At 72.8% G+C, this 57671-nt stretch carries 46 protein-coding genes and 4 pseudogenes (2 of these 50 running past the window's edge); 23 read left to right on the forward strand and 27 right to left on the reverse strand.

Going from position 1 to position 57671, the window contains the following annotated elements:
• Positions 1–228, forward strand: partial view of an SCO4402 family protein gene (locus AC5L3C_RS21110; protein ID WP_125505803.1) — the 3' portion only. 219 nt of this gene lie to the left of the window's left edge; only the last 228 of its 447 coding nucleotides appear in the window; its start codon lies off the left edge, out of view; the stop codon is at positions 226–228.
• A gap of 47 nt (positions 229–275) precedes the next feature.
• Complete coding sequence (gene purU, locus AC5L3C_RS21115) at positions 276–1157, forward strand: formyltetrahydrofolate deformylase (protein ID WP_125505805.1); 882 nt, start codon at positions 276–278, stop codon at positions 1155–1157.
• A 194-nt stretch (positions 1158–1351) separates the two neighbouring features.
• Here purU and AC5L3C_RS21120 read toward each other — a convergent pair whose 3' ends face one another.
• Both AC5L3C_RS21120 and AC5L3C_RS21125 read right to left on the reverse strand, forming a co-directional pair.
• The gene (locus tag AC5L3C_RS21120) at positions 1352–2566 is read right to left on the reverse strand and encodes a maleylpyruvate isomerase N-terminal domain-containing protein (RefSeq protein WP_493650322.1); all 1215 of its coding nucleotides are present in this window, start codon (positions 2564–2566) and stop codon (positions 1352–1354) included.
• Positions 2563–3144, reverse strand: a complete 582-nt coding sequence (locus AC5L3C_RS21125) for a sigma-70 family RNA polymerase sigma factor (protein ID WP_125505807.1) — start codon at positions 3142–3144, stop codon at positions 2563–2565. The genes AC5L3C_RS21120 and AC5L3C_RS21125 overlap by 4 nt, the downstream gene beginning before the upstream one ends.
• A gap of 361 nt (positions 3145–3505) precedes the next feature.
• On the opposite strand from AC5L3C_RS21125, the gene AC5L3C_RS21130 reads away from it, so the two are divergent.
• From AC5L3C_RS21130 to AC5L3C_RS21140, 3 genes are all read left to right on the forward strand, one after another.
• Positions 3506–3886, forward strand: coding sequence for an STAS domain-containing protein (locus tag AC5L3C_RS21130; RefSeq protein WP_125505809.1), 381 nt, complete (start codon positions 3506–3508; stop codon positions 3884–3886).
• Positions 3887–4054: 168 nt separating this feature from the next.
• Positions 4055–4567: an EF-hand domain-containing protein gene (locus AC5L3C_RS21135; protein ID WP_493650323.1), complete on the forward strand. Its 513-nt coding sequence runs from the start codon at positions 4055–4057 to the stop codon at positions 4565–4567.
• Between the two features lie 484 nt (positions 4568–5051).
• Positions 5052–5516, forward strand: a complete 465-nt coding sequence (locus AC5L3C_RS21140; protein WP_493653955.1) for an ATP-binding protein — start codon at positions 5052–5054, stop codon at positions 5514–5516.
• Between the two features lie 496 nt (positions 5517–6012).
• Here the strand turns inward: AC5L3C_RS21140 and AC5L3C_RS21145 are convergent, their stop codons facing one another.
• From AC5L3C_RS21145 to AC5L3C_RS21160, 4 genes and pseudogenes are all read right to left on the reverse strand, one after another.
• On the reverse strand, positions 6013–6834 hold the full coding sequence (locus AC5L3C_RS21145; RefSeq protein WP_493650324.1) for a recombinase family protein: 822 nt from the start codon (positions 6832–6834) through the stop codon (positions 6013–6015).
• 18 nt (positions 6835–6852) lie between these two features.
• Positions 6853–6942 (reverse strand): annotated as a pseudogene (locus AC5L3C_RS21150) (zinc finger domain-containing protein); the annotation flags it as partial.
• A 43-nt stretch (positions 6943–6985) separates the two neighbouring features.
• On the reverse strand, positions 6986–7906 hold the full coding sequence (locus AC5L3C_RS21155) for an IS3 family transposase (RefSeq protein WP_493653957.1): 921 nt from the start codon (positions 7904–7906) through the stop codon (positions 6986–6988).
• Entirely contained in the window at positions 7903–8214 is a 312-nt protein-coding gene (locus AC5L3C_RS21160; protein ID WP_493647480.1) for a transposase, read from the reverse strand. Before AC5L3C_RS21160 ends, AC5L3C_RS21155 begins: the two co-directional genes overlap by 4 nt.
• 253 nt (positions 8215–8467) lie before the next feature.
• Between AC5L3C_RS21160 and AC5L3C_RS21165 the strand changes: the two are divergent.
• From AC5L3C_RS21165 to AC5L3C_RS21175, 3 genes and pseudogenes are all read left to right on the forward strand, one after another.
• A pseudogene (locus AC5L3C_RS21165) lies at positions 8468–9340 on the forward strand (MFS transporter); the annotation flags it as partial.
• Between the two features lie 157 nt (positions 9341–9497).
• Positions 9498–10694, forward strand: a complete 1197-nt coding sequence (locus tag AC5L3C_RS21170; RefSeq protein ID WP_493650325.1) for an RNA-guided endonuclease InsQ/TnpB family protein — start codon at positions 9498–9500, stop codon at positions 10692–10694.
• Positions 10695–10729: 35 nt separating this feature from the next.
• Positions 10730–11002 (forward strand): annotated as a pseudogene (locus AC5L3C_RS21175) (MFS transporter); the annotation flags it as partial.
• A 103-nt stretch (positions 11003–11105) separates the two neighbouring features.
• Here AC5L3C_RS21175 and AC5L3C_RS21180 read toward each other — a convergent pair.
• The 4 genes from AC5L3C_RS21180 to AC5L3C_RS21195 form a co-directional block, all read right to left on the reverse strand.
• Positions 11106–12281, reverse strand: a complete 1176-nt coding sequence (locus AC5L3C_RS21180; protein WP_493650326.1) for a flavin-containing monooxygenase — start codon at positions 12279–12281, stop codon at positions 11106–11108.
• A 927-nt stretch (positions 12282–13208) separates the two neighbouring features.
• Positions 13209–13874, reverse strand: a complete 666-nt coding sequence (locus AC5L3C_RS21185) for a pyridoxine/pyridoxamine 5'-phosphate oxidase (RefSeq protein ID WP_493650327.1) — start codon at positions 13872–13874, stop codon at positions 13209–13211.
• A 27-nt stretch (positions 13875–13901) separates the two neighbouring features.
• Positions 13902–14327: a pyridoxamine 5'-phosphate oxidase family protein gene (locus AC5L3C_RS21190; RefSeq protein ID WP_493650328.1), complete on the reverse strand. Its 426-nt coding sequence runs from the start codon at positions 14325–14327 to the stop codon at positions 13902–13904.
• Positions 14328–14498: 171 nt separating this feature from the next.
• Entirely contained in the window at positions 14499–15134 is a 636-nt protein-coding gene (locus tag AC5L3C_RS21195) for a TetR/AcrR family transcriptional regulator (protein WP_493653958.1), read from the reverse strand.
• A 134-nt stretch (positions 15135–15268) separates the two neighbouring features.
• Here AC5L3C_RS21195 and kbpA point away from each other — a divergent pair, with 134 nt between their 5' ends.
• Positions 15269–15991 (forward strand): AfsK-binding protein KbpA, encoded by a 723-nt coding sequence (gene kbpA, locus AC5L3C_RS21200; RefSeq protein WP_493650329.1) that lies wholly within the window; start codon positions 15269–15271, stop codon positions 15989–15991.
• 196 nt (positions 15992–16187) lie between these two features.
• On the forward strand, positions 16188–18548 hold the full coding sequence (afsK, locus tag AC5L3C_RS21205; protein ID WP_493650330.1) for a protein serine/threonine kinase AfsK: 2361 nt from the start codon (positions 16188–16190) through the stop codon (positions 18546–18548).
• A 222-nt stretch (positions 18549–18770) separates the two neighbouring features.
• Here the strand turns inward: afsK and afsS are convergent, their stop codons facing one another.
• The 3 genes from afsS to AC5L3C_RS21220 all read right to left on the reverse strand — a co-directional run bounded on the left by afsS (position 18771) and on the right by AC5L3C_RS21220 (position 22658).
• Positions 18771–18962, reverse strand: coding sequence for a regulatory protein AfsS (gene afsS, locus AC5L3C_RS21210; RefSeq protein WP_125505827.1), 192 nt, complete (start codon positions 18960–18962; stop codon positions 18771–18773).
• A 216-nt stretch (positions 18963–19178) separates the two neighbouring features.
• On the reverse strand, positions 19179–22136 hold the full coding sequence (afsR, locus tag AC5L3C_RS21215) for an SARP-family global regulator AfsR (RefSeq protein WP_493650331.1): 2958 nt from the start codon (positions 22134–22136) through the stop codon (positions 19179–19181).
• 126 nt (positions 22137–22262) lie between these two features.
• The gene (locus AC5L3C_RS21220; protein WP_125505830.1) at positions 22263–22658 is read right to left on the reverse strand and encodes a nitroreductase/quinone reductase family protein; all 396 of its coding nucleotides are present in this window, start codon (positions 22656–22658) and stop codon (positions 22263–22265) included.
• A 419-nt stretch (positions 22659–23077) separates the two neighbouring features.
• Between AC5L3C_RS21220 and AC5L3C_RS21225 the strand changes: the two genes are divergently transcribed.
• On the forward strand, positions 23078–23923 hold the full coding sequence (locus AC5L3C_RS21225) for an LLM class F420-dependent oxidoreductase (protein WP_493650332.1): 846 nt from the start codon (positions 23078–23080) through the stop codon (positions 23921–23923).
• 801 nt (positions 23924–24724) lie between these two features.
• Positions 24725–25024 (forward strand): annotated as a pseudogene (locus AC5L3C_RS21230) (LLM class flavin-dependent oxidoreductase); the annotation flags it as partial.
• Between the two features lie 860 nt (positions 25025–25884).
• Here AC5L3C_RS21230 and AC5L3C_RS21235 read toward each other — a convergent pair.
• Complete coding sequence (locus AC5L3C_RS21235; RefSeq protein ID WP_493650333.1) at positions 25885–26655, reverse strand: transposase family protein; 771 nt, start codon at positions 26653–26655, stop codon at positions 25885–25887.
• Positions 26656–26932: 277 nt separating this feature from the next.
• On the opposite strand from AC5L3C_RS21235, the gene AC5L3C_RS21240 reads away from it, so the two are divergent.
• Together AC5L3C_RS21240 and AC5L3C_RS21245 are read left to right on the forward strand one after the other, a co-directional pair.
• Positions 26933–29515 carry a bifunctional FO biosynthesis protein CofGH gene (locus tag AC5L3C_RS21240; protein WP_493650334.1) on the forward strand — a complete coding sequence of 861 codons (2583 nt, stop codon included), beginning with the start codon at positions 26933–26935 and terminating at the stop codon, positions 29513–29515.
• A gap of 217 nt (positions 29516–29732) precedes the next feature.
• Positions 29733–30299, forward strand: a complete 567-nt coding sequence (locus AC5L3C_RS21245) for a hypothetical protein (protein ID WP_493650335.1) — start codon at positions 29733–29735, stop codon at positions 30297–30299.
• Between the two features lie 376 nt (positions 30300–30675).
• Here the strand turns inward: AC5L3C_RS21245 and AC5L3C_RS21250 are convergent, their stop codons facing one another.
• Positions 30676–31137, reverse strand: coding sequence for a prevent-host-death family protein (locus AC5L3C_RS21250; RefSeq protein WP_493650336.1), 462 nt, complete (start codon positions 31135–31137; stop codon positions 30676–30678).
• Positions 31138–31345: 208 nt separating this feature from the next.
• Between AC5L3C_RS21250 and AC5L3C_RS21255 the strand changes: the two genes are divergently transcribed.
• Both AC5L3C_RS21255 and AC5L3C_RS21260 read left to right on the forward strand, forming a co-directional pair.
• Complete coding sequence (locus tag AC5L3C_RS21255; RefSeq protein WP_493653959.1) at positions 31346–33856, forward strand: tetratricopeptide repeat protein; 2511 nt, start codon at positions 31346–31348, stop codon at positions 33854–33856.
• 120 nt (positions 33857–33976) lie between these two features.
• Positions 33977–35095 (forward strand): ADP-ribosylglycohydrolase family protein, encoded by a 1119-nt coding sequence (locus tag AC5L3C_RS21260; RefSeq protein WP_493653960.1) that lies wholly within the window; start codon positions 33977–33979, stop codon positions 35093–35095.
• Positions 35096–35331: 236 nt separating this feature from the next.
• Here the strand turns inward: AC5L3C_RS21260 and AC5L3C_RS21265 are convergent, their stop codons facing one another.
• The 3 genes from AC5L3C_RS21265 to AC5L3C_RS21275 all read right to left on the reverse strand — a co-directional run bounded on the left by AC5L3C_RS21265 (position 35332) and on the right by AC5L3C_RS21275 (position 40709).
• Positions 35332–35796, reverse strand: a complete 465-nt coding sequence (locus AC5L3C_RS21265) for a formylglycine-generating enzyme family protein (RefSeq protein ID WP_493650337.1) — start codon at positions 35794–35796, stop codon at positions 35332–35334.
• A 224-nt stretch (positions 35797–36020) separates the two neighbouring features.
• Positions 36021–37874, reverse strand: coding sequence for a DUF8823 domain-containing protein (locus AC5L3C_RS21270; protein WP_493650338.1), 1854 nt, complete (start codon positions 37872–37874; stop codon positions 36021–36023).
• A 129-nt stretch (positions 37875–38003) separates the two neighbouring features.
• Complete coding sequence (locus AC5L3C_RS21275; RefSeq protein WP_493653961.1) at positions 38004–40709, reverse strand: D-alanyl-D-alanine carboxypeptidase; 2706 nt, start codon at positions 40707–40709, stop codon at positions 38004–38006.
• Positions 40710–41242: 533 nt separating this feature from the next.
• On the opposite strand from AC5L3C_RS21275, the gene AC5L3C_RS21280 reads away from it, so the two are divergent.
• The 3 genes from AC5L3C_RS21280 (at position 41243) to AC5L3C_RS21290 (ending at position 43585) form a co-directional block, all read left to right on the forward strand.
• Positions 41243–41995, forward strand: a complete 753-nt coding sequence (locus AC5L3C_RS21280) for a GOLPH3/VPS74 family protein (protein WP_493650339.1) — start codon at positions 41243–41245, stop codon at positions 41993–41995.
• 291 nt (positions 41996–42286) lie between these two features.
• Complete coding sequence (locus tag AC5L3C_RS21285; RefSeq protein WP_493650340.1) at positions 42287–43144, forward strand: helix-turn-helix domain-containing protein; 858 nt, start codon at positions 42287–42289, stop codon at positions 43142–43144.
• Positions 43145–43393: 249 nt separating this feature from the next.
• Positions 43394–43585 (forward strand): DUF397 domain-containing protein, encoded by a 192-nt coding sequence (locus tag AC5L3C_RS21290; protein ID WP_125505849.1) that lies wholly within the window; start codon positions 43394–43396, stop codon positions 43583–43585.
• Between the two features lie 85 nt (positions 43586–43670).
• Here AC5L3C_RS21290 and AC5L3C_RS21295 read toward each other — a convergent pair whose 3' ends face one another.
• The 3 genes from AC5L3C_RS21295 to AC5L3C_RS21305 all read right to left on the reverse strand — a co-directional run bounded on the left by AC5L3C_RS21295 (position 43671) and on the right by AC5L3C_RS21305 (position 46137).
• Entirely contained in the window at positions 43671–44555 is an 885-nt protein-coding gene (locus AC5L3C_RS21295) for a MerR family transcriptional regulator (protein ID WP_493650341.1), read from the reverse strand.
• Between the two features lie 64 nt (positions 44556–44619).
• Positions 44620–45129: a glutathione peroxidase gene (locus tag AC5L3C_RS21300; protein WP_493650342.1), complete on the reverse strand. Its 510-nt coding sequence runs from the start codon at positions 45127–45129 to the stop codon at positions 44620–44622.
• A 9-nt stretch (positions 45130–45138) separates the two neighbouring features.
• Positions 45139–46137 carry an ArsR/SmtB family transcription factor gene (locus tag AC5L3C_RS21305; RefSeq protein ID WP_493650343.1) on the reverse strand — a complete coding sequence of 333 codons (999 nt, stop codon included), beginning with the start codon at positions 46135–46137 and terminating at the stop codon, positions 45139–45141.
• 79 nt (positions 46138–46216) lie between these two features.
• Here AC5L3C_RS21305 and AC5L3C_RS21310 point away from each other — a divergent pair, with 79 nt between their 5' ends.
• Positions 46217–47404: an MFS transporter gene (locus AC5L3C_RS21310; protein WP_493650344.1), complete on the forward strand. Its 1188-nt coding sequence runs from the start codon at positions 46217–46219 to the stop codon at positions 47402–47404.
• Here AC5L3C_RS21310 and AC5L3C_RS21315 read toward each other — a convergent pair.
• Both AC5L3C_RS21315 and AC5L3C_RS21320 read right to left on the reverse strand, forming a co-directional pair.
• Positions 47382–47777: a hypothetical protein gene (locus AC5L3C_RS21315; protein ID WP_493650345.1), complete on the reverse strand. Its 396-nt coding sequence runs from the start codon at positions 47775–47777 to the stop codon at positions 47382–47384. The two genes, AC5L3C_RS21310 and AC5L3C_RS21315, sit on opposite strands and share 23 nt — an antisense overlap.
• 40 nt (positions 47778–47817) lie before the next feature.
• Positions 47818–48987 carry an esterase-like activity of phytase family protein gene (locus AC5L3C_RS21320; protein WP_493650346.1) on the reverse strand — a complete coding sequence of 390 codons (1170 nt, stop codon included), beginning with the start codon at positions 48985–48987 and terminating at the stop codon, positions 47818–47820.
• 77 nt (positions 48988–49064) lie between these two features.
• Here AC5L3C_RS21320 and AC5L3C_RS21325 point away from each other — a divergent pair, with 77 nt between their 5' ends.
• A complete protein-coding gene (locus tag AC5L3C_RS21325) occupies positions 49065–49544 on the forward strand; it encodes a GNAT family N-acetyltransferase (RefSeq protein ID WP_493650347.1) in 480 nt (159 codons plus the stop codon).
• A 62-nt stretch (positions 49545–49606) separates the two neighbouring features.
• Here the strand turns inward: AC5L3C_RS21325 and AC5L3C_RS21330 are convergent, their stop codons facing one another.
• The gene (locus AC5L3C_RS21330; RefSeq protein WP_493650348.1) at positions 49607–50305 is read right to left on the reverse strand and encodes a nucleotidyl transferase AbiEii/AbiGii toxin family protein; all 699 of its coding nucleotides are present in this window, start codon (positions 50303–50305) and stop codon (positions 49607–49609) included.
• A gap of 109 nt (positions 50306–50414) precedes the next feature.
• Here AC5L3C_RS21330 and AC5L3C_RS21335 point away from each other — a divergent pair, with 109 nt between their 5' ends.
• Positions 50415–50909: an HIT family protein gene (locus AC5L3C_RS21335; RefSeq protein ID WP_493650349.1), complete on the forward strand. Its 495-nt coding sequence runs from the start codon at positions 50415–50417 to the stop codon at positions 50907–50909.
• On the opposite strand, the gene AC5L3C_RS21340 is transcribed toward AC5L3C_RS21335, so the two are convergent.
• The gene (locus tag AC5L3C_RS21340; RefSeq protein WP_493650350.1) at positions 50893–51834 is read right to left on the reverse strand and encodes an XRE family transcriptional regulator; all 942 of its coding nucleotides are present in this window, start codon (positions 51832–51834) and stop codon (positions 50893–50895) included. The two genes, AC5L3C_RS21335 and AC5L3C_RS21340, sit on opposite strands and share 17 nt — an antisense overlap.
• 362 nt (positions 51835–52196) lie before the next feature.
• Between AC5L3C_RS21340 and AC5L3C_RS21345 the strand changes: the two genes are divergently transcribed.
• The gene (locus tag AC5L3C_RS21345; RefSeq protein WP_493650351.1) at positions 52197–54779 is read left to right on the forward strand and encodes an ATP-binding protein; all 2583 of its coding nucleotides are present in this window, start codon (positions 52197–52199) and stop codon (positions 54777–54779) included.
• Positions 54780–54985: 206 nt separating this feature from the next.
• On the opposite strand, the gene AC5L3C_RS21350 is transcribed toward AC5L3C_RS21345, so the two are convergent.
• Positions 54986–56581, reverse strand: a complete 1596-nt coding sequence (locus tag AC5L3C_RS21350) for a TrkH family potassium uptake protein (RefSeq protein ID WP_493650352.1) — start codon at positions 56579–56581, stop codon at positions 54986–54988.
• Positions 56578–57671: the 3' portion of a Trk system potassium transporter TrkA gene (trkA, locus tag AC5L3C_RS21355; protein WP_493650353.1), read on the reverse strand. It continues 220 nt past the right edge of the window; the window shows 1094 of its 1314 coding nt (coding positions 221–1314); the start codon falls outside the window, past its right edge; it ends in the stop codon at positions 56578–56580. The genes AC5L3C_RS21350 and trkA overlap by 4 nt, the downstream gene beginning before the upstream one ends.

The raw sequence follows: 57671 nt of genomic DNA on the forward strand, positions 1-57671 counted from the left end.
TCGCAGGAGGCGGCGCTCGTCGACACCGCGGTGCTGCGCGTGCTGCGGATCATGCACCAGGTCGGGCCGGACGCGCCGGTGACCGCCTACCTCGACAACGAGGGTTGGCCGGAGGCGGTGCGGGCCGCGCGGGACGCCCATGTGCGGATGGCGGCCAGCGACGGGGAGGACCCCGACGCCCCGCCGAGCACCCTCGAGGTGCTGCAGATCCTGACACGGTCCGCGTAGCGGAACGACGGCGCCGGGCGCGAGGCGCGTGTGGGACCCTTTTGTGCATGAGTGAGCAGTCCACCCGAGCCGCGGCCCCCGCCGACCAGTACGTTCTCACCCTGTCCTGCCCCGACAAGCAGGGCATCGTGCACGCCGTGTCGAGCTATCTGTTCATGACCGGCTGCAACATCGAGGACAGCCAGCAGTTCGGTGACCACGACACGGGGCTGTTCTTCATGCGCGTCCACTTCTCCGCGGACGCCCCGGTGACGGTGGAGAAGCTGCGGGCGAGCTTCGCGGCGATCGGTGACTCCTTCCAGATGGACTGGCAGATCAACCGGGCCGACGAGAGGATGCGCATCCTGCTCATGGTCAGCCGGTTCGGGCACTGTCTGAACGACCTGCTGTTCCGCGCGCGGACCGGGGCGCTGCCCGTGGAGATCGCCGGAGTGGTGTCCAATCACACGGATTTCGCCGAGCTGGTGGCTTCGTACAACATTCCTTTCCACCACATCCCGGTGACGAAGGACACCAAGTCGGAGGCGGAGGCGCGGCTGCTGGAGATCGTGCGCGAGGAGGACGTCGAACTCGTCGTCCTCGCCCGCTACATGCAGGTCCTCTCCGACGACCTGTGCAAGCAGCTCTCCGGGCGGATCATCAACATCCACCACTCCTTCCTGCCGAGCTTCAAGGGCGCGAAGCCGTACCACCAGGCGCACATGCGGGGCGTGAAGCTCATCGGCGCGACCGCGCACTATGTCACCGCCGACCTCGACGAGGGCCCGATCATCGAGCAGGAGGTCGAGCGGGTGAGCCACGACGTGACGCCCGAGGGGCTGGTGGGGATCGGACGGGACGTGGAGTGCCAGGCGCTGGCGCGGGCGGTGAAGTGGCACGCGGAGCGGAGGATCCTGCTCAACGGCCGCCGGACGGTGGTTTTCGCCTGAGAGCTCGGGGGTTGCCGTTTCGTCGGCGGCTGCGGGCAGTCGGTGGCTGATCGCGCAGTTCCCCGCGCCCCTTTCACGTGGGTTCACCGGACCCACGTGAAAGGGGCGCGGGGCTGTATCGATAGGCGGCTCCGCCGCGTGGGCGCGAACGGCCCCCACCGGCCCGCAGTCGCCGACGAGTCCGCAACCAGCCCCTACATCCGGCTCATGCTCGCCGCCGCAAGCAGCACGTCCCTGATCGCGGCGCGGTCACCGACCTGCCCCGCCGCCGCCTCGCGCGGAGCGACGTGCCCGGCCGCCAGTCTGCAGAACTCCGCCCCGTCCAGCGCGACATGCGCCACCTCGTGCTCGGCGGAGCCCTTCGCCGCGGGGGAGTCCAGCGGGATCAGCCACTCCCCGCCCCCGGACCCCTCGATCTCCAGCCGCAGGCTGCGCCCGGGCTCCCCGGCGGCGACCAGACGGCGCTCCACGGGGGAGGCCAGCCCGTGCAGCCGGCGGTGTTCCAGGACCCGGGGGAGCATCCGTGCGGCCAGGTCGACCATGCGGTGCAGATTGCGCCCGGAGGGCGGGTCGTAGGGGTAGTCCACCGCCTCGGCGATGTCCTCCGCGTGCACCCAGCACTCGAAGGCGCGGTCCAGCATCGCGTCGTGCAGCGGCAGTTCGAAGTCGCCGTACGGCACGGTCATCCGCCCGGTGCCGCTGCCCGTGAACGACACCGTCCGTACCAGGGCGTGGCTCTGCTCGCGCCAGGGCGCGCGGACGGCGCGGGTGGGCGGGAAGTGGGCGGCCCGCCAGTAGGCCTCGGTCCGCTCCGACGGGGTGGGCCGGGCGGGTGCGACGTCGCCGAGCGGGTCGTCCAGGCCGAGGGCGACGGCGACCAGCCCGTCGACGGACAGCAGGTGGGCGATCACCCCGGCGACGGTGGTGCGGCGGCTGCTCGCCTCGTCGCCCTCGTACCAGCGCAGCCGCACCGGCGCGTGCCACTCGGAGTCGCCGAAGTCCTGGAGCAGCGCGTCCAGGCGCGCGGTCTCGGTGTCGTAGGCGGTGGCCCACTCCGGTACGGGGATGCGCGGCGGGCGGCGTTCCAGACAGGAGTCGAGGACGCGGGTGCGCAGGCCGGGGTCCAGGTCGAGGCTCTCGGGCCGGTGCAGCAGGCCGACGGCCTCGCGCAGCCGCAGCGCCTCGTCCGCGCAGGGTCCGCAGTCGCCCAGGTGCTCCTCGACGGCCTCCGCCTCCGCGGGTGCGCACGCGGCCAGCGCCCAGGCGCCCAGCAGTGACTTCAGGACGTGGTGCTCCAGCACGAGTGGCGTACCGTCCGGCCCGTTTGCCGGGCGCGTGCCGACGGCGGTCGGCGCCTGCCGCTGGCCGGCCTGTGTGTCGTACGGCGCGGGGCGGTGCTCGTCGGTCACGCGGCACCCCCGATTCCGGGCGGGGCGCCCGGGGCCTCGGTGTCGTGGGCGGTGGCGAGCAGTTGCAGGCCGAGGCGGAGCCGGCGGCGTGCCTCGTCGTCGGTGACGCCGAGGTCGACGGCGGTCTGGCGGTAGTCCCGGCGCTGGAAGTAGGCCAGCTCCAGGGCGGCCCGCAGGGGCGCCGGCATGGACTGGACGATGTAGTCGGCGCGGGCCGCCACCGAGGCGTGCCGCACCTTGCGCTCCAGGTCCTCCGGGGTGCCGGGGCCGCCCCGGGCGAGCGCGGCGGTCTCGGTGGTGCGCAGCCGCTGCACGGCCATCCGGTTGGTCAGCGCGGCGAGCCAGCTGCGCAGCGGCCCCTGCTTGGGGTCGTAGGAGTCCGGGTGCTCCCAGACGTGGGCGAAGACGTCGCGGGTGAGGGTGTCGGCCGCGTGTTCGTCTCCGACGACGCGGTGGGCGAGGCCGTGGACGAGGGAGGCGAACCGGTCGTAGAGCTCGCCGAGCGCCGCCGCCTCCCCGCGCGCCAGCCGTTGCTGCATCTTGCGGTCCCAGCGGGGCGGTAGCTCCCTGTGCGGCATGCGGCCCCTCACCCCCTGTTCTCCCCCGGAACCCCGGGCCGGTCGGTGCGCGGGGTCGGTGTGTGGCCGGTGACCCCATGAATGTAATCGGCATGAACGAGGGTGCACGCCCCTTTATGGCAATGTGCGCCCCCGACGGAGCCGCAGGTGGTAAGGGGACGCACCGGCATGTCGGACGCTGTTCGAGCCACGCCTACCCCTCCCCACACTGATCGGAACCGATCGAATCGGATCGAAGACGACTGAAACAAGCCCTTTCCGTTCGGAAATCGTTTCCCGGGATGTGTTTCGGGGAACGGGCGGTGGGCAGCCGCGCTGCAAGGAAGCGTAGGTACTGCTTCCGTTTCGGCGAGCGAGGGGCGTGGTGGTGAGTTTCAAAGTGACCGATCGAGAGCACGGCGAATGGGCCGTGCTCCGGGTGTCGGGCGAGCTGGACCTGGTGACGTCCCCGGTGCTGCGCCAGCGGGTGCACGACGTGGTGGCCGAGGGCCGGCACAGCCTCGTCCTCGATCTCTCCGAGGTGTGGTTCTGCGACTCCAGCGGGGTGGGCGTGCTCATAGCCTCCCGCCGGCTGCTGCGCTCCTGCCAGGGCAGCCTGCGCCTGATCCTCCCCGCGCGGGGGGCCGCCGACGGCAGCCACGTCAACAAGGTGCTCGGCGCCCTCGGTGTGCGCCGCCTCTTCGAGATCCACCCGGACGTCGCCTCCGCGGTCGACGAGGACTCCCGTCCGCTGTCGGCCTGATCCCCCCGGCCGGCCCGCGCGCCCGGGGACCGCTCACACGTGTCACACGGTTGTCCCGTTATTCCCCCGGTCTTGGTCCAGGCGCCGATTTCCCGCTCCCCGGCGGGCCTTCACCACGTACGCTCCCTGCGAGACGACCCCACTGACCTAAGGCGGCCGGAAAGAGACATGGTCACCAGCGAGTACGAGCGCAGGATCGCGGCGCGGTTCGCCGTCTTCGACCAGGACGGCAACGGCTACATCGACCGCGAGGACTTCAGCCAGGCGGCCAAGGCGCTGCTGGCCGAGTTCGGCACCGCCGCCCGCTCCGACCGGGGCCAGGCCCTGTACATCGGCGCCGAGGCGTTCTGGCAGGGCATGGCGGGCATCGCGGACCGGGACGGCGACCAGCGCATCACGCGCGAGGAGTTCGTGGGCGGCGCGGTCAAGCGGCTGCGGGACAACCCGGACCGGTTCGCCGAGATCGCCCGTCCCTTCCTGCACGCGGCGCTCGCCGTCGCCGACACCACCGGTGACGGAGCGGTCGGCGTGGAGAACACCGCGCGCGTGCTCGAGGTGCTCGGCGTCGCCGACGACCTCGCCGCGACGGCCGCCGCCTCACTGGACGCCGACGGTGACGGAAGGATCGGCGAGGAGGAGGTCGTCCGCGCCTTCGCCCGCTACTTCACCGTCCCCGAGTGACGCGCCCCGCGCGGATGTCGCGGATTGTGGCGTTCCCGTGATCACGCAGCGTTGAGAGGGACTTTGTGTCCTTCGCGTGACTCGTCACGGCCCGGAGTCGGACGTCCGCTCCGGTACTTTGTGGGGGATGCGAGTCGCGGTGAGCACGCAACGCGCCGGAGCCGCCCCCGAGGCGGCTCCGTTCCCGCTGGTGTCCGCGGTTGCCCGCAGGTCGCCCGGGCCGTTCGCCGGCGTCCGTCCGGCCCCCCGCCGCGAGCGTCGCACAGTATGCCGCACGGGTACTCCTTCGCGCTGGAATATGCCTGAAGCGCTTGTTGACGTGACGGAACGTCAACCATGCTGTCCCATAAGGGAATCACGTTCCGTGACTCCTGTCCGGGCCATTGTTCTGGCCATGCAGAAAATGGCTACGATCGTGGCTCTCGTGAGGCGCGAGACCAAGTGTCCGCCGGTTCGGATGGTGTGAGCGGTGCAGGTGCTTCAAGTGCAGTTGGAGATCCGGCCCGACCCCGCTGAGGTGGGACGGGCCCGGCGGTGGGCACGCTCACGGCTGGCCGGGTCCGGCATAGGGGCCGACGAGCCCCTGGCCGAGACGCTGATCCTGCTCGTCTCGGAGCTCGTCACCAACGCCGTGGTGCACACCGGCTGTCCCGCCGTGCTGCGCCTGTGCCTGCCGGGCGTGGAGGCGGCCGAGGAGGCCGTCGTCCGCCTGGAGGTGGCCGACCGCAGCGGCCGGGCGCCGGTGCCGCGCTGTGTGGACGGCGAGGCGACCGGCGGGCGGGGGCTCGCCCTGGTGGACGGACTGGCCGACCGCTGGGGTTGGAGCCCGGAGGGCCCCGGCAAGCGCATCTGGTGCGAACTGGACCGCTGTGCGGGGGGATCCGAGGCCGCGCCGGCCCGCGGCGGGGGAGTCACGGCGTACGACGGGCTGGCCTACGAGGCGGTCTGAGTACGCGCGGTGTACGGGTGCACGGGGCACGGTACGGATGCACGGGGCACCGGTCGCGCGGGGTGACGGGTGAGCCGGTGCGCCGGGCGTGCTTCCGTGCGCGGTCCCCGCAAACGGGGCGTATGCCGCATCCGTCCCTTTCTCCCCCGTATTGGTGTTGACGCGCCGTGACCGGTTGATCACGCTGTTCGTCAGCGATTCGCCGCGAGGGGACGGCGAGGGTCCGACGACGGGGGCCCTCGGCGAGTGTGGGTCGTGATTCGGCGTCGGTTCCCCCAGGGCCGAGGGGAACCCCAGCGGGAGCACCGGAGCCGAAGAGCGGTGCGGCGCTGCCGTGCTCGGGGCGGACAGCGCCGCACCGCCGTCGACGGCCGGGCGCCGGCGGTTGTCCACAGGGTGTGGACAGTTGTGCGCTCAGCCTCCCGCGACGGACGCGGGCTGGCCCTCGGGGAGTATCCGAACGGAAATTAGCGGTAGCGGCTGACCCGGTGCTGCGTCACCGCGCGGGTTCCGTTGTCGCCGTGCGCAGGCCTGGGAGTTCGCCGGCCTGGAGGGCGGCGAAGTCGGCGTGGGCCTGCTCGACGGCTTCGGGGTACGTCTCGCGTTTGGCGTGCTCGGCGAGCGCCCGGTAGATGCTGGCGACTGAGGGGTTCTGTCCCTTGCGTTTGCCGGTGGGGATGATCAAGTCGGGCTGGATCTGCTCGACGGACTCGCCGTCGGCGCGGCGCCGCAGCACAGTGTGGAGCATGTCGTCGGTGATGACCGGGGGCCGGCCGCCGTGCTTGCCCTTGCGGGACGCGGTGTCGAGCCCCTCCAGCGTGGATTCGCGGATGTTCTCCCGCTCGGTCTCCGCCATCGCGGCGAAGAACGCGAACAGCAGTTTCCCTGGCCCGGTGGGGTCGTAGATGCCGGTCAGGGGCCCGGAGAGCATCTCCAGGACCAGGCCGTGCGCGGTGAGGTGGTCCGCCAGGGCGGTGAGTTCGGCGGCATCGCGGCCGAGTCGCTTCATCTCGTACACGGTGAAGATGACTCGGCAGTGCGGGGCGTGCGCCTTGACCTCCCGTGCTGTCCTCAGCGCCTCCTCGAACCGGGGACGGACCCGTACCCGAGTGCTGATCTTTTCGCTGAAGATCTTGTCCCTCGGGATGCCGTGCTTGCTGAGCGCGTCGAGTTGGGAGGCGAGTTCCTGCCCGAGAGTCGAGCAGCGGGCGTAGCCGATGCGGATGTCCGCGCTCGGCAGGTCCGGGTCGATCGGCGCCGGCGGCGGGGTGCCAGGCCGCCACGGTCGGCCCGGTCCGCGGTCGGCGGGGGTCGGCATCCGCAGCGCCTTCTTCAGCCGGGGCACCATCGTGAAGCGGCGGGTGTGGTACGCGGAGGCGACCGCGCCGCCGCGCGAGCGGCAGGGCGAGCCAGGCTGAGCGTCACACTTCGGACAGGCTGAGCTTCCCCCGTTGTGCGGGAGGTGCTGACTAGCTGGTCAGGAGGGGTTGGCGGGGTTTCAGGTTCACTGGTTCGGCCGCTGCCTGATCGGCGTAGTGCTTTTCCTCGAACTCGATGGGACTGAGGTAACCGAGTCGTTTCTGGATGCGGCGGGGGTTGTAGAACCCGTCGAGGTACTCGAAGAGCGCGAGGTTCGCCTCGGCCCGGGTGGTGAATACCCGGCCGCGGATGCACTCGGTCTTCACCAGCATCCACAGGTTCTCCGCCAGGGCATTGTCGAACGAGTCCCCGACCGACCCCATGGATGCCTCAACTCCCGCCCGGAGTAAGCGAGTGGTGAGTTTGATGGACGTGTACTGGCAGCCGTGGTCCGCATGATGAATGAGCGTGCCGGGTTCGACCTCGCGGGACGCGAGGGCGTACTCCAGCGTGGTGAGGACCAGGTCCGCGTCGGCGCGGGCGGAGGTCTCCCAGGCCACCACCCGGCGGGAGAAGGCGTCCCGGATCGCCGACAGCCACAGCGGCCCTTCCAGTGTGGGGATCATGGTGAGGTCGGTGACCCACAGCCGGTTCGGCTCGCTCGCGGTGAAGTCGCGCTGCACCAGGTCCGGGGCGAGGGCGGCGTCCGGATCGCGGCGGGTGAACCCCTTGCCGGGACGGCGTGGGCTGATGCCGGCCAGATCGGCCTCGCGCATCAGCCGCTCGACGCGTTTGCGGCCGATGCGTACGCCTCCGCGTGCGAGGACGGCATGCACGCGTGGGGATCCGTAGATCCCGCCGGAGTCGGCGTGGACCTTGCGGATCTTCTCGGTCAGTTCTGCGTCCTGGCGTTTGCGCTCGCACGGCTCCTTCTGCGCGCGGCGCCAGCGGTAGTAGGTGGACGAGGGGATGGAGAGTTCCCGGATGACGGGCTCGACACCGAGGTCACTGTGTTCGTCGACGAACGTCAGTACCTGCGCCGGGTCGTGTCGAGTTCCTGGGCGAAAAAAGCCGAGGCAGCTTTCAGGATCTCGTTCGACCGCTTGAGCTGGGCGTTCTCCTTACGCAGCGCCGTCAGCTCTTCCCGCTCGGCAGTGGTGAGCAGGTCGCCCCGCTCACCGGCATCGGCCTCGGCCTGCCGGATCCAGCCCCGCAGGGCCTCGTGGTGCACGCCGAGCTCCTCGGCCAGACGGCGGATCACCGGCTTCGGCTCGGAAGCGCGGTACATCCGCACCGCACGCTCACGCAACTCCAGCGGGTATTTCCTCGGTGCGGGCATCGTATGGGCTCCTCTCATGAGACCCATCCGACCCTCTGTCACCATCCGCCGCATCTCGGGGGAACCTCATTGTCCACGATTACCTCGCGTACGGTCCAGCCACGGGATTCGGCGTACACCCGGCACTCGTCCTCCTGTCGCTGAACGCCCAACTCGTCGCCGTGCTGATCGAGGCTGAGTCGTACGTAGATGGTGACGTCCACCTGTCTTGCCCCCCTTGTTCCTGCTTACCTTGCCATGTGCCCCAAAGCCCTACCACGAATTCGGCTGGTCGCGCGGGACCATCGGCGCGGCGGTCTCCGTGAACCTCGCGCTGTACGGGCTCACCGCGCCCTTCGCGGCGGCGCTGATGGACCGCTACGGCATCCGCCGGGTGGTCGCGGCCGCCCTCACCGTGATCGCGCTCGGCTCGGGGCTGACGGTGTGGATGACGGCGGCCTGGCAGCTGATGCTGTGCTGGGGACTGCTGGTCGGCCTCGGCTCCGGCTCGATGGCGCTGGCCTTCGCCGCGACCGTCACCAACCGCTGGTTCACCGAACGCCGGGGCCTGGTCACCGGCATCCTCACCGCCGCGTCCGCCTCCGGGCAGCTGATCTTCCTGCCCGTGCTGTCCTGGATCGTCGACCGGTACGCGTGGCGGCCCGCGGCCGTCACCGTGGCCCTCGCCGCCCTCGCGGTGGTCCCCTTCGTCTGGCTGCTGCTGCACGACCACCCGGCCGACGTGGGCCAGAAGCCGTACGGGGCGAAGGAGTTCGTGCCCAAGCCCGCGCCCGTGCCGGGGGCCGCCCGGCGGGCGGTGAACGTGCTGTTCTCGGCGGTGCGGACCGGGCCCTTCTGGCTGCTCGCCGGCACCTTCGCGATCTGCGGGGCCTCGACGAACGGCCTGATCCAGACCCACTTCGTGCCGGCCTCCCACGACCACGGCATGCCGATCACCACCGCGGCGTCGCTGCTGGCCGTCATCGGGGTCTTCGACGTCGTCGGAACGGTGGCCTCGGGGTGGTTCACCGACCGGTTCGACTCACGGCGGCTGCTGGCCGTGTACTACGCGCTGCGCGGCGTCTCGCTGCTGTTCCTGCCGCTGCTGCTGGGACCGGGCGTGCACCCGCCGATGCTCTTCTTCATCGGGTCTCTCCTTCGTGGATACCCCGGCCTTCAGGCCGGGGAGGAAATGAAGCTTCTGCGGAGCAGGGCAGGGAAAGCCGGTTCGCCGCCAGGGCGGACCGGCGTCCACCTTGGGCTACCGTTACTCCGTCACAAACTGATGCAGTATCATGTGAGTTGTGAAGGCCACTCACGAGAAGCGGGCGTTCAAGTACCGCTTCTATCCGACCGATGCGCAGGCAGCCGAGCTGTCGCGTACGTTCGGCTGCGTGCGGAAGGTCTACAACCTGGCTCTCGCGGCGCGCACGGAAGCGTGGACGCGTCAGGAGCGGGTGAACTACAACCAGACGTCGGCCATGCTGACGGCCTGGAAGAAGACCGAGGAACTCGCGTACCTCAACGACGTCTCCTCCGTTCCGCTCCAACAGGCTCTGAGGCACCTCCAGCTGGCGTTCACGAACTTCTTCGGCAAGCGGGCCAAGTACCCGCGGTTCAAGTCACGGAAGAAGTCGCGGAAGTCGGCGGAGTACACCACCAGCGCGTTCCGGTTCCGGGACGGCAGGCTGACGCTGGCGAAGATGGCGGAGCCGCTGGACATCGTGTGGTCCCGTCCGCTCCCCGAGGGCGCGTCGCCGTCCACGGTGACGGTGTCCCAGGACGCGGCCGGGCGCTGGTACGTGTCCCTGCTGTGCGAGGACCCGTCCGTCCAGCCACTCCCCGCCACCAGCGCGGCCGTCGGTATCGACGCCGGGCTCGACCACCTGCTGACCCTGTCCACCGGGGAGAAGATCGCCAACCCCCGGCATGAGCGGCGTGACCGCGCCCGCCTCGCCAGGGCCCAGCGGCAGCTCGCCCGCAAGGCCAAGGGCGACGGAGCGAACCGGGCCAAGGCCCGCCGGAAGGTCGCCAGGGTCTACGCCCGTATCGCCGACCGCAGGCGTGACCACCTGCACAAGCTCACCACTCGGCTCGTCCGTGAAAACCAAACGGTCGTGATCGAGGACCTCGCCGTTCGCAACATGGTGAAGAACGGCAGCCTGGCCCGTGCCATCTCGGATGCCGCGTGGTCGCAGTTCCGGGGCATGCTGGAGTACAAGGCCCGGTGGTACGGCCGCGAAGTGATCGCGGTCGACCGCTGGTTCCCCTCCTCCAAACTGTGCTCCGCCTGCGGCACCCTGCGGGACAAGATGCCGCTGCACGTCCGCACCTGGACGTGCGACTGCGGGACGACCCATGACCGGGACGTGAACGCGGCACGCAACATCCTGGCCGTCGGACTGACGGTGTCTGTCTGTGGAGCTGGTGTAAGACCTCAACGGAGCACTCCGGGCGGGCAGTCGGCGATGAAGCAGAAAACCCCACGGCGCGAGCCGTAGGAATCCCCCTCCTTCAGGAGGGGGAGGAAGTCAACGTGTTCTACGGGCTGGACTGGGTCGCCACCGTGCCGCCGACGCTGGCGCTGTGCCGGGAGCACTACGGCGACGACAGCCCGATCGTCTTCGGCTGGGTGCTCGCCTCCCACCAGGTGGGGGCGGCCGTGGTCGCCTTCGCGGGCGGTGTCGCCCGGGACGTGTTCGGGTCGTACGACGTGGTCTGGTACGCGTCGGGCGCGCTGTGCGCGGCGGCGGCGCTGATGGCGCTGGTGATCAGGCGACGGCCGGCCGCGCGGGTCGCGGTGGTGTGACCAGGCACGAGCGGGGCGCGGTGGTGGGACCGGCGGCGTGCGGGGCGGGGTGGCGTGACCGGCCGCGTGCAGGGTGTCGTGGCGTCGTCGGCCGTGGCCACGGCTACAGGTGCGGGAGGCGGGCGGCCGCTCCCGTGCGGGCGATCGCCTTCGCCACGCGCTGCGCGTCCAGGGCCATTTCGCGGAGGTTGCCGCTGATCGGGTTCGTGTACCCGGTGAAGTGCAGGCCCGGGGCGTGGGGGGCGGTACGGGGTCCGTGGACCACGGGTCTGCCGCGCCCGTCCAGGACGTCGAGTCCGCCGACCAGCTTCTCCAGCCCTCGCGTGTATCCCGTGGCCGCGACGACCACGTCCGGGGCGATGCGCTCGCCGTCCGCCAGGACGACCTGCCCTTCCTCGAACCCCTCCACCGCGGCCACGACCTCGACCTCGCCCTTGCGTACGGCGTCGATCAGGCCCACGTCCTGCACGGGGATGGCGCCCTCCCTGACCCGGGTGTAGAGACCCGCCTCCGGCCGGGGCAGCCCTTGCGCCGCCAGGTCCGGCAGCGCCACCCGCGCCTGGACCCGGCACAGCCGGTCGACGAGACCGACCGGCAGCCGGCGCACCAGGATCCCCGAGTACTGCGCGGGCCACCCCGCGGTCGAGCGGCGCACGATGTGCGGCGGGGTGCGCACCGCCAGCCGCACCCGGGAGGCGCCGCCCTCCACCAGGTCCACGGCGATCTCGGCGCCCGTGTTGCCGACGCCCACGACGAGCACGTCCCGGCCCGCGTACGGCTTCGGCTCGCGGTACGCGGAGGCGTGCAGGAACTCGCCGGTGTACGTGTCCCGTCCGGGCCAGTCGGGGATGTGCGGGGTGTGGTTGTAGCCGGTGGCGACGACGACCGCCGCTCCGGTCAGCTGCCGGCCCCCCGTGGCGTGCAGGAGCCAGCCCGTGCCGTCGGGGGTGTGCTCGATGTGGGAGACCTCGACGCCGGTGACGATCTCCAGGCGGTGGTGCTCGGCGTACTTCTCCAGGTACCGGACCACGTCGTCCCTGGCCACCCACCGCCCGAACCGGCGCGGCATCGGCAGCCCGGGCAGGGCGGACTGCCGGCGGGTGGTGTGCAGGCGCAGGCGGTCGTAGTGGCGTCGCCAGGAGTCGCCGACGTGGCCGGCGCGCTCCAGGACGACGGCCCGTATGCCTCGCGCGCGCAGGGCGTGGGCGGCGGAGAGTCCGCCGGGGCCGCCGCCGATGACGTAGACGGGGCGGTCGTGCTGCGCGGGCGTTGACGTCATGAGCGCGAGCGTAATCGGGGGGTGGGTTGATGGGTATCGGTCAAGACCGAAATTGGTTGCGGATTGATCACGCTTGAACGGTTCGTACCCGAGGCGCTTCATTCACCCACCCCCCACCCAACTCGGTGAGCCGAAAGGTCCCCGTCCCCCCGGGGCTCCGCCCCCGGCCCCCCGGTCCTGCGCCCACCCGCCACCCGTCTAGGTGGGTTGAGAGGTGCCCGTCCTCCAGGGGCTCCGCCCCCGGACCCCCGGTCCTGCGCCCACCCGCCACCCGTCTAGGTGGGTTGAGAGGTGCCCGTCCTCCAGGGGCTCCGCCCCCGGACCCCCGGTCCTGCGCGGTGCCCGGCTCGGTGGGTGGAGGTATGGGCGTCCTCCAGGGGTTCGCCCCCCCCGGGGCCTCTCGGGCCTGCGGGCGCCCCTCGCTCGGGTCGTTGGGTGATGAGTGCCCGCCTCCGGGCTTGTGCCCGCTCTCTACCCGGGCTTGGGGGCGCGCGCTTTCCGGGGCCTCGGCTCGGGCCCGCCCAGGGGGCCTGTGCTCGTCCGGTGCCCGGGCTTGGTGGGTGGAGGGGTGGGCGTCCTTCACGGCTTCGCCCCCGGCTTCTGGGCCTGCGGTCGCCTGCCACCCGGCTCGGTGGGGTCGAGGAGGGGGCGCCCTCGGGGGACTGTGGCCGCCCGTCGTCCGGCTCGGTGGGTGGAGGTGTGGGCGCGTCCTCCAGGGCTTTGTCCCCCCCCCCGGGAGCCTCTCGGGCTTGCGGGCGTCCCTCGCTCGGTTCGTTGGGTGATGAGTGCCCGCCTGCCACCCGGGCTTGGGGGGCGTGCTTTCCGGGGCCTCGGGCCGGGCCCGTCCGGGGGCCTGCGCTCGTCCGGCGCCGGGGCTTGGTGGGTGGAGGGGGGCTTCTGCCACCCGGCGGGGTGTGTCTGGGTGGGTCAGGGCCACAGGAGTTGGCTTGTCCAGGTTTCCGCGTCGCGTACGTAGCGGAGGCGGGTGTGGCGGCGGTCGGGGTGGCCCTGGAAGAACTCGGCCTCGGTCGGGTTCAGGCGGTAGAGGGTCCAGGAGGGGACCGGGGTCCGCGGGTCGCGGCGGGCCCGGGACCAGGCGGCCCGGGAGGCTCGGGTCAGGTCCTCCCGGGAGGCGAGGGGCTCGCTCTGCCGGCCGGTCAGGGCGGCGGCCAGCGCCCCCGTCGACCGGGCGTGCAGGTCCGCCTGTGCCTCCTCGGCCGGGGCCACGGCGACCGGCCCGCGCACGCGCACCTGGCGGCCCAGCACCGGCCAGTAGAAGGCCAGCGCGGCATACGGCCGGGCGGCGAGCTGCGCGCCCTTGCGGCTGTGCGCGTGGGTCGCGAAGGACCAGCCCTTGTCGTCGGCGCCGTGCAGCGTCACGATCCGCACGTCCGGCATTCCCTCCGCGTCCGCCGTCGCCAGCGACATGGTGTGCGGCTCGGGCTGCCCGGCGGCCGCCGCCTGCGCCAGCCACCGGGCGAACAGCGGCAGCGGTTCGCCGGGCGCGGCGTCCGGGTCGAACGGCGGCAGGCCGGTGACCGCCGGGTCCCACACCCGCAAGGATTTCAGCAGCTCGTGGAGATCGGGTTCCATGCGCCGATTGTCCGGCGCCCGGCCCGTTCAGATCGACCCGAGGTCCGAGGACACCCACCGCTCGGGCCGCATCCGCACGACGACCTGCTCGCCGTGGTTCTTCCAGGCGAAGTCGACGTACTCCTCGACCTTGCCGGCCGGAAGATAGCGCGCGGCGAGCTCGCGCAGCGCCTCGATCGTGCCGGGGGCCGTGCCGGTCACCGGGCCCTCGACGGAGACGTAGCGGATGGTGGGTTCGATGCGGTCCACCAGCAGCGAGAACCGTCCCGCCGCGTCGATCAGCCGCTTCTTGCGCGAGCCGGCGCCGGTGAGGATCCACAGGTCGTCGCCGGGCGCGTACTGGTACCAGATCGGCACCGTGAGCGGGGCGCGGTCGCTCTCCCCTTCGACCGCCAGCGCGGCGATGTGCGGCTCGGCCAGGAAGCGTTCGCGTTCTTCGCGGGTCAGGGGCATGAGGGGCCTCCTCCAGCGGCAGGGGTGCAGGCGTATGGGGTCTGTTGTGCATGCCCCGTACAGCGCGACGGGCGGCGGGCCGCCTCGTGGGCCGCCGCCCGTATGACAGGGATCGCGCCTTCGCCCGGGGCGTGGCGGGGTGGGCGTGCCGTCGTCGCCGGCCGCTGCCTCCTACTTCGTCGGCTTTCTGCCGGTGACCCCCAGATGCACCAACAGCGCCAGGCTCGGCCTGAGTTCGGACTGCTTCACACCCCAGGAGGAGAAACCTTTCTGGTGCGAGGCGACGGCCGCCAGCATGGCGACCAGGGCGCCCGAGATCGCGCCGGGGTTCACGTCCTTGTCGATGCGTCCCTTGGCCTGCAACTCGGCGACGGACTGCGTCAGCGACGAGTTGACCGAGTTGAGGATCTTCATGCGGATCTTGTAGAAGCGCTTGTCGCCCTCGGCCGCGCCGAGGTCCACGACCCGCAGGATCGCGTCGTTGCGCCGCCAGAAGTCCAGGAATCCGTCGACGAGTTCCTGGGCGGTCTGCCAGCCGGCCCGCCCGGCCCAGGAGCGGCCCTCCACCAGCTCCGTCAACCGGCCGCTCTCGGCCGCCGTTTCCTCCGCCAGCTCCAGAACGGCACCCTCGACGTCGGGGAAGTACTGGTAGAAGGTCGCCGGCGACGTACCCGCGCGGCGGGCCACGTCGATGACTTTGACATCCCGGTAGGGGGAGGAGCTGAGCATCTCGCTGAGGCAGTCGAGCAGCTTCTGCCGGGTCGCCTGCCCTCGCCGGCCGGCCACGCGGCCGTCGACGGTACGCACTTGTCCTGTCATGCCGTCAGCTTACCGACGGGTGATCCGAGCGCGATTCGGCCGACTGCAAATGGGGTGCGCGGCCGCGAGAACGCTGGTGTGCCTGGTCTGCGGCGTGCGGGCGGCGCCGATAGTTTGGCGGCATGGCCGAAAACAGGGCATCGCAGTACACGGAGGGCACCCCGTGCTGGGTGGACGCGCAGCTACCCGACGTGGAGGCGGGCAAGCGGTTCTACGGTGAGCTCTTCGGGTGGACCTTCGAGGATCAGCCGCAGGGCGGCGTGCGGGCGCTGAAGGACGGGGAGCCCGTCGCCTCCCTCGCGCACAAGACGGACGGCCGGCTGCCCACCGTGTGGACGGTGTCCTTCGCCACCCCGGACGCCGGGGCGCTGTGCGAGCGGATCCGCGCGGGCGGCGGGCAGGTCGTCTCCCCGCCGCGGCCCTTCGGCGACCTGGGTTCCACGGCGCTGGTCACCGACCCCGAGGGTGCCGTGTTCGCCCTCTGGCAGGGGGCGCGGACCCCCGGCTTCGGCCGCCGCCACGAGCCGGGCACCTTCGCCTGGGTGCAGCTCTACACGCGGGACACCGGGACCGCGAACACCTTCTACGGCGAGCTCTTCCACGACGCCCTCTTCGGCCCGGACGCCGACCCCGACTTCGGCCGGGCGCCGGTCTCCGACGTCTTCGCCGCCGAGATGCCGCCCCACTTCCTCGTCCACTTCGCCGTCGAGGACATGGCGGCCGGTCTGGCGGAGGTGACCCGGCTCGGCGGCCGGGTGCAGGTTCCGCCCTTCGAGACGTCCTACGGCACGGCGGCCGTCGTCACCGACAATCAGGGGGCGTCCTTCGCACTGCTGCGCCGTTGAACTGTTGAAGCGTTGAACCGTTTCCGCCCTCTGTTCCGTATGTAAACCTGGACACCCGATTTGTCGGCCGGTTCGCAACCGGAGCGCCGGACAGGAAGAATCGGGGTGCGTGCCGCCACGGCCGTGCGGTGGTGAGACGCTGCACTACGGTCGCGCACAGGTGGTGGCGCGACGCGTACGGGGAGGTGGCAGGCAAGTGGTGGATCAGCTGACGCAGCACGATCCGCGGCGAATCGGGCCGTTCGAGGTGCTGGGACGGCTGGGAGCCGGCGGCATGGGGCTGGTCTATCTCGCGCGCTCGGCGTCGGGCCGGCGGGTGGCGATCAAGACGGTGCGGACCGAGCTGGCCGAGGACCAGCTCTTCCGCGTCCGCTTCACGCGCGAGGTGGAGGCGGCCCGCGCGGTCTCCGGCTTCTACACGGCGGCCGTCGTGGACGCCGACCCGCGCGCCGCAGTGCCGTGGCTGGCCACCGCGTACGTCCCCGCGCCCTCGCTCGAGGAGATAGTGAACGAGTGCGGGCCGCTGCCCGCCCAGGCGGTGCGCTGGCTCGCGGCGGGCGTCGCGGAGGCGTTGCAGTCGATCCACGGCGCCGGACTGGTCCACCGCGACCTCAAGCCCTCCAACGTCCTGGTCGTCGAGGACGGCCCGCGGGTGATCGACTTCGGTATCGCGTCCGGCGTCTCGAACACCCGTCTGACCATGACGAACGTCGCGGTCGGTACCCCCGCCTACATGTCCCCGGAGCAGGCCAAGGACTCCCGCAGCGTCACCGGCGCCAGCGACGTCTTCTCGCTCGGCTCGATGCTGGTCTTCGCCGCCACCGGCCACCCGCCCTTCCACGGCGCCAACCCCGTCGAGACCGTCTTCATGCTGCTGCGCGAGGGCCCGGACCTCGAGGGCCTCCCGGACGAGCTGCGCCCGCTCATCGAGTCCTGCATGCAGATGGACGCCACGGCCCGGCCCAACCCCGCCGACCTCCAGGCCCAGCTCGCCCCGCACCTCTTCGGCTCCGGCTCCGACGACAGCGGTACCGCGTCGGCCTGGCTGCCCGAGCGGGCGGTGAGCCTGATCGAGGCCCGCCGCGGCGGACGCCCGGCGCGGCGGCCCTCCTCCGGGTCCGGCCGCAGCGGGGGCGGCGCTGCCCGTCCCCCGGTGCCGCCCCCGCCCCCGCACGACCCCGTCGTCCCGCCGCCCCCGTCCCGGCCCGCGCCGGTCCCGGTGGGCGCCCCGGACCCCGGCCCGGTACAGCTGCCCGGCGCGATGGTCCCCATCGGCCCCGGCCCGCGCGTCGCCGACGCGCGCGCGGCCGCCGTCGCGGCGCCGTCACCGGCGGCCGCCCTGGCCGGCACCTGGTCCAGGCCCCGCCCCGGCGTCAACGGCGCGGACCCGGCCGTACCGGCGCCGGCCGCGGCCCCGGAGCACCCCAGCGGCTGGCGTCCGTGGCGCTTCCGCATGTCCAACGACGTCTGGGGCACCCCCGCCGTCGACGGCGACCTCGTCTACGTGACCTCCTTCGAGGTGCACGCCCTGGACGTCGCCACCGGCCGGCGCCGCTTCAAGACCCGGGACGTCGCCTGGTCGATGGCGGTCGCCGACGGCCGTGTCCACGCCTCGGACGGACCCACCCTCTTCGCCCTCGACGCCCGCGAGGGCGGCGACCTGTGGCGGCAGCCGACGGACGCCTGGGTGTACTCCCTCAAGGCCGACCGCGGCACCGTGGTCACCGGCACCCGCGGCGGCGGCGTCCAGGCGTGGGAGGCGTCCACCGGGCAGAAGCTGTGGGAGATCGGCGGCTGCCAGACCGACTTCGAGTCCCCGGAGGCCGGTCCGTCCGTCCACGACGGCGCCGTCTACGTCTGGCAGGACGCCCGGCTGCGCGCCCTGGACGCCCGCACCGGCGACGAGCGCTGGTCGTACCCCATCGGCGACGCGGCCTCCTGCGGCGGCGTCCCGGTCCGCCTCGCCCACGCCCCCGACGGCTACCTCTACGTCTCCGCCGGCACCCGCGTGCTCGCCCTGGAGGCCACTTCAGGGCACGTCCGCTGGCACTTCGAGGCCCCGGCGGTCTTCCTGTGCCCGCCCGCCTTCGTCCCGGGCCCGGCGGTGACCGGCGGCGGGGTCTACCTCGCCGACTACCTCGGCACGGTCTACGCCCTCGACGCCACCGACGGCCGCGACCGCTGGCGCATCGCCACCGAGTCCCGCGCCTCGGCCGAACCGGTGCTGGTCGCCGGCGGCCACGTCCACGTGGGCAGCGGCAAGGGGCTGTACACCCTGGACGCGGTGGCGGGCACGCCCAAGTGGCGCTTCCAGGCCGGCGGCGAGATCGTCGGCGCCCCCGCGGTGGCCGAGGGCCGTATCCACTTCGGCTCCAGCGACCATCTGCTGTACACGCTGAAGGCCGACGACGGCCGCCTGAGATGGAAGCTGGCGACCGGCGGCGAGATCACCGGCTCCCCGGTGGTCCGGGACGGCGTGGTGTACGCGTGCAGCAAGGACCGCTGTGTGTACGCGCTGGACGCGGAGAAGGGCACGGGCACGGCCCGCACCACATAGCCGGGACGTGCGGGACGGCCGTCGTGCCGTTGCACGGAAGGGGCGCCGGACGGCGGCCGCCGCTGTGGGGAGCGGCCCGATCGGGCGCTCTCACGGCTGACGCTACGCCGGGTGCGCGACGCCCGCCACCCTGTGTGTCATGGCCCTGACAAAATCTGCACGTCGGCCGCGACGGCCTCCCCTCCGGGCCGTCGCGGCCGTTCCCCCTGTGCGGCGCGAGGACTACTTGCCGTCCCGGTCCAGGTCCAGGGCGGGCGGTGCGGGCATGCTGTTGTCCAGGGTGGTGATCCCCTCGCCCGTGGCGGGCTCGCTCGGCATGCTGTTGTCCTGCGTGGTGGCGCCCCCGTCCTTCGGCGGCGCGGGCATGCTGTTGTCCTGCGTGGTGGCGTCCGCGTCCTTCTTCGTGTCGCTCATCACTCTGACTCTCTGTGTGTGTTCGGAACGAGCCGGAAAAGGCCCGCCCGGAAGCTCCCCCGCGGGCTGCCGGGCGGGCGTTCGGAGCCCGCACAGTAACCCGCAGGGCTCCGGCCGGACCGTCTGCCCCCCGACGCGACGGTTCGACGGATATGAGCATGCCTCAGGGCGATAAACGAACGCTGAACGCCCGCGCGCACCCCGTGCGTTGCCGGCTCACGCCGCCGTCGCACCCTCCAACAGGCCCCGGACGGCGTCGGCTTCGGCGGCACCGCACTGTTCGTACAGACCGAGCGCGTCGCGCCAGCACGCCCGCGCCCGGTCCTTCTGGCCCAGCAGGAACAGCGACCGGCCGAGGAGCGCCACGACGTTCCCCCGCATCCTGTCGCCCCCCACGCACCCCAGGGCAAGGGCCTGTTCGGCGTGTTGCGCCGCCTGCGCGGGACGGCCGGCGGCGAGGTGCACCTCCGCCATCCGGAAGTGGGTGTTGCCCACCCACAGACGCTGCCGGTGCTCGGTGAAGATGTCCTGGGCGTCGACGAACTGGCTCAGCGCCTCGGCGTGCCGCCCGGCCCTGGCCAGCGCCAGACCCAGGGCGAAGTGCGCGCTGGCCCGCCGCATGGGCCGGCCCAGTTCGGAGTGGACGGCGAGGCTGTGCCGGGCGATCTCGACGGCCCTGGAGACGTTGCCGAGGTCCAGGTGGGCGCGCGAGAGGTTGGCGAGCGTCACCGCCTCGCCGAGCCGGTTGCCGGCGGCCCGGTGCCCCTCGATGGCCTGCTCGAAGAAGACCTCGCCCGCCGCGGAACGGCCCTGGTGCAGGCAGATCAGCCCGTGGTCGTTGGCGACCCAGCTGACCGCGGTCGCGTCGCCCGCCAAGGCCGCCAGCTCCATGGCGCGGTGCGCCTCCTTCTCGGCCTGCTGGATACGGCCGTAGACCAGCAGGACGTTGGTGAGCGTCGTGCGGGCCCTGCCCTCCGCCCGTGCGTCCCCGGCGGCCCGCGTGGCCTCGCACAGGGACCGGGCCGTCGTCTCGTACTGGTGGGAGTTGGCCCCCGACTCGATCAGGTCCTTGGCCGCCCAGAGCAGGTCCACCGCCCGCCGCAGCCGGTCCGTGCCGGCCGCCTGCCGGACGCACGCGAGCAGCGGGGACGCCTCGCTGTACAGCCAGTCCAGCGCCGCCGACCCGTTGTCGAAGCGCAGCCCCGGGTACCGGGTCGGTTCGAGGTCGTCCACCAGCCGGTCCCCGGGCCGCTCGATCGCGTACACCCGCGCCGCCGTCGCCAGATAGAAGTCCAGCACCCGCGAGAGCGCCGACTCGCGCTCGCTGGGCGGCTCTTCGTCCCGCTCGGCGCATGCACGCGCGTAGAGCCGCACCAGGTCGTGGAAGCGGTACCGGCCCGGCGCCGCCGACTCCAGCAGGGAGGTGTCGACCAGGGACTCCAGCAGGTCCTCCGTGTCCTCGGGCGGCAGGTCCAGGACCGCCGCCGCGGCCGCGAGGGAGATGTCCGGGCCGTCCGCGAGCCCCAGCAGGCGGAAGGCACGGGCCTGGGCGGGCTCCAGCTGCCCGTAGCCGAGCTCGAAGGTGGCCTCGACCGCCAGGTCGCCCGCTTGGAGCTCGTCCAGGCGGCGGCGTTCGTCGCCGAGCTTGGCCGCCAGGACGGAGACCGTCCACGTCCGCCTCGCCGCCAGGCGGGACGCGGCGATGCGGATCGCCAGCGGCAGGAAACCGCACGCCGCCACGACATCCAGGGCCGCCTCGCGCTCGGCGGCGACCCGCTCCTCGCCGACGATCTTCGTGAAGAGCGCCAGTGCCTCCTCCGGCGACATCACGTCCAGGTCCACCAGGTGGGCCCCGGCCAGGTCCACCATCCGGACCCGGGAGGTCACCAGCGCCGCGCAGCCCTCCGTGCCGGGCAGCAGCGGGCGTACCTGCGCCGCGTCGCGCGCGTTGTCCAGCAAAACCAGGACCCTGCGGCCGTCCAGCGTCGAGCGGTACAGGGCCGCCCGCTCCTCCAGGGTGTCCGGGATCGCCGAGTCCGCCGTGCCGAGGGCGCGCAGGAAGGAGCCGAGGACCGTCTCCGGTTCGGCCGCCCGTGCCCCGGCGCCCTGAAGGTCGACGTAGAGCTGGCCGTCGGGGAAGGCCGCGCGGGCCTTGTGGGCCACGTGGACCGCGAGGGTCGTCTTGCCGACGCCGCCGATGCCGGCCAGCGCCGACACCGCCATCACCCGGCCCTGGTCGCCGGAGGCCGCCGCCAGGACGCCGCTCAGCTCCCGCACGAAGGACGCGCGGCCCGTGAAGTCCGGTACCGCCGCCGGGAGCTGGGCCGGGCGGACGGGAGCCGCCGACCGCTCGGCGGCCGGGGCGGACGGCTCCGCCAGGCCCGGGTCGGCCCGCAGGATGCGCTGCTGGAGTTCCTGGAGCCCCGGGCGCGGGTCCACGCCCAGCTCGTCGGCGAGCAGGCGGCGGGTGTCCGCGTACACCGCGAGGGCCTCGGCCTGGCGGCCGCTGCGGTAGAGGGCGAGCATCAGCAGTTCGCGCAGGCGCTCGCGCAGCGGGTGCGCGGCGGTGAGGGCCGTGAGCTCCGAGACGGCCTCGGCGTGGCAGCCCTGCTCCAGGTCCATGTCCAGCCGGGAGTCGAGGAGTTGCAGCCGCCACTCCTCCAGGCGGGTCCGCTGGGCCTCCGCATGGGGGCCCGGCACCCCGGCCAGGGTCTCGCCGTCCCAGAGGGCCAGGGCCCGGTTGAGCGCGTCGCGCGCGTGGGACAGATCCCCGGTGTTGCGGGACTTCTCCGCGCCCGCCGCCAGTTCCTGGGCCACCGCCAGGTCCAGCGCCCGCTCGCCCAGCCCGCGCACCGCGTAGCCGCCGGACTCGCTGACCAGGACCTCGGCGTCCAGCGCCTTGCGCAGCCGGGAGGCGTAGGTGCGCACCGCCGCCAGCGCCTGCGACGGCGGTTGCTCGCCCCACAGGGCGTCGATCAGTTCGGCCGCCGTGGCGGTACGGCCCTCGCGGAGCAACAGCGCGGCGAGCAGTGCGCGTTGCTGCGGGCTGCCGGTGGCCACCGGCTCCCCGTCGCGCCAGGCGCGCACCGGGCCGAGTACGGCGAAACGCAGCTCCCTCGACTCCTCCGGTGAGCCGGTACGCGGCTGCTCCTGCCCTCGCGGTACCCCGTCCATGCAGTCCCCCCTGTGCATTGTGAGCAACTACGCCAGTTTGCCTGCTCCTGACGGATGCGTCAGCTGTGCGAGACACCGATCACACGGGGAGGGGCGGGCCCCCACCGGGCCCACACATCTTCGTCCTCAACCGTCCAGATCCACCCGCACCGTCAGCAACCCCGCCCCGAAGGCCCGTACGGCCAGGCCGTTGAAGCGCGGCAGCCGGCGCAGCCGGGCCACGGGGTCGTCGTCGGGCAGCAGATGGGCGGTGCCGGTGTGCCAGCGGCCCCGGACGCGTACCCGCACCCGGGGGTCGGCCTTGATGTTGCGGACGTACTGCGAGCGTTCCCCGAACTCCGAGACCAGCCAGAACGAGTCGCCGATCCGGCGCCCGCCCACCGGGGTCGTCCGGGGGAGCCCGGAGACCCGCCCGGTGGTCTCCAGCAGCGTCTGGAACGGCAGCCGGCGCAGCAGCGGGTTCCCCACCCGGCGCTGGAAGGCGGTGGCGGCACGGTACTTGCGTTCGGCGCGAGACGTCATGGTGCCCCGAGCCTACCGGCGGGGCGGGAGGACCGGGCGGGTGAGCGCGGCCGGCGTACCGGGCGGCGGCCGCCGTGTGCGGCAAGCCGGCGCGTCCGTCAGCGGCGTGGCGCGGTGTGGTCCGCCACTGCGCCACCCCGGCGTCCGGCACCGGCAGCGGGGCAGCGGTGTGCGGCACACCCCGGTCGGTCTCCGGCCGGACCGTGCCGCGTGGGGCGCCGGTGCCTCCGGCAGCCGCACGGAGACCGGGGCGTCCATGCCCGGGACGCCGCGCCGGCCGGGCACGGTGCACGTCCCCGACGTCGGCGCGGCGGCGCCCGCCCGGAGGGTGCGCCACGGCTGATGCCGACCGGTCGGTATGGACAGGAGGGGGTGGCCGGGGTATGCATGGGGCGTCGTCCGCGTACGAAAGGCCGCCCATGCGCATCGCCGTCACGATCTTCCTCACCGACGAGACGATCACTCCCGTCCGGCTCGCCCGTGAGCTGGAGCAGCGGGGCTTCGCCGGGCTCTACCTCCCCGAGCACACGCACATCCCCGCGGAGCGGACCAGCCCCTATCCGGCGGGCGGCGAGCTGCCACGGGAGTACGGCCGCACGCTGGACCCCTTCGTCGCGCTCGGGCAGGCCGCGGCCGTCACCGAAAGGCTCGGTCTGGGCACCGGCATCACCCTCGCCGCGCAGCACGACCCGATCGACCTGGCCAAGCAGATCGCGACCCTGGACCACCTCTCCGGCGGCCGGTTCACGCTCGGCCTCGGCTACGGCTGGAACGTGGAGGAGGCCGCCGACCACGGGGTGCGCTGGCGTACCCGGCGGGAGCTGGTGCGGGACCGGATGGGGCTGATGCGGGCGCTGTGGTCGGAGGAACCGACCGCGTACGAGGGCGAGTTCGGGAGCGTCCGGGCGAGCATCGCGTACCCCAAGCCGGTGCGGAAGCCGCGCGGTCCGGTGGTCGGCCCGCGCACGCTGGTCGGCGGGGCGGCCGGGCCCAAGCTCTTCGCGCACATCTGCGAGTACGCCGACGGCTGGCTGCCGATCGGCGGGCGTGGGCTGCGGGAGTCGCTGCCCGTACTGCGCTCCGCCTGGGCGGACGCGGGTCGCGACCCGGATGCCCTCCAGGTCGTGCCGTACGCCGTTTCGCCCAGCGCGGGAAAGCTGGCGTACTTCGCGGAGCTGGGCATCGAGGAGGTCGTGGTGCAGCTGCCCGCGGAGGGGGACGCGGAGGTACTGCGGACGCTGGACGACTACGCGGAGTTCCTCTGAACACCCCTCCGGAGATCCCCTCACGCCCGCGCACCAGGCGCCCCACCCGCGGGACGTTCCTGAAAAACGGGAGCAACCCCCACGTGCCGACCCCACCGGGGTCGACGAACCAGACGGGGGCACCCCAGGGAGTGGGGAAGCCACTCACCACCGGCGTGGGGCGGCGATCAGGCTGGATCGCCGCCCCACCTTCACTAGAAGATTTTGATCGCGTCGATACGGACCCCGCCCGGGTGGTTGGGCCACGTGTACGGCCGACCCCTGTCGATCGGCGTCTGCGGCTGCCACCGTCCGTCCCCGCGGTATTGGACAACGTTTTTCCCGGTCCAGATCCGGGTGATCCACAAGTTCTGTGGCAGCCCGGTTCATCCGGCGTTGGCGTAGCACCAATCAGCTGAGTCCGACGAGCCGCCGAAATGAACGGTGAGTTTGACGAACTCGTCCGAGGTGCATGCGACACGGTCTATCGCGGAGGCGCTCGTCGCCCCGACAGTCAGTGACGTCATCATCGTGGCGGACACCAGCCCGGCCAGAACAGCGCTTCGCGCACTTCGTTTCACAAGGGTTCTCCGTTTCACTTTTCCGAGGGAGCGGCGGAGCCGTCGGTATCCACCACGGGGTACGGCGCCGACTGACCGCGCTCCCTTTCATCTGATGGATCGTTAGCCACCCGGATGCCTCCCGCTCGCTGTGGTCTCTGTCACAGGTCGGGAGGTCGGCCTCACCAGGGCTCGGTCCCGGCAACATCCGAGGCGGGACATCCCTGTGACTCGCCTGTGGTCCGAGCCCGGCGGCCCTCACGCCGCCGACCACGGGGTGCGCCGGCGTACCCGGCGGGAGCTGGTGCGGGACCGGATGGGGCTGATGCGGGCGCTGTGGTCGGAGGAACCGACCGCGTACGAGGGCGAGTTCGGGAGCGTCCGGGCGAGCATCGCGTACCCCAAGCCGGTGCGGAAGCCGCGCGGTCCGGTGGTCGGCCCGCGCGCGCTGGTCGGCGGGGCGGCCGGGCCGAAGGTGTTCGCGCACATCTGCGAGTACGCCGACGGCTGGCTGCCGATCGGCGGGTGGGGGCTGCGGGAGTCGCTGCCCGTGCCGCGCGCCGGCATCCGGGGTCGATTCAACACGTAAGGACACCCCCTCCGGGGAGGAAGGAAGCCACGCGCCACCGGCGTGGGGCCGCGATCAGGCTGGATCGCCGCCCCACCTTCACTTGAAGGCTGCAATCCCGTCTGCGCAGGTGGGCCGGCGCGAGATGCTGTTGGTTCCGCGCCGCGCCCGCCGGTGATGTCCCGGCAGGTCAGTGAAACGCCGGGGCTGGGACACCCATACATCCCCCAGCGAGATCACCCTCACTCAGGGATGAGTGCCTCACTAGCAAGGCTGCCAGGAGGAGATGGTGTCATTGGACGGATCGAGATTATTCATGGAATCCATAGGTCCAAGACCCCCGTGGCCGGACAGTCCGACTGTGCGGCACTCGCAGAGGGTGCCGCAGTGAGGCTGCCGCCCGCTATGGCGGCTGTCATTGCCGTCGGTACGGCCACTCGCCGGAGGAGTCGCTTGTATGTCACGGATTTTCTTTTCCCTTGATGAATAGGTCACCGATTGGTGCGCAGTGAACGCCGGCCTCGCATCAAAAGATGGCCTTGCGTCTGCATGATCGACCCGCATTGACCATTACATTCACCTTCTGTGAATCGTTGTGCATCTGTCAAGCGCTCAGCAATGAATTGCCTTTTCGTGCAAAATTGCAGACTCGAGAAGGCGTGAACGGGCAATCTGGCTTTCCCTGTGCTGTCGTGATCGGCCGTCGGCGAAGTCGGTGGCTCATTTCATTGTCTTCCTCCGTCCGGGCCCGCAGACGGTGACGCGGCTCGAGCGCGGCGAGCGGCTGCCCGGTCGATGGGTGGCGAAGCAGGTGATCCGCATACCGTCCGCTCGCTATGATCCCTGAGGCCTTTTCAACCTGCGGTTGAGCTGGCGTGATGCAGGGTGAGGACGGCCTGGACGAGGTGCGTGGTACGGGTGGTCGAGCAGCGGAGTTTGCGGAGGAGTCGCCAGTTCTTGAGGGTGGCCATGGCTTGTTCGACGAGGGCACGGATCTTGGCCTGGGATCGGTTCACGGCCTGCTGGCCTGCGGACAGCGTCTCCCATCGGCCGCGGAACGGAACTCGGACCGTGCCGCAGGCACCCTGGTAGCCCTTGTCCGCCCAGCAAGGGATGTGGGCCTGGTCGAGGGCATCGATGATGCCGTGTTCGCGGGCCGCGCGAACATCGTGAACGGCCCCTGGCAGCGCGGGTGAGGCCCACAGCAGTCGGCCGAACGGATCGGCGATGACCTGCACGTTCATGCCGTGCTTCTTATGCTTCCCGGAGTAGAAGGGCCGATCGGCGGCGATCCGGTCAATGGGCAGGAGCGTCCCGTCGAGCAGGACGTACGCTTTCGTCGAAGCAGTCCGGACGGCCTCATCGAGGGTCGGTGCGAGCGCGGCCAGCAGGTCGACGGCCTTGCTGATGTAGCGGTATACCGTGCTCGTCCCGACCCCCAAACCCGCTGCGAACTGGGCGTATGTGGTTCCGTTCCGCAGATGCGCCAACACCAGCAGGTCTTGACGGCCGACCGAGAGCCGGCGCCAGCGGCATCTGATCCGGCGACGGTGTTCTCGCAGGCGAGCGGCGAGGAAGGACAGGGACCGACTGGACACGTCCAGCCCGCACGGGTAGACAAGCACGTGAAGCCTCTGGTGGGTACCGGGTGATCTTGGTCGTGAACCCGTCTACCAGGGGCTTCACTCATCTGTCGAGCCAACCGACCAGTTCACGCAGCAAGTTGGCAAAGGCTCCCTGTCACAGGTCGGGAGGTCGGCCCCACCAGGGCTCGGTCCCGGCGACACCCGAGACCGGAGCCCCCCCCGGGCGCCCCGGGCGGAGGGACACCGTGCGGGGGCCGTCCGCCGACGTTGTCCGGGCCGCAGTTCCGGCTGATCGGGGCGACCTTATGCTCGAACGATGACGACTCCCGCGACCTCCGCCGTCCCGACCGAGAACGCCATGCGCCGCGCTCTCAGACGCGCCCGGGACGGGGTCTCCCTGGACGTCACCGAGGCGGCGGTGCTGCTCCAGGCCCGCGGTGAGCATCTGCGGGACCTCGCCGCCTCCGCCGCCCGGGTCCGGGACGCGGGTCTGGAGGCGGCCGGCCGGCCCGGGGTCATCACGTACTCGAAGAGCGTCTTCGTCCCGCTGACCCGGCTGTGCCGGGACAAGTGCCACTACTGCACGTTCGTGACCGTGCCGGGCAAGCTGCGCCGGGCCGGGCACGGGATGTTCATGTCGCCGGACGAGGTGCTGGACATCGCCCGCAAGGGCGCCGCGCTCGGCTGCAAGGAAGCCCTCATCACTCTGGGCGACAAGCCCGAGGACCGCTGGCCCGAGGCGCGCGAGTGGCTCGACGCGCACGGCTACGACGACACGATCGCCTACGTCCGGGCGGTCTCCATCCGGATCCTGGAGGAGACCGGCCTCCTCCCGCACCTCAACCCGGGCGTGCTGACCTGGACGGACTTCCAGCGTCTGAAGCCGGTCGCGCCGTCGATGGGCATGATGCTGGAGACCACCGCCACCCGCCTGTGGTCCGAGCCCGGCGGTCCCCACCACGGCTCCCCGGACAAGGAGCCGGCCGTGCGGCTGCGGGTCCTGGAGGATGCGGGACGCTCCTCCGTCCCCTTCACCTCCGGGATCCTCATCGGCATCGGCGAGACCCACGAGGAGCGGGCCGAGTCGCTGTTCGCGCTGCGGAAGATCGCCCGCGCCCACCACGGCATCCAGGAACTGATCATCCAGAACTTCCGCGCCAAGCCCGGCACCGCGATGCGCGGCATGCCGGACGCGGAGCTGGACGAACTGGTCGCCACGGTCGCCGTGGCCCGGCACGTCCTCGGCCCGTCCGCGTGCCTCCAGGCCCCGCCCAACCTGGTCGACTCCGAGTACGAGCGGCTGATCGGCGCGGGCATCGACGACTGGGGCGGCGTCTCCCCGCTCACCATCGACCACGTCAACCCCGAGCGCCCGTGGCCGCAGATCGAGGAGCTGGCCGAGCGGTCCCGGGCGGCCGGGTTCGAGCTGCGCGAACGCCTCTGCGTCTACCCGGAGTTCGTACGGCGCGGCGAGCCCTGGCTGGACCCGCGGCTGCGCCCGCACGTGGCCGCGCTCGCCGACCCGGAGACGGGACTCGCCCGCCCGGACGCGCTCCCCGAAGGGCTGCCCTGGCAGGAGCCGGACGAGGCGTTCACCGCGAGCGGCCGCACCGATCTGCACCGCACCATCGACACCGAGGGCCGCACCGCCGACCGCCGCGACGACTTCGACGAGGTGTACGGAGACTGGGACGCCCTGCGCGAGGCCGCCGCCCCCGGGATGGTGCCCGAGCGCATCGACACCGACGTGCGCGGCGCCCTGCGCACGGCCGCCGAGGACCCGACCCGGCTCACCGACGCCGAGGCGCTCGCCCTGCTGCACGCCGACGGCCCGGCGCTGGACGCCCTGTGCCGGGTGGCGGACGACGTGCGCAGGTCGGCGGTCGGCGACGACGTGACGTACATCGTCACCCGCAACATCAACTTCACCAACGTCTGCTACACCGGCTGCCGCTTCTGCGCCTTCGCCCAGCGCCGCACGGACGCCGACGCCTACACCCTGTCCCTGGACCAGGTGGCCGACCGCGCCCAGCAGGCCTGGGACGTGGGCGCGGTGGAGGTCTGCATGCAGGGCGGGATCCACCCCGACCTGCCGGGGACGGCGTACTTCGACATCGCCCGCGCGGTCAGGGAACGCGTCCCCGGCATGCATGTGCACGCCTTCTCCCCGATGGAGGTGGTGAACGGCGCGAGCCGCACCGGCCTGTCGGTGCGGGAGTGGCTGACGGCCGCGAAGGAGGCCGGCCTCGACACCATCCCCGGCACGGCGGCGGAGATCCTCGACGACGAGGTCCGCTGGATCCTGACCAAGGGCAAGCTGCCGGCGGCCACCTGGATCGAGGTGGTGACCACGGCCCACGAGCTGGGCATCCGCTCCTCGTCCACGATGATGTACGGCCATGTCGACCAGCCCCGCCACTGGCTGGGCCATCTGCGGACCCTGGCGGACATCCAGCGGCGGACGGGCGGCTTCACGGAGTTCGTGACCCTCCCCTTCGTGCACACCAACGCCCCGGTCTACCTGGCCGGGATCGCCCGCCCGGGCCCGACGGTCCGCGACAACCGCGCGGTCACGGCGATGGCGCGGCTGCTGCTGCATCCCTGGATCCCCAACATCCAGACGAGCTGGGTGAAACTGGGCGCGGAGGGGGCGGCGGAGATGCTGCGCTCCGGGGCCAACGACCTCGGCGGCACGCTGATGGAGGAGACCATCTCCCGCATGGCGGGCTCGTCCTACGGCTCCTACAAGTCGGTGCGTGACCTGGTGGCCGTCGCCGAAGCGGCCGGCCGCCCGGCGAAGCCCCGTACGACCCTGTACGGGGAGGTCCCGGAGGAACGCCGCCGCGCGGCGGAGGCCTCGGACGGCCATCTGCCGGACCTGCTGCCGGTGCTGGACTGACAGTGAGGATGTGTGGTGGCTTCTCCGCCGGGTCTGACTCGCGGACTGACCGACGCCGACTGGCTGTCCTTCAGCGGATATGTCGGCCCGCGCGGGGAGGCCATCGCACGCGACCGGACGGGCGCTCGTGACCGCCACGCGGACGGAGACGGGACGGCACGGGCAGTAGGATGATCCGACGCGCGTTCGAGACCCGTAGCTGAGGAGATGCGTACCGGTGTCTGCCCGTCTTCCTTCGTGGGCCTGGGTGACCGGGCTGACCACGGGGGCGATAGCCGTGGTGGCGGTCCTGGCCGTCCAGGCGGACCAGGGCACGAAGCCCACCGCGGCCACGAGCCGGCCGAGCGCGTCGGCCACGGCGGACGCCAAGCCGTCCGCCGGCCCCGAGGAGAAGAAGCCGGCGGCGGTCCCCGCGGACTCGGGCACCGGCCGCCGGATCGTCTACTCCCTCGGCCAGAAGCGCGTCTGGCTGGTCGACGCCAGCGACGCGCCCCGCCGCACCTTCCCGGTCTGGCCGGGCACCATCTCCCCGGACCCCGGCGCCTACACGATCGGCACCCGCACCGAGGCCACGACCGGCAGCGACGGCGTCCCGGTGGAGCACATCGTCTACTTCGCCGCGAAGTCCGGCATCTCCGTGGCCTTCTCCAACGCGGTCGACGGCTCCTCGCCCCCGCCCGCGGCCCCGGACGCCAAGACCGGCGGCATCCGCGTCTCCAAGGACGACGGCAAGGCCCTGTGGGCCTTCGGCACGGCGGGCACGACGGTACGCGTGGTCGAGTAGCCCGGCGACCGCACCGGACGTGCGGCTATTCGGTGTCCTTCGGGTGGCGCGTGGATGCGTACACGAAGTAGACCGTGCGGCGTGCCTCGTCGACGAGATAGCGCACGCGGCCGCTCGCCGTCACCTCGTACTCCCACTGCGGGTAGTCCCGGCCGCCGTGGTTTCTCGTGGCGAGTCTGCCGCGGAGCCGGTGCTGACGGTCGGGGTCGGCCCGCGACAGCGGGTCGAGACGCAGAGCCTCGTAGCAGCGGCGCGCGTTCCCCGGCGCCTCGGCACCGAGTTCGCCATCACCCCTTCGCCGCCTCGTTCGTCGCGAAGCGTAAACGCCACTCGCTGTCGACCGCGGGCGGAACGACGTCATCACCGCGCTTCGGACTCACGGCGCCGTCACCTCGCCGTGGTCCTCGTCCGGCAGCCGGCGCGTGAGCCGAGCGGTGAGCTCGGGATCGGCGAGGATGCGTGCCGTCGCACGCCATTCGGCGACGAGGCGGTGGAGGTTGCCGTGCACGTCCAGCTGAGCCGCGTCCTGAGTGGCGTCGATGAGGTCGGCGACGAACTCCTTCGCCTCCTCGGCGGACAGGTGACGGACCCACGGGAAGACCGACGGCAGCGCGCGCAGTATGGCCCGCTCGCCGGCGTCGCTGCGCACGAGGGCGGCGAGGAGGCGGGCGGTGATGTCCGCCGTTTCCTCGCGCTGCTGATCGTGGCGTGCGGTGGTCAAGTAGAGATCCTCGCCGTCCCGGCGCGTGACGTGCACGCGATGGGCCTGGTCGAGCGTTTCGGCGACGCGTTTCGAGTTCTTCGAGAGCTCGGAGAAGGCGACCGTAGGAGTGGACACGACTCGACGGTACTTCGGAACGTATTCCGAAGTCAGTCGGAGCGGATGCGCGGCAGTACGGACCGTGTGCGGTGCCGGTGTCCCGCACGAGGCGCCTGCCGTCACTCAATTCCCTTGTCCCCGGCCCGGATCGCCGGTCCGTTGGGCCAGAATGAGGGGCGTCGGACACGGACGAGGGGACGTACGCGTGGCGCAGGCACGGCTGTCGATGCAGCAGATCGTCCGGCAGCGCCGCCGCGCCGGTCTCGTGGCCCGCAGCGCCGAGCGCGAACTCTTCCGGGCGAACTTCGACCTCCCGCCCGAGGACGAACGGCACCGCTTCCTGTTCCATGTGCACGGCGACGCGGGCGTCGGGAAGACCTTCCTGGTCCGGGAGTTCGAGCAGCTGGCCCGGGAGAGGGGCGCGCTGACGGCGTACGTCGACGAGAACGCGGGCAGTGTCCCCGAGGCGCTTGCCGCGGTGTGCCGTCAGGTCGCGGGACAGGGCCATCGCTTCAAGGAGCTGGACAAGCTGCTGCACGCCCACCGCGAGCGGCGCCACGAGGCGGAGCTCGCCGCGCACGCCGCCGCCGACCCGGACCCGGGAACCGGCCCGTCGGCGGGCAGCCTGGCCGTCGCCCGGGCGGGACTGGCCGGGCTCGGCCTGATACCCGGCGTCGGCGCCTTCACCGGCGCCGTCGATCCGGGGGAACTCGCCCAGGGCGCCGACCGGTTGCGCTCCGCCCTCGCCGCCCGGTTCCGCAGCCACGAGGACGTCGAACTCGTCCTCACCCCGGAGAGCGTCCTCACCCCGGTACTGACGCAGGAGCTCGCCGACGCCGCCGCCGCGGTGCCCTGGATCGTGCTGTTCTTCGACACCTACGAGCGGACCGGCCCCTTCCTCGACGCCTGGCTGCACGCCCTCATGACGACCGACCGGCACGGCGCCCTGACGGCCAACGCCGTCGTGGTGACCGCCGGCCGGCACCCCCTGGACGACGGGCGCTGGCACGACTTCACGGACTTCACCGCGCCCATGCCGCTCGCCCCCTTCTCCGAGGCGGAGGCGCGTGGCCTGCTCGCCGGCCGGGGCGTCACGGCGGAGCCCGTCGTCCGCGAGGTCCTGCGGCTCACCGGCGGCCTTCCGGTCCTGGTCTCCACCCTCGCCGGCACCCGGCCCGCCGGGCCCGAGGACGTGTCCGACCCCAGCGGGACGGCCGTCGAACTCTTCCTCAAGTGGGAGGCCGAGCCCTCCCGCAGGTCCGCCGCGCTCTGGGGCGCGCTGCCCCGCTGGCTCGACGCGGACGTGTTCCGCGCGGCGGTCGACTGCCCGCCGGAGCAGCGCGACGCGCTGTACGAGTGGCTGAGCGGGCTGGCCTTCACCGACGAGCGCGCGGCGCGGCTGCGCTACCACGACGTCGTGCGCGCCCCGATGCTGCGCTGGCAGCGCACCCTGTCCCCGCGCGGCTGGGCGGACCGGCACCGGCGCCTGGCCACGACGTTCCGCCGCTGGCGCGAGGAGCACCAGACCGGGCGGAACGCCGGCGAGCTGTGGACCGACGAGGAGTGGCGGGAACTGCGGCTGGCCGAGTCGTACCACCTGCTGTGCGCCCGGGACCACGGGGCTCCGCAGGAGGTGATGCGGGACCTGGTGGACGCCTGCGAGCAGGGCGCGGACGTGGCCGAGCGCTGGCTGCGGCTGCTGGAGGACGCCGGCCGGGACGCGGACCTGGAGGCGGTGACCGGCTGGTGGCGGGAGCTGTCCGACGCCCACCGCGGCGGCGGACCCGGAGCCGTCCTGGAACGGCTGCTGCCCCCGTCCGCCCCGCGGGTGACGGGCACGGGTCCGCCGGACGGCGCCGCGCACCCGCGTTCCGACCCGCCGTCGCTGACCGGGGACGACGCGGACCTGCTGGGCGACCCGTGGTCGGTCCCGGTCCCCGGCGCGGCGGGGCACGAGGTGGCCGGCCCGGAGAGCACGGCCGAGGCGCACGCGGCGTACGACGCCGACGGCGTGCCGGATCCGTCCGGGACCGGTGACGGGTACTTCGGCCTGGTGCGCTCCGCCGCCCTGACGGCCCGGCTGCACCGCGGCAGGGCGGTCCTGGCCGCGGCCGAGGACGACTACCCGGAGGCGATCGCCCACCTGAGCCGCGCGGTCGCCGTCACCCCCCGGGACGCCGGACTCCACGCCCTGATGGGGGAGTACCGCCGCGTCCTGCGCCACTACTCGGCGGCGGTACGGGATCTGCGCAAGGCCCTCACCCTGGACCCGGGCCACGCCTACGCCTGGGCCTCCCTCGGCGCCGCCCGGCTCGCCCTCGGAGCCCCGGCCGCCGCGCTCATGGCACTGGACCGCGCCCTCGAACTCGACCCGGACTACTTCTGGGCGCTGCTCCGCCGGGCCCGCGTCTGGCGGGAGCTCGACGAGCCCGGCCGCCGGCTCGCCGACCTCGACCGCGCCGTCGCCCTGCGGCCCGACTCCCCGTGGGCCCACTGCGAACGCGGCGACGCCCTGCGCACCGCCGGCCGCGACGAGGAGGCCCTCGCCGCCTACGACCGCGCCGTGGCCCTCGACCCCGGGTACGCCTCGGCGTACGCGAGCCGGGGGGTCTCCCGCTTCCGCCGGGGCCGGGTCGCGGACGCCCTGGCCGACCTGGACCGGGCGCTGGAGATCGCCCCGTCCTACGCGTGGGCCCGCACCCAGCGCGAGGCGGTCGTACGCCACCGCGACGGCTGACAGTGACCGCTTCCGACCAAACCGGTTACATTCCGCATACCATCCGCCCCCTGAACCGCCCGTCCTCGTTCGATTACAGTGCTGGGCGTTGTACGTACGGACGGCGCCCGGGAGGTCATGGTGGCTGGTACGGCCGGGCCTGTCTGGGGACGCCGTGAGCAGCAGGACTTCCGCAGCCGGGTGCGCGGCACGCTGCTCGGGGTGGCCGTCGGGGACGCGCTGGGCGCGCCCGTGGACGGCATGGCGACCGACGCGATCCGCGCGGCGCACGGCGCCGAGGGAATCACCGGCCTCGCCTCCGCATACGGCCGGCGCGGCGCCGTCACCCATCACACCCAGCTCACCCTGTTCTCCGTGGACGGCCTGATCCGCGCCCAGGTCCGCCGCGACACCGGCGCCTGGCACCCGCCGACCGACCTGCACCGGGCGTATCTGCGCTGGGCCACCACCCAGCGGGACTGGGGCCCGGACGAACGGCGCAAGGACGATGGCTGGCTGGCCAGGGAGGAATGGCTCTACGCCCGCCGCGGCCCCGCTCGCACGCTGCTGACCGGGCTCGGCGACGACACCATGGGCACGCCGGCCGCGCCCAAGAACCCCGGCGAGGCCGGGCCGGAGGCCGCCGCCCGGTCCGCGCCCTTCGGACTGCTCGTCGGCTGGGAGCCGCAGCTCGTCGCACAGCTCGCGGTGGAGTGCGCGGCGCAGACCCACGGTCACCCGGTCGCCTGCCTCTCGGCGGGCGCGTACGCCGTGCTCGTGCACGCGCTGGCGAGGGGCGAGAACCTGGACACGGCGGTGCAGCGCACGCTCGCCCTGCTGTCCGCCCGGCCGGGACACCAGCCGGTGTCGGACGCGCTCCAGCAAGCGCTGGGTGCCGTACGCCAGGGGATGCCCGGCCCGGAGCGGGTGACGGAGCTGATCGGCAACGCCACCGCGGACGGGCTGCTCGCCGCCGCCGTGTACTGCGCGCTGGTGGGGGAGGACGTACGGCACGGCCTGTGCCTGGCCGTGAACCACGACGGCCCCAGCGCCGCCGCCGGCGCACTGACCGGGGGACTCCTGGGAGCCCTGCACGGCGAGACCGCCCTCCCCCCGGCCTGGCTGGCCGAACTGGAAGGCCGCCCCACCCTCCTGGAACTGGCCGACGACTTCGCCATGGAAATGACCCAGGGCCCCGCCCTGCACACCCCGGCCCACGCCTCCCAGGCCTGGCTGACCCGCTACCCCAGAGGAGCCTAGGCGTGCTGACCGGACAAGTCGGTGACGCGGCCGGCTGGTGGGTGGCTGCTGATGCCGGTGGGGGGCCGGTGGTCGTTGTACCAGTCCAGCCAGTGGACACCAGCCGCGCTGTCCTGAACGCGGCACCACGTCGGCGGCCACGCAAGGAAGGGGGCCTGAGCCGGTTCACACGACCGCAGTGCTGACGCAGCGGAAGCCGGTGTCGTTGTCGCGCATCGTGTCGTTGGCGTCGTCCGTCAGGGAGGGGCAGCCCGCGTGAAAGGGCTCCTGAACGCGCTGCCCTTCAACTCGTGACGGCCTGACTCGGACTCGGTGGCGCACCACTCCCAGGTGTTCCCGCACAGGTCGAAGACACCGTACGGGCTCACCCCGGACTGGTAGCGGGTGACGGGGGTGGTGCGGCCTATGCCGGAGTCGAGGACGTTGCACTTCGCAGCCGTCGGCGCGTCGCCCCACGGGTACGAGCGGCCCTTGGAGCCGCGGGCCGCCTTTTCCCAGTGCCTGCTCGTCGGCAGTGCCTTGCCGGCCCACGCGGCGTAAGCGGCCGCATCATGCCAGGTCACCCAGACCACGGGGTGATCGAAGATGCTGTCCGGGCACCGTCCCTGCGGCCAGTGTTGCGGCGCCCGGTGACCGGTGGCGCGAACGAACCGGGCGTAGTCCGCGTTCGTGGTGGGGTAGACGTCGATGAGATTGCCCACGGCGGCGCCTCGTCCGGAGTCTCAGCGCCGGTCCTGACTCACTGACGTCAGACGGCCGGACAAGGGGAACGAGCACGCACATCACGGCTCGATGATCGTTTAGCAGACACCCCTAGGGGCGCGGTGGACTGCGCAAAAGGGGGTCTGGGGGCGAAGCCTCCAGGGACGGGACGAGAAGGGGCGGCGGGGGCGAGAAACCCCTCACCTCACCCCCGTACTCCCCGTTACCGCCACTCCTCCGGACACGGCGTCCCCCGCTGCCCCCACTTGTACGGCGCGGCCAGCCGATACGTCCCCGGCTCCGGAGCGACCAGCACCGTCCACTGGTCCCCGTTCGCGTCCTCCTCCGTCTCCATCAGACACCCGTGCACGTTCTCGAACGTCGGGTCCTCCCCCTCCGCCCGCTCCCGCGACTCCTCCGTCTCCTGCGGCGCCTCCAACGCCGTCCCCTCCGCATCGACCAGCGCCAGCCACGGCGAATACGGCACCCGGACCAGGATCCGCCCCGCCTTCTCCACCCGCAGCGTCCACTCCCCCTGCTCGGCCCGCTCCACGACCGTGTTCGGCTCCGCCAGCGGCGTCGGCGCCTCCACCGCGAACAGCTGCCAGTTCGCGTCGCCCCAGATCTGCGTGAGATACGGCAGCCCGCGCTGCACCAGCTCCCGCTCCCGCTGGCCGCCGTCGCCGTCCGGCTCGTCCTTCGGCAGCACCACGTAGTGCACGCCCCAGCGCTTCAGCCACTCGTGGTAGTTCGCCGAGTTGAGGGTGTCGTCGTAGAAGAGCGGGTTGCGCTCCATGTCGGCCTGCCGGTTCCAGCCCCGCGCGAGGTTGACGTACGGCGCCAGCGCGGACGCCTCACGGTGCGAGCGGGCCGGGACGACCTCCACGCGGCCCCGCTCGGCGCCGACCTCCTGGAGCTCGTTCACCAGCGGCGCCAGCTCGCGCGCCCAGGAGGCGCGCGGGGTGGTGTTCACGACGTCGTTGACCGACTTGACGCCGATCCAGCCGAAGAAGCCGACGACGGCGAGGGCGAGCACGTACCACTTGCGGGACTTCGGCACCGTGTACGGCAGCGCCGTCACCAGCACCACACCGCCGAACAGCATCGCCAGCCGCGTCATGTTCGACCCGATCTGCGAACTGATCAGCCAGACCAGCACCACGCCCAGCCCGTACACCGCGGCCGTGATCCGTACGGTCCGCCACTCGCGGGGGACCAGGACGTACACCAGGATCGAGTACAGCAGCGGGAGGATCACCGAGCCGACGCCCATCGGCTGCGTCCCCGAGAACGGGAACAGCCACGCCGACACCGCCACCACCGCGCTCGGCGCCAGCCCCAGGGCCCACGCCCCCGGCCGGCGCTTCTGCAGGAACAGCGCCACCGCCACCAGACCCACGAAAAGCCCCGCCACCGGCGAGGCCATGGTCGCCAGCGCCGCGAGCAACGCCGCGCACAGTGCCTTCGCCCAGCGCTTGTAGCGCCAGCGGTACGGCCAGCAGAAGACGACGGCGACCGCGCCCAGCGCGAACATCGTGCCCAGGCCGTACGTCACCCGCCCGGAGGCGGCGTTGCACAGCAGTGCGAACACGCCCGTGAGCGCCGCCCACAGGGGGTTGCGCACCGCCCGGCTCCGTATGAGCACCAGCGTCAGCAGCCCGGCCGCCACGGTCCCCGCGATCATCATCGTCGTCCGCACCCCGAGCACGGACATCAGATACGGCGACACCACGCTGTACGACACCGGGTGCATCCCGCCGTACCAGGCGAGGTTGTACGCGGAGTCCGGGTGCCGGCCGACGAACTCGGCCCAGGCGTCCTGCGCCGCGAGGTCGCCGCCGCTGTTGGCGAACGTGAAGAACCAGACGAGGTGGAGCAGGCCGGCGAGGCCGGTGACGGACAGCACGGGGTGGCGCAGCATGCGGGCGCGCACGGCCAGGACGGAGGCGGACCTGAGGACACCGGCCGGGCTATCGGCGTCCTCGGCGGGGTGCTGTGCTCCGGACACCGGTATTCGCGGACCGGGTCCCGGACCGGGATCGGCGTCGTCGGCGCGTGTCGGCTCCGCTGTGGCCACCTTCAGGCACTCCCCGTATCCGTTCCTTGCCCGTTCGCTGTCCGTTTCGTGACGCTAGCACGCACCCCGCCGGCCGTCGCCCGGGTGGGCGGAGGCCGACGGGGTGCGGTGCGCTGCGCCCGGTCCGTCTCAGGTGATACGGGTCAGCTTGTCCGTGAAGCCAGGCTCCACGAGGTCCTCCTGGAGGGCGACCGGGATCTTGACGGCGGTGCTCGAGCCATCACCCACCGTGAGAGTGCCCACCTTCGTGCCTGCCTTCGCCTGGTGCGGCACCTCGTCCGGGGCGAACGTCAGCTTCACCTCCAGCCCCGCCCAGCCGACGGCCTTGACGTCCTTGGTGGCGACGACCGGCGTACGGCCGCCCAGCCCGTCGTCCACATACCCGACGACGTCGCCCTTCTTCAGGATGGTCGCCGCCTCCAGCGCGTCCTGCGCGGCGCGGATCAGCTGGTCGCCCGCGGTGAGAGCGGCGGACAGGATGGTGTTGTCCGTGCCGCCCGCGGGCTGGCGCACGACGGCGCCGACGATCGTGCGGGTCTCCCCGTCGACGTCCTTCTTCGCGGCGAACACCAGGTTGCCGAGCGCGGAGGTGGTGGTGCCGGTCTTGATGCCGACGACGTTGTTGCGGCCGACCAGCTGGTTCCAGTTGGAGTGGTTGGTGCCCTTGTAGTCGTCGTACGACATCATCGCGGCGACCTCGCGGAAGGCGGGCTGCTTCATCGCCTCCCTGGCCAGCTTCACCTGGTCCACGGCGGTGCTCACGGTGGTGTCGTTCAGCCCCGAGGGGTCGGTGTACGTCGTGTTGGTCATGCCGAGGTCCTTCGCGGCCTCGTTCATCTTCGCGACGAACTCCTTCTCGGACCCCGCGTCCCAGCGGGCCAGCAGCCGCGCCACGTTGTTCGCGGACGCGATCAGGATGGCCTCGATCGCCTCCCGCTGGGAGATCTCGTCGCCCGCGGTGACGTCGACGGTCGACTCCTGCCCGGCGTCGGACTGCTTCTCCGCGAGGTCGTCGATCTTGATCATCGGACCCTCGGCGCCGCTCTTGAGCGGGTGGTCGCGCAGGATCAGGTACGCCGTCATGACCTTGGCGACACTGGCGATCGGCACGGGCTTCTGCTCGCCGGACGAGCCGAACGTGCCGATCCCCTGCACATCGAGGGCCGCCTGTCCGTCGGCCGGCCACGGGATCTCGGGCTTGCCGCCCTCAAAGGTGAAGCTGTCCTGGGCGGTGAGCTCCAGACCCGGCTCGGGGAGCGGGCGGAAGTTCTGTGCGACCGCGAAGATGATCAGGACGAGCAGGACCAGCGGCGTCCAGATCTTGACCCGCCGCAGGGCCGTGCGCAGCGGGGTCTGCGGGGGCGGCGGCGTGTTGGTGAGCTCGGCCAGCAGGTCCAGCGGCGGCTTGGGCGGCAGGGGCTGCTGCGTGGTCCGCTCGGGGCCGACCTGCGGGAGCACGCCGGTGGCCTCGGCGGCCGGGGGCGGCACGGTGCCGGAGGGCTTGCGGGCGGCCGGGTCGTCGAGCCCCTTCAGCGCGACGAACTTGCTGGTCCGCTCGGCCTCGGCGGCCGTGGCGCCCTGGTCGCCCAGCTTGAGCATGGTGGTGGGCTGGTCGACGGACCGCTGCCGGGTGCGGAACACGGCGGTGGGCTGATCGACGCCGGGGCCCTTGCCCGCGCCGGCGTCGCCGCTCTCGGGGCTCTTGCCGGTCGCTGCCGCACCGGCGCCTCCGTCGTCCGGGGCGGCGTCCCCGTCGGCGGTGTCGTCGGCGTCCGAGGCGTCCGCGCGGGCGGTCCCGGTGCCCTCGGCGGCGGTGTCCGCGCCGCCGTCCTCGTCCCCGGTCCGCTCCTCCGAGGCGGACGCGGGCTCGGCCCCGGCGTCGGGCGCGTCGCCGTGCGCCCGGTCGGTGTCGGTGTCCGTGCCGCTCGCGGCTGCGTCGTCGGCGTCGTCCGCCGTGGTGTCCGTACCCGCGCTGGTGGCGTGCTCGGGGCCTTCCGCGTCGTCGGCGGCGTTTGTGTCCTCCCGGGCGTCGGGCGCGTCGCCGTGCGTCGGGTCGGCGTCGGTGTCCGCGCTGCCCGCCGTGGTGTCCGTACCCGCGCTGGTGGCGTCCTCGGCGTCTTCCGCGTCGTCGGGCGTGTTGTCGGCGGCGTTCGTCTGCTCCCGGGCGTCGGGCGCGTCGCCGTGCGTCGGGTCGGCGTCGGTGTCCGCGCTGCCCGCCGTGGTGTCCGTACCCGCGCTGGTGGCGCCTTCGGCGTCTTCCGCGTCGTCGGGCGTGTTGTCGGCGGCGTTCGTCTGCTCCCGGGCGTCGGGCGCGTCGCCGTGCGTCGGGTCGGCGTCGGTGTCCGCGCTGCCCGCCGTGGTGTCCGTACCCGCGCTGGTGGCGCCTTCGGCGTCTTCCGCGTCGTCGGGCGTGTTGTCGGCGGCGTTCGTCTGCTCCCGGGCGTCGGGCGCGTCGCCGTGCGTCGGGTCGGCGTCGGTGTCCGCGCTGCCCGCCGTGGTGTCCGTACCCGCGCTGGTGGCGCCTTCGGCGTCTTCCGCGTCGTCGGGCGTGTTGTCGGCGGCGTTCGTCTGCTCCCGGGCGTCGGGCGCGTCGCCGTGCGTCGGGTCGGCGTCGGTGTCCGCGCTGCCCGCCGTGGTGTCCGTACCCGCGCTGGTGGCGCCTTCGGCGTCTTCCGCGTCGTCGGACGTGTCGTCGGCGGCGTTCGTGTCCTCCCGGGCGTCGGGCGCGTCGCCGCGCGCCCGGCCGGTGTCGGTGTTCGCGCCGCTCGCGGCCGCGTCGTCGGCGTCGTCCGCCGTGGTGTCCGTACCCGCGCTGGAGGCGTCCTCGGCAACGATGTCCGCCGCCTCCGTGTCGCGGGACGCCTCGGCGTCCGGCTCCGCCGTGCGGACCCACGCGGCGACCGCCTCGCGCAGCCGCCCCTCGCCCTCCGGGCCCGGAGCGGCCGCGTCGGCGCGCACCGACAGTACCCGGGTGGCCGTGTCGGACGTGCCGCCGCGCTCCGGGGGCTCCGACTCGCGGGCCACCGCCAATCGGGGATCCCGCTCGGCGGGAACCGGACCCGCGCTCCCCGACGTCGTTTCTGTCGACGACTCGCGCTGCTTCGTCCTGTCGGGGGACTCGCCCGCCACCGATGCCTCCTCCATGCGCCGCACGCACCGCGTGCGCCATCCGAACCGTGAAATCGCCCGCCCGCGACAGCACCACGCGGTACTGTCCGAACCCTGTACCAGTGTCCTGGGTGCGGGCCCACCCCACGCGGTAGACGAGAACGACATACCTACCGGTTCCACTACGAACAGGTCACGCACCCTCGACAGACCAATGTGAGAGGGGTCACCCTGTCATTCATCCACGCGGGGAGGCATGGATGGGCAGGAGCCGCAGAACACTTCCGGAGGAGCTTCTGCTGCTGGCATTGGACCCGACCACGGGTACCACTGCACAGCCGCAGTCGCTCGACCTCGGTCTGGCCGGAGCACAGCTAGTGGAGCTGGCGCTGGCCGGACGGATAGCCCCAGACGGGGATCGTATCGCCGTGGTGGTGCCACGGCCGACTGGAGACCCAACACTGGACTGCGCGTTGGAGTTGCTGCGGAGGCGCGGCGCTCCGGTACGGGCGGTCCACTGGATCGGCGGGCCGCGTCTCGGGCTCCGCCAGACCTACCTCTCGCATCTGGAGCGGTGCGGCATGGTGCATGCCGTGGCCGGACAGATGTGCGGGGTGCTGCCGACGACTCGCTACCAGGCGACGGACACCGAGATCAGCCGGGAAATCAGGGCCCGGCTGGACTCCGCGATCCGCACCGGCGTCCCGCCGGACCCGCGGACCGCGGCGCTCGCCGCACTGGCGCACGCGGTGGGTCTCGGCAAGCACCTGTACCCGGGGAACGAGGGTCGCTCCTCGCGCTCCCGGTTGCGGGATCTGATCCGGCACGACCCGATGGGCGGACTCGTGGCGCATGCCGTGATGGACGTCCAGAACGGTGCGGCTGCCCAGCCGCGCCGCAGCTCCGCACCGGCGGGCCGGCAGGCCCCCGGCGGCAGGGGCACGACGGAACCCGCCCGAGGCGTTCCGACGCAACCCCGCCGCGGATCCATGGCACGTGCCGTGGCCCACTGAGCCGTACGTCCCCCAGGGCCCAACGGCACGGCACGCCGCGGATCCGCGGCACCGCACGACCCGGTCACGGGAGCCGCTGTCCGAGCGGGGCGGAGAGAACACACCGGTTCTCTCCGCCCCGCTCGGCGCGCCCCCGCCCGGCACCAACACCCGCCACCGGCACCCGAAGTGGCGTGTACCCGTCGTATATCCCCCGTTTTCCAGCGGTGGGAAGCACCTTGGTGGCAATCTGCTCATCAGCAGACACGCAAAGTGGCAAGTACGAGGCACGCAGCCGGAGGTGCACGTCCCGTGGCGTCCAATGTCAATCCCACCGTCAGGCGACGCCGGCTGGGCCAGGAGCTGCGCAGGCTCCGTGAGCTCAAGGGCATGACGGCCGAGGAGGTGGCGGAGCGGCTGCTGGTCTCGCAGTCGAAGATCAGCCGCCTGGAGAACGGCCGGCGCAGCATCAGCCAGCGCGACGTGCGCGACCTGTGCGGGGTGTACGAGGTCGAGGACCAGCGGATCGTCGACTCGCTGATGCAGATGGCCAAGGACTCCCGCCAGCAGGGCTGGTGGCACGCCTTCGGTGACATCCCGTACAGCGTCTACATCGGCCTGGAGACGGACGCGGAGTCGCTGCGTGTCTACGAACCCCAGATCATCACCGGGCTGTTGCAGACCCGCGCGTACGCCGAGGCGATCGTGCAGGGCGGTTCGCCGGAGTCGTCCGAGCAGGAGAACGACAAGCGGGTCGAGGTCCGGCTGCGCAGGCAGAGCCGGATCACCGCGGAGAAGGATCCGCTGCGGCTGTGGGTGGTGCTCGACGAGGCGGCGCTGCGGCGGGTCGTGGGGAGCCGTCAGGTCATGCGCGAGCAGCTCGAGCACGTCATGGAGCTGTCCCAGCAGCCGCACATCACCGTGCAGGTGCTGCCGTTCGAGGTCGGTGCGCACGCCGGCATCAACGGCCAGTACTCGATCCTGGAGTTCTCCGACGCGGCCGATTCGAGCGTGGTGTACATCGAGGGCGTCACCAGCGACCTGTATCTGGAGAAGCCGCACGACGTGCAGAAGTACACGGTGATGTACGAGCATCTGCGGGCGCAGTCGCTGAACGTGGAACAGTCCCGTCAGCTGGTGGAACGGCTCGCGAAGGAGTACGCGCGCTGAGGTGACGCCGGGGGTGCGGCCGGATGCGGGGCCGCGTGCGGGGCGGAATCTTACACCGTGGGGATGTGAGGTGGTAAGTCCCACAGTGAATATGCCACCCGGTCGAGTGAACGACCGCTCCGGACGATGAAGGTGACGAGTAGCGTCGATCACGCCAACCGGCAGCGAGGGTTGGCGAAATCCGATCTGCGGTCCGTGCCGGATGCGCAGGCCGGTGACAGCAACTCAGCATCTGGCTACGGAGCGAACATGGCAATTCGTCTGGGCACCACGGAAACGTGGACGACGTCCTCCTACACCAACAACAACGGCGCGTGCGTGATGGTCAGGTCGACCACCGAGACCGCACTGGAACTCGGGGACACCAAGGTTCCCGAGGGGCCGAAGCTGGCCTTCCCCGCGGACGCGTGGAGCGCCTTCGTGGCCTCGGTCAAGGACTGACGCCGCCGTCACGGGCACCGTCGGAAGGGCCCTCTCGACCAGTTCGCCGTCCTAGCCGAGAGGGCTCCGCCGGTGCCCGGCCGGGTCAGCCCCCGGCGGGCGGCCCCACCGGGAAGGCCACGTCGCACACCGGGTCGTCGGGACCCGCGGCCGGCCAGTCCCCGAAGTACACCTCCCGGCAGGGCCCCGTCGGCGTCAGCCCCTCCGTCGCCATCCACCCCTCCACCGCCTCGAACGCGGCCAGGATCTGCGGATGCGCCACCTGCGCCTTGGTGATCCGGGTACGGGCCAGCCGCAGCGCCGGCTCCACCCGCACCCGCGCCGCGAAGGCCCTGCCCCCGGCCTCGGCCCAGGCGCGTGCCGCCGCCTCGTCGGCCACCGGGACGCACGCCTCCGCCGGGCCGTCGCTCTCCATGGACACCTCGGCGTGGTACGCCACGAACGGCGTCCCCGCCACGCCGCCGCACTCCCCGGCCGCCTCCACCAGCCGGCCCAGCGACGACCCGATCCACGCCGGCAGCTCTTCCGGCGTCACATGCCGTGACTCGGTGATCAGCACCTGCGCCGGCACGTCCACCGTGTCGACCACGAACTTCCCGTACATCTCGGAGCTCCTCCCCGACAGCCGTCCACGGAGGTACTCGGCGAGCGTCCGCCGCCCGGCGTGCCGTGCCTCGACGTCCGCCCAGTACGCGGCGAGCCGCTCGGCCCGCGCCGCACCGTCGTCCGCGTCGAGCACCTCGGCGATCCGGGCGAGCGGCATGTCCAGCTGGCGCAACAGCGCCACCAGCCGGGCCCGTTCGATCTGACCGGCCCGGTAGAAGCGGTACCCGGTGGCCTCGTCGACCCGCGCCGGGGCCAGCAGCCCCCGCCGGTCGTACAGCCGCAGCGCCTTGGCCGAGAGCCGGGCCCGCGCCGCGAACGCCCCGATGGGGAGCAGTTCCTCGTCCACGCCGCCATCCTCCGTCACCGGGCGGCTCTTCCGCCCGGTGGGAGGAACGCTCGTCCCTGCCCCAGGGGCAAGGTCAAGGCGCTCAGCCGAGCGCCTTCTCCACGGCCGCCACGAGCTCCGCCGCCTCCGGCTCGGTCTGCGGCGAGAACCGGGCGACGACCTCGCCGTCCCGTCCGATCAGGAACTTCTCGAAGTTCCAGCGGATGTCCCCGGTGTGTCCCTCGGCGTCGGCGAAACCGACCAGCCGCTCGTACAGTGCGTGCCGCCCCTCCCCGTTGACCTCCACCTTCTCGGTCATCGGGAAGGTCACGCCGTACGTCGCCGAACAGAACTCGGCGATCTCCTCAGCGGTGCCCGGCTCCTGGCCCAGAAACTGGTTGCAGGGCACGCCGAGCACGGTGAAGCCCCGCTCCGCGTACTGCTCGTGCAGCCGTTCCAGCCCCGCGTACTGCGGGGTGAGCCCGCACTGGGAGGCCACGTTCACGACGAGCACGGCCCGGCCCCGGTACTGGGCGAGGTCCGCCGGGCCGCCGTTGAGTGCGCCGATCCCGACGCCGAGGGGAGAAGTGCCGTTGTTCTTCGCAGTCGTCATGGGCCGACCCTAGCTCCGGACCGCGCCCCGCTCCCGAGGCGGCCCCGCCTCGACGAGGACCTCCCCGGACGCCGTGCGCACGTACAGCACCGACCGGCCCGCCCTGCCGCACCGCTCCACCAGCCCCGCCTCCCGCAGCACCCGCAGATGCCGGCCGACCGAACCCAGCCCCTGCCCGGTCACCGCGACGAGCTGACTCGTGCTCATCGGGGAGCCGAGCAGCATCAGCACCCGTGCCCGCGCGGTCCCCAGCAGCGCGCCCAGGCCCGCCGGCACGGGCTCCCCGTCACGGTCCCCGGCCAGCGCGCCCGCGCACGGGTACACGAGCGCGAACCGCCGTGTCCCCTCCGCCGCCACCCAGCCCACCCGCTGCGCGGTCACCGGCACGAACAGCAGCTCCGCGCCGGAGATCTCGCGCGGCGGCAGCTCGTGCGCGTTGACCTGGAGCCGGTTGCCGCCGAGCCAGCGCGTCCCCGGCCGCAGCGCGTCCAGCACCGTCGCCCAGCCGCCCCGGCCCACCTGCGCCACCCGGGCCACCACATCGGCCTCCAGGACCCGGCGGCGCCGTGCCCAGTACGGGCGTACGGCGTCCTCCCAGACGTGGGTGAGCAGGTCCGCGGCGCGCTGTGCCAGGTCGTCGCGGTCCAGCGGGGCGGGGAGCGGGGCGCCGCCCAGGGAGACGCCCAGCTGGGCGCGGGCGTCGGCGGGCGGGACCGCGCGCACCCGCTCGACCTCTTCCTCGAAGGTCTCGCCGCCCCGCGGGGTGACGGTGACGAAGTCCGCGATCCACACCCTGCCGAGCGCGGACGGCACGAGCAGCGCGGTCACCGGGTCGGCGGCCAGCCGCGCCCGGTAGGCGGGCAGATGGGCGTCGAGCCACGCCCGCTCCCCGGGGTGCGCGGCCCGCGCGGCGTGCAGCAGCCGCAGGCTCGCGAGGGTCTCGGAGAGCGGCGAGAGCACGAACCGGCTCCCGGCGAGGGTGTCCGCACTGATCTGCCACCAGCCCACGACCGCGCCCGCCTCCCCGTCGTTGCGCTCCTGCGCGAAACATTACCGACCGCCCCCACGCCCTCCCCACACTCCGCGCATGCGCAGCTACCGGGACCTCTTCCGCACCCCCGAGTTCACCCCGCTCTTCCTCGCCGCCTCCGTCCAGACCCTGGCCCGTACGACGAGCGGCCTGGCCCTGGCCACGCTCGTCCACCGGGAGACCGCCTCGCCCCTGCTGTCCGCGCTGAGCCTGTTCGGCCCGTCCCTGGCGCACGTCCTCGGCGCCACGCTCTTCATGTCGGCCGCCGACCGCCTCCCGCCGCGCGCCACCATGACCTGCTCGGCGCTCGCCTTCGCCACGGCCACCGCCGCGCTCGCCCTGCCCGGACTGCCCGTCACCGGGATCTTCGCGATCCTCCTCGTCAACGGGCTGATGGCGTCGGTGGGCGGGGGAGTGGGCTGGGGCCTGCTGAACGAGATCCTCCCCAAGGACGGCTATCTGCTGGGCCGCTCGACCTTCAACATGATGAACGGGATCACGCAGATCACCGGCTACGCGACCGGCGGCGTCCTCATCGCCGTCCTCTCGCCCCGCCCGTCACTCCTGATGGCCGCGGCCCTCTACCTCACGGCCGGGCTCATCGCCCGCCTCGGCCTGACCCGCCGCCCGCCACGCGCGGTCGGCCGCCCCTCGGTGCGGGCCACCTGGCAGGCCAACGCCCGGCTCTGGTCGTCCCCGCCGCGCCGCCTCGTCTACCTCGGCCTGTGGCTCCCCAACGGCCTGATCGTCGGCTGCGAAGCCCTCTACGTCTCCTACGCCCCCGACTCCGCCGGCACCCTCTTCGCCTGCGCGGCCGTGGGCATGCTGGCGGGCGATGTGGCGGTCGGCCGGCTCATCCCGCCCGACCGCCGCCGACGCCTGGCCGCCCCGCTCCTGCTGCTCCTCGCCACCCCGTACGTCTTCTTCGTCCTCCAGCCGCCCCTGCCGGTGGCGGCCGCCCTGGCCACCGTGGCCTCGGCGGGCTTCGGAGCGAGCCTGGTCCAGCAGGAACGCCTGATGTCCCTCACCCCGCCGGAACTCTCCGGCCACGCCCTGGGCCTGCACTCCTCCGGCATGCTCACGATGCAGGGCACCGCCGCGACCCTGGCGGGCGCCCTCGCCGAACTCACCTCACCCCCCACCGCGATGACCACCCTTGCCCTGACCTCAGCCACAGTGACCCTGCTCCTCACGGCGACCGCCCGCCACCACTCACGCCGGTCTACCGAGCCGGCACCTTCGTGAGCACCAGGGACCACGAGTCGTCCGGGGTGCTGAACTCCACCGTTCCCCGACCGCTGGTGTAGAGCTGGATACCGGAGAGCCCGCCGACGCCGCGACCGGCGACTTCCAGATAGACGAAGTCGCTGGACGAGTCGCTGTCGACGAACGTCCACCGGCCGCTGAAGTCGGCCGGGCCGGAGTCCGAGTCCGTCGACACATCGGTGGCGGCGAACGTCCCGTCGGACGCGAGCTGGATCTCCCCGCCGGTCGCGTCGTCGCGGTAGGTACCGGGCAGTTCCTCGGTATCGACCGAGTGCGAACACCCCGAGGTGAGCACCGCGGAAGCGGTCAGTGCCGCGACGAGCCACCGACTGCCTGTCCCCCTGATCATCATGGGCCCCAGCGTAAGGGCGCCCGCCGGGCCGGGACCGCGGTCAGCGGATACCGAGGGCGACGATCTGGGTGATCGCCTCCTCGGCGAAGTTGTCATCGCTGACGAGGAGCAGCAGTCGCTCACCGGAGGGCAGGTCGGGACCCCATGTCATGCCTTCGGTGTTGTCGACGGCGGACAGGCCCAGTGTGTCGAAGTCCGCCACGAGCGTCTTGCGCATCGGCACGACCGGCCGTCCCGCCAGGGAGTCGATCTCCTGGACGTCGGTCGCCCCTCGGGTGGTGGCGTCGAAGAGGCGGATCTTGTAGCCCGCGCCGGCGACCCAGGTTCGTTCGAGCACCAGGTAGCGGTCGGGCCGGCCGGGGAACGCGAGGATGGACGGGACGCCGGTGTCCGGGCCCCACGGGCTGTCCGGGTCGTTCTCGGCGAAGATCTTCTCCAGCGGATAGGCGAACTGCCCGAGCACCCGCCCGTCGCGGCTCTGCCGCGTGACGCGGACCAGCGCGCCGTGGTTCACATCGGGTTCCGGGCCGTCCTGGAGGAGCGGGCCCTCGATCGCGCTGGTGACCACCGTGCCCTTCGAGCCGAAGGTGATCGCCTCGATCGCCTGGTTCCGGCGCGGGCCGCGCTCCTCCATCGTGATCTCGTAGTTCGACGGCAGCCGCAGTTGTCCGAGGTGGCCGCCGGTGGGCGAGGCGTACTGGATGGACGGCTGCACCACCGGCGGGCCCGCCACCTTGGGCCGGTCGCCCTCCTGCGCCCACCAGTAGGCGCAGCTGAGCGGGTCGACGCGGATCTCCTCCGGGTCGACGGTCTTGCCGTCGCCCAGGGTCGGATCCGAGTAGAACGAACCGTCGGGCCGGCGGAAGGGATGGGTGCCGGTGAAGTCGACGGCGTGCACACCGCCGGCGTCCACGTCCAGCCTGGCCGTGTAGAAGCGGGCGGGCTGGAGGTACGAGCGGTCGTCGCTGATGAAGACGTACTCGCCGGTGCACGGGTTGCGGTCGATGCCGGAGAAGCCGCCGACGGTGGTTCCCTGGAAGGCGAGTTTGTGCGGAACGGTCCTTTCACCGAGCAGGCGGGCCTGGGCGACGGGATCCGGCGCCGGCGCCGGCACCGGCTCGCCAGGTCGGGCCGCGGCCACGGTGGGGGCCAGGGGCGAGGCCAGTAGCAGCGCTACGGCGCACACACCGCGTGTCAGAGAAGAACTCACCGGAGGATCTTGGCCCGTGACGGGCCGAGGCACAGTCGCCCAATCGGGTAAGGCTGCTCCGTAGTAGCCTCTATGTCATGTCGCCCATTACATGGACGTCCGGCGCGGTCGCCGTACGGCAGGCAGTCGCCCAGGACGCCAAGCGGCTCACGCGGCTCGTGCGCAGGTCGCGCGCCTATGAGGGGCCCTACGCGGCGATGGTTACCGGATATCGCGTGGGCCCGGACTACATCCGGACCCACCGGGTCTTCGTCGCCGTCGACACATCGGATCCGGCGGGGCGGGTGCTCGGCTTCTACGCGTTGGTCCTCGCGCCGCCGGAGCTCGACCTGTGCTTCGTCGCGGACGCTGCGCAGGGCCGTGGCATCGGGCGCCTGCTCGTGGAACACATGAAGGCCGAGGCGCGCACGGCGGGAGTCGACCGCGTCCGCGTCGTGTCCCACCCGCCCGCCGAGGGGTTCTACCGCGGCCTGGGCGCACAGGCGACCGGAACCGTCGCCGCGAATCCGCCCGCGGTGATGTGGGACCGGCCCGAGCTGGAGTTCCTGATCCCGTAGATCCCGTACGTTTTGATCCCGTAGCCGCCGCCGGCACCGGCTTGCCCGGCCGCGGAACCCGGCTACCGGTCCTCCTCCGGAACTCCCCCCTCCAGCAGGCGCTCCGCGATGTCGTCCGCCCAGGTCTGGGCCCACCGGCGGAGGTTCTCCACGGCCTCGGTGTCGAGGCCGTGGGCGCGGAACTCGGCGTCGTCGAGCCATTCCGTGCCGGTCAGGCGGGACTGGAGCTCGGTGAGGTCGAAGGTGTCGGGGGCGTGCCGCCGGCCGAGCTCCTCCAGTTCGACCGGGCTCCACCGGTCCGCCACCGCGTGGACGTCGACGAGGTCACGGGGCAGGCCCCGGTCCGCCAGTGCCCGGACCGACGTACCGGTCAGGTCCTCCAGGGACAGCGCCGGACCGGCCGCCGTCTCCACCGCCGGCCGCCACAGCACCTCCTTGCGCAGGTCCACCTGCCACCGCGCCCCCGACGCCGGGTCCCGGACGAGCAGCCGCGCCGCCAGCGGATCGACGAGCGGCACCTCGGCCGACCACCCCCGCCGCTCCAGCCCCGACCGCACACCGTCGGCGATCTCCGTCATGTCCGCGGGATGCTCGGTGGCCAGATCCACCCCCCGGCTGACCCGGTCCGCCACCAGCCCGTGCGCCCGCACGGCGTCCCCACCGGCCAGCACCAGCCCGTACGGCGCCCCGACGGCCACCACATCACCCACCAGCCGCCCACGCACGGCACCCGCATCCACACCGACCGGGGCTGAACCCATGCCCCGATTATCCCCGCCGGCCCACTTCTCCACGATCGGGTGACGCCGCTCCTCAGTAGCGTTCCGGTCGACGTGCTCTGACCGGCCGCGCGCCGGTAGCGTCCCGGGTATGCGGGACGACTGGCGGGCGGACCGGATCGGGGCCGCGTTGGCGGGGGAGAATCCCACGGTGATGCGGCGACTGGGGGCGGGGTTCGCGGTGATCGGGGACGTGCAGTTCCTGCCCGGGTACTCGGTTCTGCTGGCGGACGACCCGGGGGTGGGGCGGCTGTCGGACCTGCCGCGGGGGAAGCGGTCGGCGTTCCTGTCCGACCTGGACCTGCTCGGCGAGGCGGTCGAGCGGGCCTGCGGGCGGCTGGACCCGGCCTTCCGGCGGGTCAACCTCGAGATCCTGGGCAACAAGGACCCGTTTCTGCACGCGCACGTCTGGCCGCGCTTCGACTGGGAGCCCGCGGAGCTGGTGACCGGCCCCGTCTGGCTGTACCCGCGTGAGCGGTGGAGCGACGAGCGGCATCGCCTCGGGACGCGGCACGACGCGATGCGGGCGGCGATCGGGGAGGAGCTGGACCGGCTGCGACCGGCGGTGGTCAGTTCTCGCGGATGACGTAGAGCTGGTCGCGTGTGTCCGCGCAGGGTTCCATGACGGCTTCGGTGCCCTCGGTCGCTTCCTTGCCGCTGGTGCCGACGCAGCGGCCGTCCGGTGTCGCGCGGAACCGGAAGGCGTCCGAGTCGTCCGGGCCGGGCTCCAGGGTGAACAGCGTCGCCCCGGTGCAGTCGTCGCGCGGCTCGATCATGCCCTTGACAGGGCCGCCGTCCATGACGGCCAGGCAGCCCTTGCCCATCTCCGGATGGTGCCACTGCACCCGGTACCGCGCCTCACCGGCCGGTTCGAGGTAGGTGCGCGGCACCGGGGCCTGTGCGCAGGGCACGTGCGCGGCCACCGCGCTGTCGTAGGCGCCGGCCCGGTCCCGTCCCTCCGTGAGGCACAGGCCGGTGTCGTCGGCCGGGTGGATGGTGACCCACCCGTCGGCCGGGGCCGCCGCGTCGGACCCGTCCCCGTCGGGCAGCAGAGCCCACGCGCCGACGGCGAGCAGCGGAAGCCCCAGCGCGGCGCCGATCAGCGTCAGGCGCCGGCGGTTCCGCGGAAGCCTCAGGGGCCTCGGGGGCTCCTCCTGCTCCATGGGCTCCTCCGTCGGGGGCGGGGCGGCGGGCACGGCGGACGGCGCCGCCGCCGGCTCCGGTTCTGGCTCCGCCTCGGCGATCCGCTCCCTCGCCGCCAGCCAGACGTCGACCCGCTCACCGTCCCCGCAGGCGCGCACGAACGCCGCCAGGACCTCCGGCCGGGGCAGCCCGGTGCGCCGCAGGACATCGGCCAGGGTGCTGCGTGCGAGCACCTCACCGTTGCGGGCGGCCCGCTCCTCCAGCTCGCGGTACGTCAGTCCCGACAGCTCCTTGAGCTGCTTCATCACCTCGACGAAACCGGCGGCATCCCGTGCCGCGTCGGGAGACAAGTCACGCGGGTTCCCCATGCGGCCATCCTGCTGCGGCCGTTGCATGTTCTACAACGTGGAAATCCGCCATGCCGCACGCACACCGGTCACACCGTTCACACCGGACGCGGGCTCGGGACCACGACGTCCCCCACGTCACAGTCCCTTGCCCGGCCGGCCGACTCCCACCCTGCCGACACCTCCCGGCGGGATCAACGCCCCACGGCTGTCCGGGACAGGGGCCCGGCTGTCCGGGCAGGCCGGAGCCGTGGCCCGCCCGTGTCCCGGACAGCGGACGCCGCCCCCGCGACCCACGGGTGGACACCGCCCGGCCGCGCCGCACACTGGATGCCGCCCCGCCACGCGGGGGGACGGGCCCGACGGGAGCGGAAAACGAGACCATGGCACGCGGCACACTCCGGATCCACCTCGGCGCGGCACCGGGCGTCGGCAAGACCTACGCCATGCTGTCCGAGGCGCACCGCCGGGTGGCCCGCGGCACCGACTGCGTGATCGGCTACGTGGAGCACCACGACCGCCCCCGCACCCGCGCCCTGCTCCACGGCCTGGAAGAGGTGCCGCGCAGACGGCTGGAGCACCGCGGGACCCTCCGCACGGAGATGGACCTGGACGCCGTGCTGGCCCGGCGCCCCGAGGTCGTCCTCGTCGACGAGCTCGCCCACACCAACGTCCCGGGCTCCCGCAACGCCAAGCGCTGGCAGGACGTGGAGGAGCTGCTCGCGGCCGGCATCCACGTCATCTCCACGGTGAACATCCAGCACCTGGAGTCCCTCGGCGACGTCGTCGAGTCCATCACGGGCGTACGCCAGCAGGAGACCGTGCCGGACGAGGTGGTGCGCCGGGCCGAACAGGTCGAACTGGTCGACATGACCCCCGAGGCCCTGCGCCGCCGGATGGCGCACGGCAACGTCCACCCGCCCGACAAGGTCGACGCGGCCCTGTCCAACTACTTCCGCCCCGGCAATCTCACCGCCCTGCGCGAGCTGGCCCTGCTCTGGGTGGCGGACCGCGTCGACGCCTACCTCCAGCGCTACCGCAGCGAGCACGGCGTCCGCGCCATCTGGGGCTCGCGCGAGCGCATCGTCGTCGGCCTGACCGGCGGACCCGAGGGCCGCACGCTGATACGGCGCGCGGTGCGCCTCGCGGAGAAGGGCGCCGGAGGGGAGGTCCTCGCGCTCTACGTGGCCCGCAGCGACGGGCTGACCTCCGCCTCGCCCGGCGAACTGGCCGTCCAGCGCACCCTCGTCGAGGATCTGGGCGGCAGCTTCCACCACGTGGTCGGCGACGACATCCCCACCGCCCTGCTGGAGTTCGCCCGCGGGGTGAACGCCACCCAGATCGTGCTCGGCGTGTCCCGGCGCAAGGGCTGGCAGTACGTGCTCGGCCCCGGCGTGGGCGCCACCGTGGCCCGCGAATCCGGGCCCGACCTGGACGTCCACCTCATCACCCACGACGAGGTGGGCAAGGGCCGCGGCCTGCCCGCCGCGCGGGGCGCGCCACTGGGCCGGCCCCGGGTCGTGGCCGGATGGCTGGCCGGCGTGCTCGGCCCGGTCCTGCTGACCCTGCTGCTGCACACCGCCCTGCCCGCCGTGGGCCTGGCCAACGACATGCTGCTGTTCCTCGCGCTCACCGTCGCGGCGGCGCTGCTGGGCGGCATGCGGCCCTCGCTCGCCTCCGCCGTCGTGGGGACGCTGCTCATCAACTGGTACTTCGCGCCCCCGGTGCGGACCTTCACCATCGCCTCGGCGCAGAACATCGTCGCCCTCGGCGTCTTCGTGGGCGTCGCCGTCTCCGTGGCCTCCGTGGTCGGCCTCGCGGCACGCCGTACCGACCAGGCGGCCCGGCTGCGCGCCGAGGCGGCCACCCTGTCCTTCCTCGCTGGCAGCGTCCTGCGCGGCGAGACCAGCCTGGAGGCGCTGCTGGAACGCGTGCGCGAGACCTTCGCCGTGGAGGCCGCGGCCCTGCTGGAGCGGGAGCACGACACGGCGCCGTGGACCTGTGCCGGCGGCGTCGGCGCGGTGTCCGCCGTGGCGCGGCCGGAGGACGCCGACGTGGTCGTGCCGGCCGGCGACGACATGGTGCTCGCGATCTCCGGCCGGGTGCTGCCCGCCTCCGACCGCCGCGTCCTGGCCGCGTTCGCGGCCCAGGCCGCCGTCGTCCTGGACCGCAGGCGGCTGAAGTCCCAGGCCGACCGGGCCAGGGAACTGGCCGAGGGCAACCGCATCCGCACCGCGCTGCTCGCCGCCGTCAGCCACGACCTGCGCACCCCGCTCGCCGGGATCAAGGCGTCGGTGTCGTCGCTGCGTTCGGCGGACGTGGAGTGGTCGGAGGAGGACCGGGCCGAGCTCCTGGAGGCGATCGAGGAGGGCGCCGACCGCCTCGACCACCTGGTCGGCAACCTGCTCGACATGTCCCGCCTGCAGACCGGCACCGTCACCCCGCTGATCCGGGAGATCGACCTGGACGAGGTCGTTCCGCTGGCGCTGGGCGGTGTCCCGGAACCGGGACCGGGAGCGGGATCGGGATCGGGATCGGCGGTCGTCCTGGACATCCCCGAGAGCCTGCCCATGGTGGCGACGGACACGGGGCTGCTGGAGCGGGCGGTCGCCAACGTCGTGGAGAACGCCGTGAAGTACAGCCCCGAGGGCGAGCCGGTGCTGGTCGCGGCCAGCACCCTCGCCGACCGGGTGGAACTGCGCGTGGTGGACCGCGGCCCCGGCGTCCCCGACGAGGCAAAGGAGCGCATCTTCTCCCCGTTCCAGCGCCACGGCGACGCCCCGCGGGGCGACGGCGTCGGCCTCGGCCTGGCGGTCGCCCGCGGCTTCGCCGAGGCCATGGGCGGCACGCTGCACGCCGAGGACACCCCCGGCGGCGGCCTCACCATGGTCCTCACCCTCCCCACCAGCAGCCGCGGAGCGGCAGAACGGCAAGCAGAACGCTCCCGATCCGACCGAGGACTATGAAAACCACCGACGCCCCGCACCCACGTCCCCGAGCCGCCCCCCGGCCGCGGGCAGCGCTCCCGCTTCGTCCGCCGGCAGCCGCGGTGCGGCGGTGCGGCGAGGGGGACGATCCCGGTCCGGCCGAGGAGCGTGAAGAGCCCCCGATACCCCGGGCGGCGAGCCGTAGCGGGGCCCACGGTGTCGAGCCGCCGCCGGCAGCGGTGCCGTTACGCCCGCCAGTAGCTGCGGTGCAGCAGGACGGCGAACGGGACGATCTCGATCCGGCCGAGGAGCATGAGCGCGGAGAGGAGCACCTTCGACGGTGCCCCGAGCGACGCGTACGACCCGAACGGGCCGAGCTCACCGAACGCCGGGCCCACGTTGCCGAGGCACGCCGCCGCGGCGCCGAGCGCGGTGAACACACCGCCGCCCGCCGCACCCACGTCCGCGTCGAGGGCGAGCCCGAACGTGCCGAGCGCGAGGGCGAGCAGATAGAGCAGCGCGAACAGGAGCGCCGAGCGGAGCATGGCGCCGTCGACCGCCCGGCCGCTCACCCGCACCGTGAGGACCGCGTCGGGGTGCACCGCCTGTTCCAGCTCGTGGCGGGCGAAGCGGTACAGGACGAGGTGGCGTACGACCTTGACCGAGCCGCTCGCCGACCCGGCGCAGGCCCCGACGAACATCAGCGCCAGCAGGGTGAGCGTCGCGAGCAGGCCCCACCCCGACCAGTCCGCCGTCGCCAGACCGGTGGTGGTCATCACCGAGACCGCCTGGAAGGCCGCGTGCCGCACGTCGCCGGGCCCGCCGAGCACGCCGTCGGCGAGCAGTTCGACCGCCAGGACGGACGCGCTCACGGCGAGCAGCGCGAGATACAGGCGCAGTTCCTCGTCCCGGGCCGCGTCCCGGATCTGGCGCAGCACGGCGAGGCGGTACAGGCGCAGCAGGTTCACCCCGGCCACCACCATCAGGGCGCACAGCACCCACTGCGTCACGGGCGCGAACCCCCGGGCCGAGTCGGCCTCCGGGGCGAACCCGCCGAGGGCGACGGCGGAGGTCGCGTAGGAGAACGCGTTGAACAGCCCCATCCGCCGGTCCAGCCCCGCCCACCCCAGGGCGGCCAGAACCAGGATTCCGGCGGCGGTCACCGCGAGGTAGACCTTCCACAGCCGCCGGGCGGTGTCGCGGATCGTCGCGCCGAGCGACTCCATCGCGACCGGGCCCGGCAGCTCCGAGCGCAGCAGCTCACGGCCGCCGATGCGCAGCCGCGGCAGCACCGCGAGGGCCAGCACGATGACGCCCGCGCCGCCCAGCCAGTGGGTGAGCTGCCGCCAGAACAGCATGGCCGTCCCGAGCGCCTCCACGTCCGTCAGGACGGTCGCGCCGGTGGCGGTGAACCCCGACATCGCCTCGAAGTAGGCGTCGATCGGGCGGTCGAGCTGAGGGACGCCACCGAGCAGGAAGGGCAGCGCGCCGAACGCGGGGATCAGCAGCCACACGGCGACGACGACGAGGAACCCCTCCCGGACGCCCAGCGGGGGCCGCCTGCCGGTCAGCCGCCGGAGCGTCAGGCCCGTCACCGCCACGGCGAGCCCGGCGGCGAGGAAGGGCCACGGGGGCTCACCGGCCACCAGCGCGACGACCGCCGGCGCCGCGAACGGCAGCGCCAGCCACGCCAGCAGGGTGCCGACGACCCCCAGCGCGGTCCGTACGTCGACGTCGGGCCGCCCGCGCGGACGCCGCCGGCGCGCCGGACGCGCCCGGTCCGACGGCGCGGACGACGGCGACGGCGACGACCCGGGCGCGGGCGACGGCGGGGGCGTCACAGGGCACGCTCGATCGCCGCGACCCGCCCGGGCTCGGTGAGCAGGATCGCCCGGTCCCCGGGCAGCAGTACGTCCGTCTCCGCGGGGAACACCACCCCGCCGTCCCGGACGATCGCCCCCACGCGGACCTCCTCGAGCGCGTCGACGGGCGCGTGCGCGAACCGGCTCCGCGGCCGGACGGTGACGTCGAGCACCTCGAAGCGGTCGTCCCCCAGCATCGCCATCTGTTGCGTGCGCTCGCCGAAGGTGAAGCGGGCCATCTTCTCGGCCGTCTCGTCACCCGGGTCGATCGTCACGTCGACACCGGCCGCCTCGAAGACCTCGGCGGCGCCCGGGTCGTCGAGGACCGTCAGCGTGAAACCCACCCCGTGGATCTTCGTGAGCACCGCCGCGTGCAGATTGCGCGAGTCGTCACCGCCGGCGAACACCGCCGCGTCCGCCGTGCCGATGCGCTCACGGCGCAGGAACGCCGGGTCGAGGCCCGTGGACCGGAACACCCGGGCCCCGTCCAGGAGGTCCGCGGCCGCGCGCGCCCGTGCCGCGTCCGGCTCGATCACCCGCACGGCGACCCCCCGCTCGAGCAGCACCCGCGCGATGACCGTCCCCACCCGCCCGGCGCCGAAGAGCACCACGTCGTCCACCGGTTCGGCCCCGGTGACCAGCCGGCTCCAGGCGCGCGCCGCCGCGAGCGACCCCATCACGATGATCCAGTCGCCCGGGCGCACCACCTCGCGCGCCGTCGCCTTGATCCAGCGCCCGTCCCGCACGACGGCGACCACCCGCGACGCCTCGGGCAGGTCCATGTCGCTCAGCGGCCGGCCCGCGAACCACGGCGGCCGCGCCTCGGGGACGTCGACGCCCAGCACCACCACCTCGCCGCCGGCGAAGAAGTCCACGTGCCGGGCGCCCGGCACGTGCAGGACGCGCGCGACGGCGTCCGCGGTCTCGAACGCCTTGGAGACCAGCAGGTCCACGTCGAGATCGCCCGCACGCCAGGCCGCCAGATAGTCCGTTCCGGTGGCGCGCACCACCGTCCGGGCCGACGACAGACGCCGGGCGAGCATGGCGGTCACCAGGTTGACCTCGTCCC

Source organism: Streptomyces speibonae, from assembly GCF_984686075.1.

Coding starts and splice junctions, on each gene's coding strand:
- purU (WP_125505805.1), top strand. CDS start 276: ATGAGTGAGCAGTCCACCCGAGCCGCGGCCCCCGCCGACCAGTACGTT.
- AC5L3C_RS21125 (WP_125505807.1), bottom strand. CDS start 3,144: ATGCCGCACAGGGAGCTACCGCCCCGCTGGGACCGCAAGATGCAGCAA.
- AC5L3C_RS21135 (WP_493650323.1), top strand. CDS start 4,055: ATGGTCACCAGCGAGTACGAGCGCAGGATCGCGGCGCGGTTCGCCGTC.
- AC5L3C_RS21145 (WP_493650324.1), bottom strand. CDS start 6,834: ATGCCGACCCCCGCCGACCGCGGACCGGGCCGACCGTGGCGGCCTGGC.
- AC5L3C_RS21160 (WP_493647480.1), bottom strand. CDS start 8,214: ATGCCCGCACCGAGGAAATACCCGCTGGAGTTGCGTGAGCGTGCGGTG.
- AC5L3C_RS21180 (WP_493650326.1), bottom strand. CDS start 12,281: ATGACGTCAACGCCCGCGCAGCACGACCGCCCCGTCTACGTCATCGGC.
- AC5L3C_RS21185 (WP_493650327.1), bottom strand. CDS start 13,874: ATGGAACCCGATCTCCACGAGCTGCTGAAATCCTTGCGGGTGTGGGAC.
- AC5L3C_RS21190 (WP_493650328.1), bottom strand. CDS start 14,327: ATGCCCCTGACCCGCGAAGAACGCGAACGCTTCCTGGCCGAGCCGCAC.
- kbpA (WP_493650329.1), top strand. CDS start 15,269: ATGGCCGAAAACAGGGCATCGCAGTACACGGAGGGCACCCCGTGCTGG.
- afsS (WP_125505827.1), bottom strand. CDS start 18,962: ATGAGCGACACGAAGAAGGACGCGGACGCCACCACGCAGGACAACAGC.
- afsR (WP_493650331.1), bottom strand. CDS start 22,136: ATGGACGGGGTACCGCGAGGGCAGGAGCAGCCGCGTACCGGCTCACCG.
- AC5L3C_RS21220 (WP_125505830.1), bottom strand. CDS start 22,658: ATGACGTCTCGCGCCGAACGCAAGTACCGTGCCGCCACCGCCTTCCAG.
- AC5L3C_RS21225 (WP_493650332.1), top strand. CDS start 23,078: ATGCGCATCGCCGTCACGATCTTCCTCACCGACGAGACGATCACTCCC.
- AC5L3C_RS21240 (WP_493650334.1), top strand. CDS start 26,933: ATGACGACTCCCGCGACCTCCGCCGTCCCGACCGAGAACGCCATGCGC.
- AC5L3C_RS21255 (WP_493653959.1), top strand. CDS start 31,346: ATGCAGCAGATCGTCCGGCAGCGCCGCCGCGCCGGTCTCGTGGCCCGC.
- AC5L3C_RS21280 (WP_493650339.1), top strand. CDS start 41,243: ATGGGCAGGAGCCGCAGAACACTTCCGGAGGAGCTTCTGCTGCTGGCA.
- AC5L3C_RS21290 (WP_125505849.1), top strand. CDS start 43,394: ATGGCAATTCGTCTGGGCACCACGGAAACGTGGACGACGTCCTCCTAC.
- AC5L3C_RS21300 (WP_493650342.1), bottom strand. CDS start 45,129: ATGACGACTGCGAAGAACAACGGCACTTCTCCCCTCGGCGTCGGGATC.
- AC5L3C_RS21310 (WP_493650344.1), top strand. CDS start 46,217: ATGCGCAGCTACCGGGACCTCTTCCGCACCCCCGAGTTCACCCCGCTC.
- AC5L3C_RS21315 (WP_493650345.1), bottom strand. CDS start 47,777: ATGATGATCAGGGGGACAGGCAGTCGGTGGCTCGTCGCGGCACTGACC.
- AC5L3C_RS21325 (WP_493650347.1), top strand. CDS start 49,065: ATGTCGCCCATTACATGGACGTCCGGCGCGGTCGCCGTACGGCAGGCA.
- AC5L3C_RS21330 (WP_493650348.1), bottom strand. CDS start 50,305: ATGGGTTCAGCCCCGGTCGGTGTGGATGCGGGTGCCGTGCGTGGGCGG.
- AC5L3C_RS21335 (WP_493650349.1), top strand. CDS start 50,415: ATGCGGGACGACTGGCGGGCGGACCGGATCGGGGCCGCGTTGGCGGGG.
- AC5L3C_RS21340 (WP_493650350.1), bottom strand. CDS start 51,834: ATGGGGAACCCGCGTGACTTGTCTCCCGACGCGGCACGGGATGCCGCC.
- AC5L3C_RS21345 (WP_493650351.1), top strand. CDS start 52,197: ATGGCACGCGGCACACTCCGGATCCACCTCGGCGCGGCACCGGGCGTC.